64 protein-coding genes and 2 pseudogenes (1 of these 66 running past the window's edge) are annotated in these 54,552 nt (G+C 59.8%); 39 read left to right on the forward strand and 27 right to left on the reverse strand.

What is annotated here, in order from left to right:
- On the forward strand, positions 1-877 hold an 877-nt coding region (locus IEX04_RS18630), incomplete at its 5' end, for an HNH endonuclease signature motif containing protein (protein ID WP_194446465.1).
- Here IEX04_RS18630 and IEX04_RS15065 read toward each other — a convergent pair.
- Positions 865-1,338, reverse strand: a complete 474-nt coding sequence (locus IEX04_RS15065; protein WP_188686818.1) for a VanZ family protein — start codon at positions 1,336-1,338, stop codon at positions 865-867. The two genes, IEX04_RS18630 and IEX04_RS15065, sit on opposite strands and share 13 nt — an antisense overlap.
- Before the next feature lie 178 nt (positions 1,339-1,516).
- Here IEX04_RS15065 and IEX04_RS15070 point away from each other — a divergent pair, with 178 nt between their 5' ends.
- From IEX04_RS15070 to IEX04_RS15105, 8 genes are all read left to right on the forward strand, one after another.
- Positions 1,517-2,851, forward strand: a complete 1,335-nt coding sequence (locus tag IEX04_RS15070) for a DUF4872 domain-containing protein (protein ID WP_188686821.1) — start codon at positions 1,517-1,519, stop codon at positions 2,849-2,851.
- Positions 2,852-2,997: 146 nt separating this feature from the next.
- Positions 2,998-4,149 (forward strand): GuaB3 family IMP dehydrogenase-related protein, encoded by a 1,152-nt coding sequence (locus tag IEX04_RS15075; RefSeq protein WP_188686824.1) that lies wholly within the window; start codon positions 2,998-3,000, stop codon positions 4,147-4,149.
- Positions 4,150-4,362: 213 nt separating this feature from the next.
- On the forward strand, positions 4,363-5,154 hold the full coding sequence (locus IEX04_RS15080; RefSeq protein WP_229677179.1) for an SURF1 family protein: 792 nt from the start codon (positions 4,363-4,365) through the stop codon (positions 5,152-5,154).
- Positions 5,155-5,191: 37 nt separating this feature from the next.
- Entirely contained in the window at positions 5,192-5,656 is a 465-nt protein-coding gene (locus IEX04_RS15085; protein WP_188686827.1) for a DUF3817 domain-containing protein, read from the forward strand.
- Between the two features lie 125 nt (positions 5,657-5,781).
- The gene (locus IEX04_RS15090; RefSeq protein WP_188686831.1) at positions 5,782-6,456 is read left to right on the forward strand and encodes a DUF6308 family protein; all 675 of its coding nucleotides are present in this window, start codon (positions 5,782-5,784) and stop codon (positions 6,454-6,456) included.
- Positions 6,457-6,533: 77 nt separating this feature from the next.
- Positions 6,534-8,120: a glutamine-hydrolyzing GMP synthase gene (gene guaA, locus IEX04_RS15095; protein ID WP_188686836.1), complete on the forward strand. Its 1,587-nt coding sequence runs from the start codon at positions 6,534-6,536 to the stop codon at positions 8,118-8,120.
- A gap of 222 nt (positions 8,121-8,342) precedes the next feature.
- Positions 8,343-12,485 (forward strand): DNA helicase, encoded by a 4,143-nt coding sequence (locus IEX04_RS15100; RefSeq protein ID WP_229677180.1) that lies wholly within the window; start codon positions 8,343-8,345, stop codon positions 12,483-12,485.
- Positions 12,482-12,796, forward strand: a complete 315-nt coding sequence (locus IEX04_RS15105) for a hypothetical protein (RefSeq protein WP_096257365.1) — start codon at positions 12,482-12,484, stop codon at positions 12,794-12,796. The genes IEX04_RS15100 and IEX04_RS15105 overlap by 4 nt, the downstream gene beginning before the upstream one ends.
- Here IEX04_RS15105 and IEX04_RS15110 read toward each other — a convergent pair.
- Together IEX04_RS15110 and IEX04_RS15115 are read right to left on the reverse strand one after the other, a co-directional pair.
- Positions 12,793-13,488 carry an SAF domain-containing protein gene (locus IEX04_RS15110; protein ID WP_188686839.1) on the reverse strand — a complete coding sequence of 232 codons (696 nt, stop codon included), beginning with the start codon at positions 13,486-13,488 and terminating at the stop codon, positions 12,793-12,795. The two genes, IEX04_RS15105 and IEX04_RS15110, sit on opposite strands and share 4 nt — an antisense overlap.
- Positions 13,489-13,555: 67 nt before the next feature.
- Positions 13,556-14,176 (reverse strand): 5-formyltetrahydrofolate cyclo-ligase, encoded by a 621-nt coding sequence (locus IEX04_RS15115; protein ID WP_188686842.1) that lies wholly within the window; start codon positions 14,174-14,176, stop codon positions 13,556-13,558.
- A 116-nt stretch (positions 14,177-14,292) separates the two neighbouring features.
- Between IEX04_RS15115 and IEX04_RS15120 the strand changes: the two genes are divergently transcribed.
- Together IEX04_RS15120 and IEX04_RS15125 are read left to right on the forward strand one after the other, a co-directional pair.
- Positions 14,293-14,910 carry a GNAT family N-acetyltransferase gene (locus IEX04_RS15120; protein ID WP_188686845.1) on the forward strand — a complete coding sequence of 206 codons (618 nt, stop codon included), beginning with the start codon at positions 14,293-14,295 and terminating at the stop codon, positions 14,908-14,910.
- Positions 14,911-15,092: 182 nt separating this feature from the next.
- Entirely contained in the window at positions 15,093-15,923 is an 831-nt protein-coding gene (locus IEX04_RS15125; RefSeq protein WP_188686848.1) for a hypothetical protein, read from the forward strand.
- Positions 15,924-16,014: 91 nt separating this feature from the next.
- Here the strand turns inward: IEX04_RS15125 and IEX04_RS15130 are convergent, their stop codons facing one another.
- On the reverse strand, positions 16,015-16,512 hold the full coding sequence (locus IEX04_RS15130; protein WP_188686850.1) for an Lrp/AsnC family transcriptional regulator: 498 nt from the start codon (positions 16,510-16,512) through the stop codon (positions 16,015-16,017).
- A gap of 111 nt (positions 16,513-16,623) precedes the next feature.
- Here IEX04_RS15130 and IEX04_RS15135 point away from each other — a divergent pair, with 111 nt between their 5' ends.
- The 5 genes from IEX04_RS15135 (at position 16,624) to IEX04_RS15155 (ending at position 20,568) form a co-directional block, all read left to right on the forward strand.
- Positions 16,624-17,097, forward strand: a complete 474-nt coding sequence (locus IEX04_RS15135) for an NUDIX hydrolase (RefSeq protein ID WP_188686853.1) — start codon at positions 16,624-16,626, stop codon at positions 17,095-17,097.
- A gap of 38 nt (positions 17,098-17,135) precedes the next feature.
- Complete coding sequence (locus IEX04_RS15140) at positions 17,136-17,966, forward strand: glycine betaine ABC transporter substrate-binding protein (RefSeq protein WP_188686855.1); 831 nt, start codon at positions 17,136-17,138, stop codon at positions 17,964-17,966.
- A 69-nt stretch (positions 17,967-18,035) separates the two neighbouring features.
- Complete coding sequence (locus IEX04_RS15145; protein WP_096257349.1) at positions 18,036-19,256, forward strand: pyridoxal phosphate-dependent aminotransferase; 1,221 nt, start codon at positions 18,036-18,038, stop codon at positions 19,254-19,256.
- A gap of 167 nt (positions 19,257-19,423) precedes the next feature.
- Positions 19,424-19,627: an antitoxin VbhA family protein gene (locus IEX04_RS15150; protein WP_188686858.1), complete on the forward strand. Its 204-nt coding sequence runs from the start codon at positions 19,424-19,426 to the stop codon at positions 19,625-19,627.
- Between the two features lie 77 nt (positions 19,628-19,704).
- Complete coding sequence (locus IEX04_RS15155) at positions 19,705-20,568, forward strand: PPK2 family polyphosphate kinase (protein ID WP_188686861.1); 864 nt, start codon at positions 19,705-19,707, stop codon at positions 20,566-20,568.
- A gap of 5 nt (positions 20,569-20,573) precedes the next feature.
- Here IEX04_RS15155 and IEX04_RS15160 read toward each other — a convergent pair whose 3' ends face one another.
- The 3 genes from IEX04_RS15160 to xseA are packed head-to-tail and all read right to left on the reverse strand — an operon-like array spanning position 20,574 to position 22,850.
- On the reverse strand, positions 20,574-21,317 hold the full coding sequence (locus tag IEX04_RS15160; RefSeq protein ID WP_308422428.1) for a ZIP family metal transporter: 744 nt from the start codon (positions 21,315-21,317) through the stop codon (positions 20,574-20,576).
- Positions 21,318-21,341: 24 nt separating this feature from the next.
- Complete coding sequence (locus IEX04_RS15165) at positions 21,342-21,572, reverse strand: exodeoxyribonuclease VII small subunit (protein ID WP_188686864.1); 231 nt, start codon at positions 21,570-21,572, stop codon at positions 21,342-21,344.
- A 9-nt stretch (positions 21,573-21,581) separates the two neighbouring features.
- Positions 21,582-22,850 carry an exodeoxyribonuclease VII large subunit gene (gene xseA / locus IEX04_RS15170; protein ID WP_096257344.1) on the reverse strand — a complete coding sequence of 423 codons (1,269 nt, stop codon included), beginning with the start codon at positions 22,848-22,850 and terminating at the stop codon, positions 21,582-21,584.
- 245 nt (positions 22,851-23,095) lie between these two features.
- On the opposite strand from xseA, the gene IEX04_RS15175 reads away from it, so the two are divergent.
- Both IEX04_RS15175 and ychF read left to right on the forward strand, forming a co-directional pair.
- The gene (locus IEX04_RS15175) at positions 23,096-24,193 is read left to right on the forward strand and encodes a 4-hydroxy-3-methylbut-2-enyl diphosphate reductase (RefSeq protein WP_188686868.1); all 1,098 of its coding nucleotides are present in this window, start codon (positions 23,096-23,098) and stop codon (positions 24,191-24,193) included.
- 46 nt (positions 24,194-24,239) lie between these two features.
- A complete protein-coding gene (gene ychF / locus IEX04_RS15180; RefSeq protein ID WP_188686871.1) occupies positions 24,240-25,325 on the forward strand; it encodes a redox-regulated ATPase YchF in 1,086 nt (361 codons plus the stop codon).
- A 102-nt stretch (positions 25,326-25,427) separates the two neighbouring features.
- On the opposite strand, the gene IEX04_RS15185 is transcribed toward ychF, so the two are convergent.
- From IEX04_RS15185 to IEX04_RS15200, 4 genes are all read right to left on the reverse strand, one after another.
- Complete coding sequence (locus IEX04_RS15185; RefSeq protein ID WP_188686873.1) at positions 25,428-26,417, reverse strand: SRPBCC family protein; 990 nt, start codon at positions 26,415-26,417, stop codon at positions 25,428-25,430.
- Positions 26,414-26,659: a hypothetical protein gene (locus tag IEX04_RS15190; RefSeq protein ID WP_096146702.1), complete on the reverse strand. Its 246-nt coding sequence runs from the start codon at positions 26,657-26,659 to the stop codon at positions 26,414-26,416. Before IEX04_RS15190 ends, IEX04_RS15185 begins: the two co-directional genes overlap by 4 nt.
- Positions 26,660-26,886: 227 nt before the next feature.
- On the reverse strand, positions 26,887-27,489 hold the full coding sequence (locus IEX04_RS15195; protein WP_188686876.1) for a GNAT family N-acetyltransferase: 603 nt from the start codon (positions 27,487-27,489) through the stop codon (positions 26,887-26,889).
- A complete protein-coding gene (locus tag IEX04_RS15200) occupies positions 27,486-28,091 on the reverse strand; it encodes a TetR/AcrR family transcriptional regulator (RefSeq protein ID WP_105553071.1) in 606 nt (201 codons plus the stop codon). The genes IEX04_RS15195 and IEX04_RS15200 overlap by 4 nt, the downstream gene beginning before the upstream one ends.
- Before the next feature lie 824 nt (positions 28,092-28,915).
- Here IEX04_RS15200 and IEX04_RS15205 point away from each other — a divergent pair.
- From IEX04_RS15205 to relB (IEX04_RS15225), 5 genes are all read left to right on the forward strand, one after another.
- Positions 28,916-29,362 (forward strand): NUDIX domain-containing protein, encoded by a 447-nt coding sequence (locus IEX04_RS15205; protein ID WP_105553070.1) that lies wholly within the window; start codon positions 28,916-28,918, stop codon positions 29,360-29,362.
- Positions 29,363-29,689: 327 nt separating this feature from the next.
- Positions 29,690-30,481: an alpha/beta hydrolase gene (locus IEX04_RS15210; protein ID WP_188686879.1), complete on the forward strand. Its 792-nt coding sequence runs from the start codon at positions 29,690-29,692 to the stop codon at positions 30,479-30,481.
- Positions 30,482-30,744: 263 nt separating this feature from the next.
- The gene (locus tag IEX04_RS15215; protein WP_096255885.1) at positions 30,745-31,137 is read left to right on the forward strand and encodes a VOC family protein; all 393 of its coding nucleotides are present in this window, start codon (positions 30,745-30,747) and stop codon (positions 31,135-31,137) included.
- Between the two features lie 637 nt (positions 31,138-31,774).
- Positions 31,775-32,116: a type II toxin-antitoxin system RelE/ParE family toxin gene (locus tag IEX04_RS15220; protein WP_188686882.1), complete on the forward strand. Its 342-nt coding sequence runs from the start codon at positions 31,775-31,777 to the stop codon at positions 32,114-32,116.
- A gap of 14 nt (positions 32,117-32,130) precedes the next feature.
- Entirely contained in the window at positions 32,131-32,436 is a 306-nt protein-coding gene (gene relB / locus IEX04_RS15225; protein ID WP_188686886.1) for a type II toxin-antitoxin system RelB family anti-toxin, read from the forward strand.
- Between the two features lie 213 nt (positions 32,437-32,649).
- Here the strand turns inward: relB (IEX04_RS15225) and IEX04_RS15230 are convergent, their stop codons facing one another.
- Together IEX04_RS15230 and IEX04_RS15235 are read right to left on the reverse strand one after the other, a co-directional pair.
- On the reverse strand, positions 32,650-33,432 hold the full coding sequence (locus tag IEX04_RS15230; protein WP_188686889.1) for a MerR family transcriptional regulator: 783 nt from the start codon (positions 33,430-33,432) through the stop codon (positions 32,650-32,652).
- 29 nt (positions 33,433-33,461) lie between these two features.
- Positions 33,462-34,370 (reverse strand): DUF2268 domain-containing putative Zn-dependent protease, encoded by a 909-nt coding sequence (locus IEX04_RS15235; RefSeq protein ID WP_188686893.1) that lies wholly within the window; start codon positions 34,368-34,370, stop codon positions 33,462-33,464.
- Positions 34,371-34,610: 240 nt separating this feature from the next.
- Here IEX04_RS15235 and IEX04_RS15240 point away from each other — a divergent pair, with 240 nt between their 5' ends.
- The 6 genes from IEX04_RS15240 (at position 34,611) to IEX04_RS15265 (ending at position 37,707) form a co-directional block, all read left to right on the forward strand.
- Positions 34,611-35,099 carry an HXXEE domain-containing protein gene (locus IEX04_RS15240; protein WP_188686896.1) on the forward strand — a complete coding sequence of 163 codons (489 nt, stop codon included), beginning with the start codon at positions 34,611-34,613 and terminating at the stop codon, positions 35,097-35,099.
- Between the two features lie 190 nt (positions 35,100-35,289).
- Positions 35,290-35,733: a type II toxin-antitoxin system RelB family anti-toxin gene (gene relB / locus IEX04_RS15245; protein ID WP_188686899.1), complete on the forward strand. Its 444-nt coding sequence runs from the start codon at positions 35,290-35,292 to the stop codon at positions 35,731-35,733.
- Positions 35,730-36,068 (forward strand): HepT-like ribonuclease domain-containing protein, encoded by a 339-nt coding sequence (locus IEX04_RS15250; RefSeq protein ID WP_188686902.1) that lies wholly within the window; start codon positions 35,730-35,732, stop codon positions 36,066-36,068. Before relB (IEX04_RS15245) ends, IEX04_RS15250 begins: the two co-directional genes overlap by 4 nt.
- A 177-nt stretch (positions 36,069-36,245) precedes the next feature.
- Positions 36,246-36,485: a hypothetical protein gene (locus IEX04_RS15255; protein ID WP_188686907.1), complete on the forward strand. Its 240-nt coding sequence runs from the start codon at positions 36,246-36,248 to the stop codon at positions 36,483-36,485.
- Positions 36,486-36,632: 147 nt separating this feature from the next.
- Positions 36,633-37,061, forward strand: a complete 429-nt coding sequence (locus IEX04_RS15260; protein WP_188686910.1) for a hypothetical protein — start codon at positions 36,633-36,635, stop codon at positions 37,059-37,061.
- 118 nt (positions 37,062-37,179) lie between these two features.
- Positions 37,180-37,707, forward strand: a complete 528-nt coding sequence (locus IEX04_RS15265; protein WP_229677181.1) for a peptide-methionine (S)-S-oxide reductase — start codon at positions 37,180-37,182, stop codon at positions 37,705-37,707.
- 191 nt (positions 37,708-37,898) lie between these two features.
- Here the strand turns inward: IEX04_RS15265 and IEX04_RS15270 are convergent, their stop codons facing one another.
- The 4 genes from IEX04_RS15270 to IEX04_RS15285 all read right to left on the reverse strand — a co-directional run bounded on the left by IEX04_RS15270 (position 37,899) and on the right by IEX04_RS15285 (position 40,500).
- On the reverse strand, positions 37,899-38,285 hold the full coding sequence (locus IEX04_RS15270; protein ID WP_096255889.1) for a hypothetical protein: 387 nt from the start codon (positions 38,283-38,285) through the stop codon (positions 37,899-37,901).
- 197 nt (positions 38,286-38,482) lie between these two features.
- Positions 38,483-39,244, reverse strand: a complete 762-nt coding sequence (locus tag IEX04_RS15275; RefSeq protein ID WP_382344655.1) for an Rv2133c family protein — start codon at positions 39,242-39,244, stop codon at positions 38,483-38,485.
- 5 nt (positions 39,245-39,249) lie between these two features.
- On the reverse strand, positions 39,250-39,783 hold the full coding sequence (locus IEX04_RS15280) for an Rv2134c family protein (RefSeq protein WP_188686913.1): 534 nt from the start codon (positions 39,781-39,783) through the stop codon (positions 39,250-39,252).
- A gap of 9 nt (positions 39,784-39,792) precedes the next feature.
- Complete coding sequence (locus tag IEX04_RS15285; protein ID WP_188686915.1) at positions 39,793-40,500, reverse strand: histidine phosphatase family protein; 708 nt, start codon at positions 40,498-40,500, stop codon at positions 39,793-39,795.
- Positions 40,501-40,761: 261 nt separating this feature from the next.
- On the opposite strand from IEX04_RS15285, the pseudogene IEX04_RS15290 reads away from it, so the two are divergent.
- Positions 40,762-41,004 (forward strand): annotated as a pseudogene (locus IEX04_RS15290) (HigA family addiction module antitoxin).
- Between the two features lie 25 nt (positions 41,005-41,029).
- Here IEX04_RS15290 and IEX04_RS15295 read toward each other — a convergent pair.
- Together IEX04_RS15295 and IEX04_RS15300 are read right to left on the reverse strand one after the other, a co-directional pair.
- Positions 41,030-42,109 carry a hypothetical protein gene (locus IEX04_RS15295; RefSeq protein ID WP_188686918.1) on the reverse strand — a complete coding sequence of 360 codons (1,080 nt, stop codon included), beginning with the start codon at positions 42,107-42,109 and terminating at the stop codon, positions 41,030-41,032.
- Positions 42,106-42,483 carry a PadR family transcriptional regulator gene (locus IEX04_RS15300; RefSeq protein WP_096255899.1) on the reverse strand — a complete coding sequence of 126 codons (378 nt, stop codon included), beginning with the start codon at positions 42,481-42,483 and terminating at the stop codon, positions 42,106-42,108. The genes IEX04_RS15295 and IEX04_RS15300 overlap by 4 nt, the downstream gene beginning before the upstream one ends.
- Positions 42,484-42,832: 349 nt before the next feature.
- On the opposite strand from IEX04_RS15300, the pseudogene IEX04_RS19170 reads away from it, so the two are divergent.
- Positions 42,833-43,351 (forward strand): annotated as a pseudogene (locus IEX04_RS19170) (GNAT family N-acetyltransferase).
- 110 nt (positions 43,352-43,461) lie between these two features.
- Positions 43,462-43,833 carry a DUF6176 family protein gene (locus IEX04_RS15310; RefSeq protein WP_096255903.1) on the forward strand — a complete coding sequence of 124 codons (372 nt, stop codon included), beginning with the start codon at positions 43,462-43,464 and terminating at the stop codon, positions 43,831-43,833.
- Positions 43,834-43,921: 88 nt separating this feature from the next.
- Here the strand turns inward: IEX04_RS15310 and IEX04_RS15315 are convergent, their stop codons facing one another.
- Together IEX04_RS15315 and IEX04_RS15320 are read right to left on the reverse strand one after the other, a co-directional pair.
- Positions 43,922-44,203, reverse strand: a complete 282-nt coding sequence (locus IEX04_RS15315) for a cupin domain-containing protein (protein ID WP_096255905.1) — start codon at positions 44,201-44,203, stop codon at positions 43,922-43,924.
- Positions 44,204-44,231: 28 nt separating this feature from the next.
- Complete coding sequence (locus IEX04_RS15320) at positions 44,232-44,459, reverse strand: hypothetical protein (RefSeq protein ID WP_096255907.1); 228 nt, start codon at positions 44,457-44,459, stop codon at positions 44,232-44,234.
- A gap of 106 nt (positions 44,460-44,565) precedes the next feature.
- Here IEX04_RS15320 and IEX04_RS15325 point away from each other — a divergent pair, with 106 nt between their 5' ends.
- The 3 genes from IEX04_RS15325 to IEX04_RS15335 are packed head-to-tail and all read left to right on the forward strand — an operon-like array spanning position 44,566 to position 46,555.
- The gene (locus IEX04_RS15325) at positions 44,566-45,117 is read left to right on the forward strand and encodes a DUF6512 family protein (RefSeq protein ID WP_096256034.1); all 552 of its coding nucleotides are present in this window, start codon (positions 44,566-44,568) and stop codon (positions 45,115-45,117) included.
- Between the two features lie 29 nt (positions 45,118-45,146).
- Entirely contained in the window at positions 45,147-45,686 is a 540-nt protein-coding gene (locus IEX04_RS15330) for a 2'-5' RNA ligase family protein (RefSeq protein ID WP_096255909.1), read from the forward strand.
- Positions 45,687-45,709: 23 nt separating this feature from the next.
- Complete coding sequence (locus IEX04_RS15335) at positions 45,710-46,555, forward strand: MBL fold metallo-hydrolase (RefSeq protein WP_188686924.1); 846 nt, start codon at positions 45,710-45,712, stop codon at positions 46,553-46,555.
- A 124-nt stretch (positions 46,556-46,679) separates the two neighbouring features.
- Here IEX04_RS15335 and IEX04_RS15340 read toward each other — a convergent pair whose 3' ends face one another.
- Positions 46,680-47,696: a macrolide 2'-phosphotransferase gene (locus tag IEX04_RS15340; RefSeq protein WP_229677182.1), complete on the reverse strand. Its 1,017-nt coding sequence runs from the start codon at positions 47,694-47,696 to the stop codon at positions 46,680-46,682.
- 41 nt (positions 47,697-47,737) lie between these two features.
- On the opposite strand from IEX04_RS15340, the gene IEX04_RS15345 reads away from it, so the two are divergent.
- Positions 47,738-48,322, forward strand: coding sequence for a DapH/DapD/GlmU-related protein (locus IEX04_RS15345; protein ID WP_188686926.1), 585 nt, complete (start codon positions 47,738-47,740; stop codon positions 48,320-48,322).
- An 8-nt stretch (positions 48,323-48,330) separates the two neighbouring features.
- On the opposite strand, the gene IEX04_RS15350 is transcribed toward IEX04_RS15345, so the two are convergent.
- Entirely contained in the window at positions 48,331-48,909 is a 579-nt protein-coding gene (locus IEX04_RS15350) for a CDP-alcohol phosphatidyltransferase family protein (protein ID WP_188686929.1), read from the reverse strand.
- Between the two features lie 131 nt (positions 48,910-49,040).
- Between IEX04_RS15350 and IEX04_RS15355 the strand changes: the two genes are divergently transcribed.
- Complete coding sequence (locus IEX04_RS15355; RefSeq protein ID WP_188686933.1) at positions 49,041-49,808, forward strand: isocitrate lyase/PEP mutase family protein; 768 nt, start codon at positions 49,041-49,043, stop codon at positions 49,806-49,808.
- Positions 49,809-49,834: 26 nt separating this feature from the next.
- Here IEX04_RS15355 and IEX04_RS15360 read toward each other — a convergent pair whose 3' ends face one another.
- From IEX04_RS15360 to IEX04_RS15375, 4 genes are all read right to left on the reverse strand, one after another.
- A complete protein-coding gene (locus IEX04_RS15360; protein ID WP_096255918.1) occupies positions 49,835-50,332 on the reverse strand; it encodes a mycothiol transferase in 498 nt (165 codons plus the stop codon).
- A 45-nt stretch (positions 50,333-50,377) separates the two neighbouring features.
- The gene (locus tag IEX04_RS15365; protein WP_188686935.1) at positions 50,378-51,490 is read right to left on the reverse strand and encodes a DNA alkylation repair protein; all 1,113 of its coding nucleotides are present in this window, start codon (positions 51,488-51,490) and stop codon (positions 50,378-50,380) included.
- A 105-nt stretch (positions 51,491-51,595) separates the two neighbouring features.
- Positions 51,596-51,892, reverse strand: coding sequence for a Fe-S cluster assembly protein HesB (locus IEX04_RS15370; protein ID WP_188686937.1), 297 nt, complete (start codon positions 51,890-51,892; stop codon positions 51,596-51,598).
- A gap of 225 nt (positions 51,893-52,117) precedes the next feature.
- Complete coding sequence (locus IEX04_RS15375; RefSeq protein ID WP_188686940.1) at positions 52,118-52,870, reverse strand: hypothetical protein; 753 nt, start codon at positions 52,868-52,870, stop codon at positions 52,118-52,120.
- A gap of 359 nt (positions 52,871-53,229) precedes the next feature.
- Between IEX04_RS15375 and IEX04_RS15380 the strand changes: the two genes are divergently transcribed.
- Positions 53,230-53,844 carry an NAD(P)-dependent oxidoreductase gene (locus IEX04_RS15380; RefSeq protein WP_188686943.1) on the forward strand — a complete coding sequence of 205 codons (615 nt, stop codon included), beginning with the start codon at positions 53,230-53,232 and terminating at the stop codon, positions 53,842-53,844.
- 82 nt (positions 53,845-53,926) lie between these two features.
- Positions 53,927-54,552, forward strand: partial view of a VOC family protein gene (locus IEX04_RS15385; protein WP_096255927.1) — the 5' portion only. It continues 106 nt past the right edge of the window; 626 of the gene's 732 nt are visible here — the first part of the coding sequence; its start codon is at positions 53,927-53,929; its stop codon lies off the right edge, out of view.

A 54,552-nucleotide genomic window follows, 5' to 3' on the forward strand; every position in this document is an offset into this window, starting at 1 on the left:
CGTGGAGGGTGAGTATTTTGATTCGTTGGCGGCGCATGCAGCTAATGGACGCACCCGTGCGGGGGCGCAGGCACGGGTCAACCGGCCGACCCAGTCCGGCCCGGTTGATGAGTCGGCTAGTGCTACGGATTCTTCCTCCACTGAGCAAGCTATTGCCGAACCCGCCCCCGCACCCGCTGAGCCAACCGCCACACCAGAACCAGCAACAGCAAACGACGTAATTGAGCCAACGGTCCCAACCGAACCCAGCATCCTGGATTTCTTACCCGAAGGGGCACAGGAGGAAGCAATCTGGGAACCAGAAACCATGGAACGCCCAGCGACGGTCCCCGAACGAGCGCTCAACGCGTTGATGGACATCCTCACCACAATCCCCACCAACAGCGGTGGTGGTAGCCAACGGATCAGACCTGAAGTTCTCGTGCATTTGAAGCTCGAAAATTTGCAGGACCTCGCCTCCGGGGATGCCCGCACCGCCCACGGAGTGAAACTTCCGCCCGGGGATTTGAGACGGTTGTTATGCGAAGCAGATATCATCCCGGCAGTGTTCAATTCGAAGAGTGAACTGCTCGATTATGGTCGAGCTCAACGGTTGGTGCCGGAGAAACTCAAACGCGCGGTGCTCGCGCGTGATCATGGGTGTATTGTGCCTGGTTGTACCGAGCCACCGGAGAAGATTGAGTTCCATCATATTGATCCGTGGTGGATGGGCGGCGAAACGAAGTTGATCAATTTGGCTGGCCTGTGCCGGGGTGCGCATATGGATGCTGATTCGGGTCGGATCAAGATAGTGGTGGTTGACGGGCTACCGCACGTGATTTTGCCGAAGCATATTGACCCTGCGCAGTTACCGCGGCGTAATACTTACTGGGACTGACCTCCGATCGGGGCTGAGCCCTGCCCATCGGCCCGAACCTTCCGACGACTACGCGACCAAAACAACCAACACAGCGCGCCAAGCAGCGCCCCCAAAGAATTGGCGAGAATATCAAAGCCCGACGCAAAACGCTGCGGGAGAAATAACCACTGGCTCGCTTCGATCAGTGAAGTTGCGAGCACTCCAAGCCCCACCGCCAGCCAGAAGCGCCGCAGCCCAAAGCCCATCAACAACCCCAACGGGATGAAAAGTGCGATATTTGCGCCGAACTCCACCAGATCATAGCCAACAAAGTTCGGCACGCCCACCGAATGCAGCCAAGCTAAAACACTATCCAAAGCACCCCGGGCCGAGGCATCCACCGGCGTTGGCCAGAGCGCAACACAGATCAGCCCGAGCAGATATAGCGCAGGCAATACCCACAGGGCACGAAGGGGGAATCGGGAAGAAGAAATCGGCACGGTCCTTGGAAGCTAGTTTCGAAAAATTGACGAGCTGCCAGCGGCGGCATGTGTCGGGACCCTCATAGTTTAGCCAGTCGCGGGTACCGGTGCGGAAGAAACACCGAGCCCACCCCACGTAGAATGTAGGCACGACGCCACGCAACGGTGCGCGTCACCGGCAACGAAGGACATGATCTTGGCACAACCCGCGAATCTGAAGAAGCTCGCCCGTGAACGCATGGCTCGAACAGGCGAGAGCTACACGACCGCGCGCAAGAACATCCTGACCGATAAGCCCGAAGGCCCTCGCGCGGCCCGCGCAGCCGCCGCACGCAACTACGCCCAAGAGGCTAAAGACGCGCGATACGCTGAAAAACACGGCAAACCCAAACCAAAGCCCAAGCCTGCACCGGCACCAAGCCCGGCAGAAGAGTTGCCCGAGTACCCGGCCCCGACCGAAGTCGTGCAGTACGACGCGGGCCTTTGGCACCGAGTCCTCACCCAAGCCGGCGTGAGCAACCCAGCCACCGGTGAACCGCTAAGCGAGGCACTGCTGGCAGGACTTGCCGGCGGCATCGGCTTCATGGCCTTCACCTTCGAGTACGAGCAGGCCACCACGGTCACCCTCGTCACCCGCGCGCACCCAGAGCCATACACGCAGAACCTGTTGCGTCGCTGCGGCGCCAAGGTCACCGAACGCACCACCGGTTCATCGGACAGCGCTACCGAGTACCTCGATGCGGGGCTGGACGCTGGCCGCGCGGTTGTCGTACGCGTTGCGGTCAGCGCACTGCCATGGATCGAAGCCGGCGAGGTGGATGAGGCAGACATCATCGATGTCGCTATCGTCGGTGAACACGAAGATGACCTGCTCATCGATGATGGCTCCGGCGCACTGATGCCGATCAGCCCAAACGATCTGGCGGTCGCCCGCGCCAAGCGCAAAAAAGAAAAGAACTGGCAAGCCTGGATCCCGTCGAGCCGCTCGCCAAACCTGGACACGCTGAGCGCCAACGTCCTGGAAGCGGTCACCGAAACTAACGGCCGACTGCTTGGCACGTTGGAGCTCAAGGGCATTCCGGAGCACTTCGCAAACCGCGTCGGTATCGCCGGAATGCACACCTGGGTTGAAAGCCTGCGCGACACCAATGGCAAGAAGGGCTGGACGCAGATCTTCGCCGATCCGCAACGTCTGGAAACCGGACTGGCACAGCTGCACGGCTTCATGACCGACACCCGCTTTGGCGGACTCGGTGGCTTGCGCGGACTCTACGCAGACTTCCTCGATGAGTGCGAGCAGTTCCCGGGCCTTGAACCGCTGGCCGAGCACGCCGCAGATTATGCGCAGCTCGCAGCTGACTGGATTGACTTGAGCGAAATGGTCGATCCCGAGATAGACCCAGAAACACGCAGCGAGCTCTTTGCCCGCATGGCCGATCAAATGGAAAAGATCGCAGCCGCAGAAGAACGCGCCGCCACCGCACTGGCCAGCACGCTCAGCCGCCTGAAGGCCAGCAAAACCGAGCGCTAAACGCGGTATTGATACGCCACATTGGGTAACTTGCGGTGAACTTGCTCACCGTAAATCAGCCAAATAACGCCCCGTACCCGTAGTGGTGCGGGGCGTTGCGCGTTGACCGAAGCGGGAATCTCCGCGGAACTTGGTAACCTTGTTAGGTGAGTAACGAGATTGAGATCGGCCGTGGCAAGCGCGCCACGAAGGCATATTCCCTGGACGACGTAGCGATCGTACCGAATCGCCGAACCCGTGATCCCAAGGACGTATCGGTCTCTTGGCAGATCGACGCGTTCGCGTTTGAAACCCCCATCTTGGGCGCACCCATGGATTCGGTGACCTCCCCGGCCACCGCAATCGCCCTGGGCAAGCTCGGCGGCTTAGGCGTGCTGAACCTTGAAGGACTGTGGACCCGCTACGAAAACCCGGAACCGGTACTGGCTGAAATTGCCGGGCTGCGTTCCGAGGCGAGCACCCGCAACGATTCGAAGATCACCGCGAAGCTGCAAGAACTTTATGCGGCTCCGATCCAGCCTGAGCTGATCGGCACCCGTTTAGCAGAAATCCGCGAGTCCGGCGTGGTCGTGGCGGGCTCCTTGACGCCACAGCGCACCAAGGAATACTCCCAAGCGGTCATCGATGCCGGCGTTGACATTTTTGTCATCCGCGGCACCACCGTCTCGGCCGAGCACGTCTCGCAGAACACCGAACCGCTAAACCTCAAGCAGTTCATTTATGAGCTCGACGTTCCCGTCATCGTGGGCGGAGCGGCCGGTTACACCCCGGCCATGCACCTGATGCGTACCGGCGCGGCCGGCGTACTGGTCGGCTTTGGTGGCGGCGCATCCTCCACCACCCGGCGCACCCTGGGCATTCACGCACCGATGGCTACCGCCATTGCCGACGTGGCAGCGGCCCGCCGCGACTACATCGAAGAAACCGGTGGCCGTTACGTGCACGTCATCGCCGATGGCGGCCTGGGCAACTCCGGAGATATCGTCAAGGCCATCGCCATGGGCGCCGACGCAGTGATGCTCGGTACCGCCCTGGCCCGCGCCGAAGAAGCACCGGGCGCCGGATACCACTGGGGGATGGAAGCCGTGCATGAGGTCAGCCCACGAGGTGACCGCGCGCAGATCGGTACCGTCGGCTCGCTGGAGCATGTGCTCTACGGACCGTCCCACGAGACCAATGGCACCTCCAACTTGATTGGCGCCTTGCGCCATTCGATGGCTACCACCGGCTACTCCACGCTGAAGGAATTCCAGCGCGTGGACGTGGTGCTCTCACCATACGAGTCCGACCGCTTCTAAGCATTTTCATTCAAGCCCGCCGTAACCCAGCAAAGGTTCGGCGGGCTTGAGTACTTTAACGCCCCAGTTCCAAAGCCAGCTCCACACGCCGGCGAAAAAGTCTCAACGATCAAGCCCAGCCAAAAGTTCCCCGGGCATCGCCCAACGTGAAGTAGGTCAATCTCACCCCCTGCGCATTGGAACTTCTACAAGCAATCGAAGTACCGTTAGAGTGTGCTGAAAACCGCTTTCAAACCCAAATGGATCGCCGCCTTACTCGGTGCGTTGCTGATTGCCACCGGATTTGTGGCCCTCTCGGGCTGGCAATTTGGTTCGTCCACCACCGAACCGGTGGTCAAGATCGATGAAACCGAGGTGCCGGTCCCGCTGACCGAGCACTACACTCCGGGCGTCGAAATGCTGGGCAGCAAGGCAGACCAAATCGTCGAGTTCTCCGGGCACTTCATCCCGGGCACCGACGTGCTGATCAAGGACCGGGTCGACGATGACAACCTGGGCAACTGGGTGGTGTCCGCCTTCGCCGTCGATGGCGCCAAGGATGACGCGGCGATGGCAGTGGTCCGCGGCTGGCAGCCGGAAACCACCACACCGTCCTCAGCACCGAAGGGCACCATTGAGATCACCGGGCGTCTGCTGCCTCCCGAGGGTCCGGAACTAAACTACGACCTGCGCAACCCGGCACTGGCCACCTTGTCTTCCGCGCAGCTGTCCAACAACTGGGACTTGAAGCTTTACACCGGGTTTGTCACCGCACATTCGCTCACCGCCAATGGCCAACCGGTCACTCAGCCTGGCCTGGAGTCCATCTACGTCGGCCCGCAGCCACAAGAGGCACAGATCAACTGGCTGAACGTGTTCTACGGGATCGAATGGGTAGTCTTCGCAGGCTTCGCGTTCTTCCTCTGGTACCGGATGGTGCGCGATGACTACCAGCGCGGCATGGACGACATCGCCGAAGATGCCGCCGCCCAAGCCGCCGCCCGCGAGCAGCTCCCAGAGAACTAATTCACCACCCTCACAACTTCGAAAGGACTTCGAGCAGATGTCCAGCACCACCCCCACACCGCGCCCCCGCAAATTTGGTGGAACCCCGGCGCAGATCCGTTCGGCCGCAAAATTTTATAAGGTGTTCGCCTACGCGACCGGCGTGATGCTGTTGCTGCTCGTGGCCGAAATGGTCCTGAAGTACTTCTGGCAGCTCGAGCTCTTCGTCGGCGGTGAACTGCTGGACGGCGCCGCCAACACCATCGGGATGCTGAACCGCGCCGAAATCAGTGGGGGAGTGAACATCTCGCTGATGATCCTGATCGTGCACGGCTGGATGTACGTGGTGTACCTCTTCGCAGACTTCCGCCTCTGGTCGCTGATGCGCTGGCCATTTAGCCGCTTCATCACCATCGCCTTAGGCGGGGTCATCCCGTTCCTCTCGTTCTTCACCGAACGCACGGTGCACGCCGAGGTGGACGCGGAGCTAGCCGCGCACCCCAAGGCCGCCAAACGTTACTAAGTGCAACGCAAGACACTGAAAACGGCGGGTGCCAACCGGTTGCCCGCCGTTGCTGTACCCAAGGAGATCCCATGCTGAGCCTCGCGCGGGAGGTAACCGTCGGTGGATCGTGGCACGATATACCCATGAGTGAAATGATCAGCGTTGGGGGAATGACCCAACCGCGCGATAAGTTGCTGGCGTACGCGCGCGACTACCTGAATCCGGAAAATAATTATGCCTACCCGGCGTACGATGCCTACCACGGATCGGGCAGCGCGCAGGTAGAAGATGTCGACCTGCTAGCAATAGTGTTGCTCAATGCCGGTCAACGACCACTGCCTACCTACTACACCTTGCATCGATTGCTGCCGCAAATCAACGAGCGCCTAGCTGATCCTCGGCTGACCGGCACCTTTGCCGAGGCTTCACAGACGACGGTAGAAGCAATCGCTGACCTGTTCGGCATCTTGGATGATCACCGGCCTACTGACTATGTCGGCAAAACCAAACTGCTCAAAGTACTGCACCGCAAGCGCCCAGAGCTGATCCCGTTGTACGACGAGAATATCCGCCGGCTCTACAGCGAAACCCCCAATCCGCCGGTACCGCGTGACACCAAACGAACCCACCGTGAATTTGCCCTCGCCTGGCTACCAGCCCTGCAACGCGATCTGGTCGCATACCATGATTTGTGGCAGGAAATCGTAGCAATGGCGGACCCCAAAGCACCCATCACCGAACTGCGGGCACTGGATATTGTCGCTTGGAAAATGGGCAGCAACGTAGCCAGCACCTCTGGCAAACCCCGCACGTCGTAACCACCCGGCACCCCGGGTGATACTGATGACATGTCCGATGCACGTTCGCGGTGCGCTGAACCAGTAGACTAGAGATCGTGACTACTGCTGACCTCACCCCAGAACATAAGCCGGTTCTGGTCGTCGACTACGGGGCCCAATACGCGCAGCTGATTGCTCGACGCGTACGTGAGGCCCGCGTGTACTCGGAGATCGTCCCGCACACCCTGTCCACCGAAGCCATCTTGGCCAAAAACCCTGCAGCGATCATCCTCTCCGGTGGTCCCTCCAGCGTTTACGCTGACGGTGCGCCTTCCGTAGGCGCCGACCTGTTCGAAGCCGGTATCCCGGTCCTCGGAATTTGCTACGGCTTCCAAGCCATGGCAAACGCCCTGGGCGGTACCGTCGCGGAGACTGGCCTGCGTGAATACGGTTCCACCCAGACCAGCTTTAACGGCGAAGCCCGATCCCTGCTCGCCGGTGCCGACAAAGCACCGAACGTATGGATGAGCCACGGCGACTCGGTTTCCAAGGCACCCGAAGGCTTCGAGGTGCTCGCGACTACCGCCGGCGCCCCGGTTGCGGCTTTCGCCAACGAGGCCAAGCGCCTCTACGGCGTGCAGTGGCACCCAGAGGTTAAGCACTGCGAGTTCGGTCAGGACATCCTGGAGAACTTCCTCTACAACGGTGCAGGTTTGGCCGGAGACTGGACCGCCGGCAACATTGCCGAGGAACAGATCGAACGCATCCGCACCCAGGTCGGCGACGGCAAGGCCATCTGTGGCCTGTCCGGCGGCGTGGACTCGGCAGTAGCCGCTGCCCTGGTGCAGCGCGCCATTGGCGACAACCTCACCTGCGTGTTCGTCAACCACGGTCTGCTGCGCGAAGGCGAAGCAGAACAGGTGGAGAAGGACTTCGTCGCCGCCACCGGCGCGAAGCTCTACATCGCCGACGAACGCGAACGCTTCCTCACCGCACTGGACGGCGTCACCGATCCAGAAACCAAGCGCAAGATCATCGGCCGCGAATTCATTCGCGCCTTTGAGGCCGCCGAGGTAGCAATCCTCAAGGCCGAAGCCGGCACCGGGGAACCGGTCAAGTTCCTGGTGCAGGGCACCTTGTACCCGGACGTTGTCGAATCCGGCGGCGGCGAAGGCGCAAGCAACATCAAGAGCCACCACAACGTGGGCGGACTACCAGAAGATCTGGACTTTGAACTGGTGGAGCCACTGCGCACGCTGTTCAAGGACGAGGTCCGCGCGGTAGGCCGCGAGCTGGGTCTACCCGAGGAAATCGTGGGACGCCAGCCATTCCCCGGCCCAGGCCTGGGCATCCGCATCATCGGTGCGGTCAACGAGGAACGCCTGACCCTGCTGCGCAAGGCCGACGCGATCGCTCGCGCCGAGCTGACCGCCGCAGGTTTGGATGACGAAGTGTGGCAGATGCCGGTAGTATTGCTGGCCGATGTCCGCTCGGTAGGCGTGCAGGGCGATCACCGCACCTACGGTCACCCGATCGTGCTGCGTCCGGTCTCCAGTGAAGACGCGATGACCGCAGACTGGTCACGCCTGCCTTACGATCTGCTCTCCAAGATCTCCAACCGCATCACCAACGAGGTTGACGGCGTGAACCGCGTGGTGCTCGACGTGACCTCCAAGCCACCTGGAACCATCGAGTGGGAGTAACCCCACAGTTCTAGCCGGCACGGTGTAAACCGTGTGGCCCAAGCGGAACCGCCTGTGCTCAGCCGCCCTTCACCGGGTGCGCGAGAACGGACCGGTTCCGCTTGTCCGGTTTAAACGTGTTTCGTGGGCGCATTCTGCCCCACCGGTGCACTACCTTTGAAATGAGGCGTGTAAGCTTTTCCGCGCGCCGTGATGGTCGGTTCAGTGAAGGGAATAACTGTCGTGACTAGTGGCCAAAATGCTGCTGCCGAGCGCGTATCCGCCTGGGTGAAATCCCTGGGCCAAAGCGCCGGCGCCGATACCACCTTGCGGTTTGCTCCGTCGACGTCGAACAGTATCGACATCACGCATGCAAATCCATCGGGGTTGGCCCAGTTTCTAGCGGGCCGTCGTACCCGTCTGTCCACCTTGTTGCACGATGCCGATCAGTTTGCGACCGCCAAGCGGACAGCACGGGCATTAAGCGCTAAGACCACCGAGTTGTGGGACGAGCGCGGCATCGACGTGGGCTACCTCGCCGCAGGTGTCGCCAATTGGCGCGCGGTACATGAGGGCAAGAGCGAGCCGGTCTCCGCACCGATCATGCTTGGCCGGATCACGCTGTCCAAACATCTGGACCACGACGACTACGACATGCAACTGGTAGGCCGCGCCGAAATTTCCCCGGCCTTCGTCCGCCAATTTGAGACCGATCACAACACCAAGGTCGACGTGGACGCGGTAGACGCCGCCGCCTACTCCATTGCCCGCTTTGACCCGGTGCGTGGCATGGATGCGCTGCGCCAGCAGCTCTCCGAGGTCCCCGGGGTAGTGGTTGGACACCGCCTGCTGGTCTCCACCTTCTCCGATCTCATTGACCCGGCCGATCCGGCAATCCTCACCGGAGCACACCCGGTGATCGAGGCGCTGATCCGTGCCGAGGAACGCGCAAGCGATCCCACCGAAGCCGCCGCGCAAGCCGTGCAGCCCGAGGCACCAGCCGAGGCGAAAACTCAAACTCAGGCAGAGTCCTCCCCGCAACCAGAGGCGGACGCAAAGTCCGAGGAATCGAGCGGATCGCGTCTGCGCCGGGTAGCCAGCCTGATCAAGGACTCCTCCAAACCACGGCGCACCACCCCGGCCACGGCGCCTGCCGCCAACTCCACCCGTAAGGTGCACACCGGCACCAGCGTGCTGGCCAAAAACAGCGACGAACGCGACCCCGCAGATGAGCTCTACCTGCTGGACGCCGACGAGTCCCAGGCGAGGATGCTCGACTACATCGCCGCCGGCGAATCGGTGAGCATCAACGCCGCTGCCGGCACCGGCGCCACCCAGACCGCACTGAACGCCGCCGGCCTACTCGCCGCCAAGGGCAAGCGGGTGCTGGTGGTCGCCGAGCAACGTTCGGCCGCCGAAGAATTTGTGCGCCGCTTTAACGAACAGCTCGACGCCGGCAGCCTGCTGCTGGAACCCAACGAGGATCCCGACGCGCTGCGCAACCTGCTGATCCGTGCGATCCTGCGCAATGAGCGAGCCACCGAGCCACAACTGGGCGGGTTGCTCAAGAAGCTGCGCGAATCGCGCGGAGCCCTGCACGAACACGTCAAATCCCTGCATTCGGTGCGTAGCCGTTGGGGCTGCTCACCGTACCAGGCGATGCAAGAGCTTGCTCGACTGACCTCGCTTGACCCGGCACCATCAACCACCGTGCGGCTTAAGCGTTCGGTGCTTGACTCGATGGGCCAGCGTGGCCATGTGGCCGCGCAGCTCAAGCGCGCCGCGCAACTGGGCGCGTTCTCCAAGTCGCACACCACCAGCCCATGGTTTGGCGCGCCGCTACGCAACCAAGAAGCCACCGAGCAGGCACTGACCCTCGCCGGAGGCCTTGGCCGCGACCTGCCGATCCTGCACGAACATATGCTCAAAATCGCCGCCCAGTCGCAGATCCGCCTAGAGGACAGCTACGACAAGTGGGGAGACCAGCTGCAGCTGCTGGTCGCCGTGCGCGGTTCGCTGGACAAGTTTGAGGCGGACATCTTTGAAGGTGACATCGACGATCTGATCGCCGCCACCGCCTCCAGCGCTTGGCGCCGCGAACACGGGGTAGAGATGGGCTCCATCGTGCGCTCCCGGCTGCGCAAAATCGCGAAGGAATACGTGCGCCCCGGCATGCACGTGGCCGACCTGCAGGCAGCCCTGCAAGCGGTCTCCATCCAACGTGACGCCTGGCGCGCCATCGCCACCAGCCAGCGCAACCCCGCCGTTCCCGGCGGGCTGCTGGACGTGGAGGCCGGTTATCACGACGCCGGCGCACGCATCGACAAGCTCTCCGAGATGCTCCCGCCACAACTGGGTACGGGACTGCGCGAAATGCCGATCGCGGAGCTGCTGGACATTATTGCCGCGCTGGTGGACCGCAAGGAAGACCTGGCCGAACTGCCCGAGCGCACGCTCATCGCCGAACAGCTGGCCGAAGGCGGACTGGCAGATCTGCTCGCCGACTTTGCCGACCGTGAAATTGACGCGGACGCCGTCGACGCGGAACTTGAGCTGGCCTGGTGGCAGTCCGCACTGGAAGCGATGATCTCCGGCGATGACTTCCTAGCGATGAACGACGGCGCGAAGCTTGAAAAGATCGAGGCCGACTACCGGTTGGCCGACGGCGCGCACATCTCCTCGGGTCCCTCACGGATCCGCTGGGAGTTGGCCCGCAATTGGAAGGCCGCCTTGGCCGATCACCGCGCCGCCTCCCGTCAGCTGCGCGCAATCCTCAAGGATGGCACTCCGACCGTGGCCGGGCTGCTCGAATTTGGTCCGGCGCTGGTCAGCTCGTTGACCCCGGTCTTCGTCTCGGCACCCCTGCTGCTTGGCAGCGCGTTGCCGGCAGACACCGAGTTCGACGCGGTGATCTTGCTAGAGGCTAACTACCTGACCCTGCGCGAGGTGCTTGACGCGATCCGCCGCTCCAAGCAGGTCATCGCCATCGGGGATCAAATGCTCGGCGGGCCGAAGCCTTTCGAGGTGTCGGTTGATCCCACCGCACGGCTGAAGGAACGCAACCCGGGACGCTCCGCGCTCAGCGCGCTGAACGAAGTTCTGGTCACCGGCACCCTGTCCACCGTGTACCGCGGGATCGACGAGGGCCTGGTCGAACAGCTCTCGCGCACCTACTACGATTCGGCGATCTCCCGGCTACCGGTTGCGGTCACCATCACCGGCAGCAGCCCGCTGCTGACCGGAGTGTACGTGCCCGATGCCACCGGCACGCTGTCCAACAGCGAGGACGGGGTACAGACCACCGCTGCCGAGGTCGCGAAGGTCGTGGACCTGGTCTTTGCGCACTTCGCAACCCGTGGGACCGAGTCACTGGCGGTCATTGCCTCCAACCGTGCTCACGCCGCAGCCATTGCCGAAGCAATCCGGGTGCAGCTGCCCAACCATAAGTACGCGATGGATTTCCTGCGTTCCAAGGTGGAACCATTTGTGGTCACCACCATGGACCGGCTCATCGGGGTGCGCCGCGACGCGGTCATCTTCGCCTGGGGTTATGGACGCACACCGCACGGCAAAACCCTGCACGAATTTGGTGCGCTCTCCCGCGAAGGCGGCGAGCAGCTCTTCGTTTCGGCGATGACTCGTTCACGTAAACGCATGACGCTGGTGTCCTCATTGCTACCGGCCGATGTGGACCTGGACCGGGTGTACCGCGGGGCCTGGCAGTTCTTCGAGCTCTTCGGCCGGGTGGAAGCCGGGGATTCTGGCGTCAGCACCGTGGGCAGCCCACGCTTTGATGCACTGGTCTCCGATCTGGCCCGGCGCCTGCGTGAACGAGGCGCAATCGTGGCCGAGGACTACCGCGGCGTGCTTGATCTTTCAGCGCACGCGCTGGACATGGACGGCGATTCGCCGGTGCGACCGCTGGCAGTGGTTTACGACGGGACCGAGCACTATGCCGGGTTGACCGTGCGTGAACGCAGCCGGTTGCGTCCGGAGTTCTTCGAGAACCACGGCTGGCGCTACGTGCCACTGTGGACCATCGACGTGTTCACCGATCCGGCCTCGGTCACCGACCGGTTGGCGCGCAGTTTGGAGTTGGCCCCGGCCGCCTCCGCGCATCCGCGCACCGGTCCGCGTACCAGGGTTCCGATGGCGCCTCCGGTCTCCGCGAGCAGCGTGACCGCGCAGCCCGCCTCGGCAAAACCAGCGGCCAAGTCGACCGACAAAGCAGAAGCAAAAGCAGAAGCAAAGGCAGAAGCAAAGCCGGGTCAGGAAGCAGAGTCCGCACAGCAGCCAGCGACCCCGGCGCCGATCCCAGCCAGCGCCGACGCTGCCAAAAATGCACCAGCCGAAGATCAGCAGACGCAGAAACCACAGGGTAAATGAGCGAGCGTGCGGGGCATCAACCGGCGGGTAAAAAACCCGCCGGCCGGGTCAAGCGACCCCGGGTCATTGCCCCGCCGCAACAGCTGAGCGCGAAAGTTGAACTCACCGGTAGTTACACCCCGGTACCGGTAGTGGCGTCGGTGGACCGCGCGTTAGCTACCGGGCTGCCGCCATCGACCAAGCCCAGCGCAAAAACCGGCAACCCGATAGCCGAGTTGCGCGCCAAGGACGATGACCCACGCCAGTGGGGAGACAATGTAGAAGATTTGGCCGAAAGCATGAAACGCGACAAACCCCCACACTGGGGTTAGTTCACCAGCACCGCCGAAACCTTGCCACGGGACACCGCACCGGAGAGCTCATCGGAATACTGGTTGGCCGCGGCCACCACGATAATTCCTTCACCGCGCGGACTTGCGGCATTAAACATGCCCAGCTGTCCCTCGCCAGAAGCCGGAACCCATAACACCGGCACCGCCCGAGCAATGGTTTCAGAACTAATCTTGGCTTCAAAACCATCCCCGGTGGTCAGCACAATGTCCACCAGCTGCCCCGGATGCATTAGGCTCACCGTGGCAGGATCGCTGAGCCTGATGGGCACCGCAACGGTCCCGGCAATGGTCCCGGTCAGCAGATTTGGACCCACCATCAGGTGCTCGCGCAACACCGTCCCGGCGGGAACCGCCACCGCCAGACGTTGGCCGATCACCGCCTGTGGTTCAGTCAAAACCTGGTTGTCCGCCGGATCCAGCGGAATACTCAGCAGCTGCACCTGATCGGCTCGAACAATCTGCCCCGATGCCAGATCGCTACTGGCCACCACCACCTCGCGTTGGGCCAGCTGCCCCTCGGCGAGCACATTGATGCCCGCGGCCACCGCCAGCAACAACAGCACCAGGGCCAACGGTTTACGATAACGCCGCAAAAGCTGATGGCGCGTGCGTGCTGCCCGGATCTTTGGCCGCGGAATCACCGGGGTGCGGCGTCGAGATAAATTACTCATACCCCTAAGCAAACCCGCCAACACTAGGAACAGCCACGCACCGGCCGCGAACTGTGGGCAAAGCGCACTAGCGCGGGTCGATGGTATGGAACTGTTGCTCGGTGATCACCACATCCACCGGTCGATCATGGGCTTCAACCCTGAAATCGCCGGTGGGCACAAATTCGGATGCATACACCAGCGCGGCCACCCGGGTTGCTTGCTGCTCGATGAGCGGGAGGAACCGGTCATAGTACCCGCCGCCCTGGCCTAATCTCAGCCCACGCTGATCAACTAACAGTGCGGGGATAAACAGGGTGTGCACCTGCTCAAAAAGCCGCGCATCGTGACGAACGCCCACCGGTTCATCCACCGGGGCCAGCGCACTGCGCCGTAGTTCAACTCCCGGGCTCCAGCGCGCCCACCCCAACTGGTATTGCGGCTGACACACCGGCAGGTAGACTTCGATGCCGGCGTTGACCAGCGCGGTTAACAACACCGAGGTATCTGGCTCTTCGGCCGTTGAGAGGTAGGCGCCGACCCGCATGGCGGTATCGGTCGATTCGGTCAGGTACTTCATCGCCTGCGCGGCCAACTTTTGCGCCAACAGGTCCCGCGCGCTGGGGGACAGGGCGCGGCGTGCGGCCCGCGCGTGTGCGCGTCGGGATTTTTTCTCCGCGCCGAAGCCCGCGGTGTTTGCTGCGTTCATGGGCTCCACTCTACTGCCGACCAAGCAACCACCCACCGCATACCCTCCAAACACCCGCCGCTGTCATATAACCACAGGTGAACGCCTCAAGAGGCGAGCAGAGATACGATGAGTGCATGCTGAGTTTTCTGCGCGGGCGCGACGCCGTGGCACCACTGTCCTCGGACCGACTGCTGCTTCGTGAGATGACCCTGCGCGATCAGCTCGACTGGATTGACCTGCGAAACGCCAACGCCATGTGGCTTAAACCCTGGGATCCAACTAACCCGCTGGGCGCGCCTGAACCCATGAGCTTCAGGGCGATGCTGGCGGCCAAACGCGCCGCCGCACACGCGGGCACCGGCTACTCCTGGGTGATGACCTTGCCGCAACTGCATTCAAAAAATCCGCCGATCATCGGACAAGTCTCGGTCAGCGGCATTCAGTATGGGGCCGCACGCACCGCCTCCATTGGCTATTGGATCGATAGTTCCCACGCCGGGTTCGGCCTGATGCCCGAGGCCTGCGCCCTGGTGATCGATCACTGCTTCCAAACTCTGGCGCTACACCGGTTAGAGATCAACATTCGCCCGGAAAACGCTGCCAGCCTGCGCGTGGTGCAAAAGCTTGGTTTCCGCGACGAAGGGCTGCGCAAGGGATTTTTGCACATCGACGGCGCCTGGCGTGATCATCGAACATTCGCGCTAAACCGCGAGGAACTCAAAACAACGATGTTAGAACGTATCTACGAATAATCGCGCCGTTTGACTGGCGCACGGGCCTTCAGCGCGCAATAACCCACCACGACTTGCGAATTCTTGTAGACACACCGCGAAATCTGCCCGTCGATGCCCCGCGCGTTGCATAGTGTTGACTGATGAAGCCCACCGTTGGGCTTCACTGAATTTGACCGTTCACTCGGTGTGGGAGGATCCCTATGGCTAACACGTCACAGAGCGTATCGCAGCAGCAACAGCCTGCCGCGACAGGCCTCAAGATTCGTGTGCGCTATGGGCGCTTAGCCATCGCGGTGCTCGGCCTGCTGGCGGTAGTCGCCACGCTGATCGGTTTGCTGTTGGCGCCATTTACCGCGCTGACTTTTACCACGGTCGGCATCTTTTTCCTCGTGGCTCTTGGCTCCGTGGCCTCTTTGCGGGCGCTGGCGGTGCTCGATCGCAACCGTAAGCTGCTCGAACACCTCGAAGCTACCCGCGAACGGGCCCTGGATACTCCGGCTTTCGCCGATCAAGCCAACCAGGTGATCATCCGCAAGCAAAGCGATGATCAGGTGTTCGACGCCCGCCCCGGTTCGGCTCGCCGCGCTCCGGCAATCACCGCCGAAGAGCTGCGCTCCGAGGCAGTGCGTGTGGCCCGCGGGGACGGCGGCGTGAAGCAGCCTGCCACCTGGGAGCCAACAAATATTCCTAAGCCCACCTATGTGGCGGTGCGTGAAGCCACCCAACGCGAAATTTCCGCTCGGGTCCGTCCGGAACCAATTCCGGTGTCCGTTCCGCTACGCCCCACCAAGCACATCAGCTTAAAGGCCGATCAGGACGCCAAGCGTTTGGCCGCCGAGGTTTCGGCCGAGGAACGCGCGGCCATCATCTCCGTTGGCGCCAAGGCCGATCCCCAGTCCACCGAGCTGGCAACCCCGGCGGCTGTAACAGCCCCGGCAGCTCCGGCAACCGAGGCAGCACCGGGCACCACGGCCGCCTCCAGCAAGGCGAAACTGAACCTCGACGCCGTCATGCAGCGCCGCCGCGCCTAATAAATTACCGCAGAGCCACTGAACACAAAGACCCGCATCCTGGACAAGGATGCGGGTCTTTGTGATTGCCGGCTCTAGTCGACGAGAATTATTAATCGTTCACCGGAAGTGGGCCCCGGTTACCTAACTGGTGGTCAAAGACCAAGGTGGTTTCGGTGTGTCCCACAGATTCGTCGGTGGCCAGGTTATCGAGCACCCAGTCGCGCAACGCCTCGGTGGAGCCCACCGCAATGTGCAGCATGTAGTCGGTGGCACCGGAGACATGGAACATCGAGAGCACCTCGGGCAAGGCCGGAATGCGTTCGCGGAAGGTGTCGATCTTTTCCCGATCGTGGGCGCGCAACTTCACGGAGATCAGTGCCTGCACGGTGCGTCCCACCGCGGGCAGCGAGACCTCGGCGTGGTAACCGGTGAGTATTCCGCGCTCCACCAGCGAACGGGTACGCAGCAACGCGGTAGACGGGGCGATCGATGCACGTTGCGCCAGCGTCGCATTGGAAATGCGGGCATTGCTGACCAGCTCGTCGATGATGATTCGATCAATCTCGTCGAGATCGTTGCCGAAAGGTGACTCTGGGTGCGATGACATAAGAATATTTCACCATACCCGGCGCCGTTCGTTGAAATGTTTGGGTGTTTTCCTTGCTCCCCGTGGCGCTCGCCTGCCACGAAGAAGCGCAATCGTCGATATATTTAGGGTATGACTCGACGTTCAGAATCCACCGGTGAACCCTTCGACACCCGACTGGCGGCCTACGTCCTGGTCGAACACGAGGACAAGGTGCTGCTGACCTTGTGGGATATGCGCCACCGCGATCCCAAGTTCACCCCGCGCTGGTCCCTGCCCGGAGGCGGCATCGACCTGGGGGAGCAAACCATCGACGGGGCGATCCGCGAGGTATATGAGGAGACCGGCTATAGCGTCGGAAACCTCAGCCTGCTCGATGTCACCACCGGGATCATCCCGGCCGCCAGACGATATTCCGGCGATGATTGCCCGATGCAGACCGTGGCCGTCTCCTACCGGGCCAAGCTCTTAGGCGGCCAACTACGTCACGAAGTTGCCGGCTCCACCAGCCAGGCCGCCTGGTTTACCCGGGAAGAAATTAAGGCACTGAACCGCATCGAGCGGGTCGATCTGATCCTGTCTTTAACCGGCCCCGGCGTGCGCTGAGCCGCAAAACCACCGAGCTAGCCTAGAATCTAGGGGAGATGAACTTACCTAAAACCGCCACCTTAGGCGCGCTGACCCTGGCCGTGACGCTGTCTTTGACCGCCTGTACCGGTGGCGATCCCGACCCGGTGGCACAGTCCAAAAACATCAGTATTTCGGTGGCCAGCGGCACCTCGGCCACCGAGCTGACGCTGGGCACAATTTACGCCGAGGCACTGCGCTCAGCTGGCTACCAGGTCACCGAGTCTGAATCTAGCGCCAACCCGTACCAGCAGGTGCTCGACGGACACGCGGATCTGGCCATCTCCACCGCGGATCACACCACCGTCGAGGGCTTTAAAACCGCCGATCCGGCCGTGCGCGCGCTGCAGCAAAGCGACGCACAAAGTACCCCGGTGCTGGTGATGAGCGCCGCCGAGGCCACCAGCCACGGCGTGGATTCAGTTCCGAGCTTGGCCGCTAACTGCCAGAAGCTGGAAATTATCGGGGTCGCCCCACAAACCGAGTCGCTGAGCAGTGCGCTGGCCGCCGAGGGCTGCACCAAGCCCCGGTATAAAACCGTTCCCGCCGCACAATTAGCCAACCAGCTGCGTGCCTCGCTGAACCGGGTAGTGATACTCGACTCGGCCGATGCCATCATCGGCGATGAAGGTTTTGAGATCATTGCGGGTAGCGAAAAGATTTTTGAGGCCAAAACCGTGGTGCCACTGGCCGAGGACCAACTGGACCAAGAGGCGCAAAACCTGATCAACTCGGTCACCAAAAAAATTGATCAAACCTCGCTGATCGGAATCAACCGGATGGTCAGCGGCGTGGACGCGCTGGATCCGCAGACCGCGGCCGGCAGGTTTAAGATCCTCACGCAGTAGCGCAACACCGGCAGGTCATCAGCCGACCCGAAGGCGCGCGGCGCGTGCCAAACATGAGAAAGTGAACCCATGGCAGAATTCAAGCAATCCACGAAGCTTCACAACGTCCTCTACGACATTCGCGGGCCCCTGCTTGAACATGCGCAGCGCATGGAATCCGAGGGGCACCGCATCCTAAAGCTGAATATTGGCAATCCCGCCACCTTCGGCTTTGAGGCACCGGACGCGGTGTTGGTGGACATGATCCGCAACCTGCCCAACGCGCAGGGCTACTCGGACTCGCGCGGCATCCTTTCGGCGCGCACCGCGGTCTCGCAGTACTACCAGACCCGCGGCATCCAGACCATTGGGGTCGATGATGTGTACCTGGGCAACGGCGTCTCCGAGCTGATCACGCTGAGCCTGAACGCGCTGTTGAACAACGGCGACGAAGTGCTCATCCCGGCCCCCGACTACCCGCTGTGGACCGCCTCGGTTTCGCTGGCCGGCGGCACCCCGGTGCACTACCTCAACGTGGAAGAGGAGGGCTGGCTGCCGGATCTGGAGGATATGGAAGCGAAGATCACCGATCGCACCAAGGGCATCGTGATCATCAACCCCAACAACCCCACCGGGGCGGTGTACCCGAAGGACACCCTGGAGGGGATCCTGGAGCTGGCGCGCAAGCACAATTTGATCGTGTTCTCCGATGAGATCTACGAGAAGATCCTCTACGACGATGCCGTCCACATCAACACCGCCGCCCTGGCCGACGACGTTTTGGTGCTCACCTTCTCGGGCCTGTCCAAGGCTTACCGGGTCTGTGGTTTCCGCGCCGGCTGGATGACGATTTCCGGTCCGCGGCATCAGGCGACCAACTACATCGAAGGCATCAACCTGCTGACCAACATGCGCCTGTGCGCAAACGTTCCGGCGCAGCACGCGATCCAGACCGCGTTGGGTGGCTATCAGTCGATCAACGATCTGATCCTGCCCGGCGGGCGCCTGAAGGAACAGCGCGACGCCGCCTACGACCTATTGCAGGCAATACCCGGGGTGAGCGTGCAGAAGGCCCAGGGTGCCCTGTACATGTTCCCGAAGCTGGACCCCGAGGTCTACCCGATGCACGACGATGAGAAGTTCGCGCTCGAGCTGCTCAAGGCACAGAAGATCCTGATCACCCAGGGCACCGCGTTTAACTGGCCTAAACCCGATCACTTCCGTCTGGTCACCTTGCCCAACGTGCGCGATCTGACCGACGCGGTGGGACGCATCTCGATGTTCCTCGAAGAATGGCGTGCCCGCGCCTAAGCGAAATCGTTCAAAACCCGTGTGCCACAAGCAATTGGCACACGGGTTTTTTTTGCGTTAAAGGTCAAAGAAAACACCCCTTCGCCGAGCTGTTCTAACAACGGTAAAACCTCGAACTGCCTGAGCAAACACGGTAAAATTGAACCATGTTCGAAGGGGGCGCAGAGGTGTCTAAAATTCTTGATCTTGAGTCACGTTGGCCCGAGTTGTTTGCGGGTCTTGGCAGTCAAAGTCGCAACGCCATTGTCCAAGCTTTTGCAGCTTCCTGGCATGAAGGTTGGGAACCGAATCGCGAAGACGTCGAAAATCTCACGAATTTTGTCCGTGGCACCTATGACCGCGCAGAGTACCTGCGGCGTGCGGTGCGCTAGAAACTCAGATGCTTCTCAAATAGCGCAGCCGACCAGTAGGCTAACAAACAACGTCCGTGCCATGAGTTGGGAACCAAATGAGCGATTACCCGCAGAACCTCGTCCAAGCCCTGCGCGTGGTAGGTGAGGTGGATTTATCCACTCGCGCCACCAAGAACCCCAATTGGTGGCCGAAAGATGCCCCCAAAAATAAAAAGGCTGCCGAGCAACGGATGGAAGCGATCGCCGAGGAGCTCGCCGATCTGCAGGAACGATTGTTCGCCGCCGCACTCCACGAAGAACTATCCGATTCACTACTGCTGGTGCTCCAGGGTATGGACACCTCCGGCAAGGGCGGGATCGTACGCCACGTGATGGGAATGTTTGATCCACAAGGCGTGGAACATCATGCGTTTAAGGCACCGACCAAGGAAGAACTGGCTCACGACTTCCTTTGGCGGGTAGAAAAGCAGCTACCGAATCCTGGGATCATCGGCGTTTTTGACCGCTCGCACTATGAAGACGTGCTGATCCACAAGGTGCAAAAGCTCAGCAGCGAGCAGGAAATTGAGCAGCGTTACCCGCAGATTCTCGAATTTGAACGCCGGCTGCAGGCGCGCTCAATTCACCTGCACAAGGTGATGCTACATATCAGCAGCGAGGAACAGTATGAGCGGCTCAGCGAGCGCTTGGACCGGGCGGACAAGCATTGGAAGTACGCTCCGGGGGATGTGGATGACCGACTGTTATTCGACGAGTATCAGCGTGCCTATGAAGTCGCGATCGGACGCTCCGCAACCGAGAGCGCCCCGTGGTACGTGATTCCGGCGGATCAAAAATGGCGCGCCCGTTTGTGCGTGGCCGAACTACTGCTCCAGACGCTGCGCGGTATCGACCCCCAATGGCCGAAGGCAGACTTTGATCTGGAGGCCGAACGCAAACGTTTGGACGCTACCAAATAGGACGGTTAAGCGACGGTGTGCACGGCGAAGGCGGTGAGGAATCCGGCGGTCGCGATGAGCCCGGTGTAGTCGTGCTCCACCTTCCAGGCCTCGGGAATCATCGTGTCCGAGACCATGGTGAGGATGCCGCCGGCGGCCAGCGCAATCGCGAACGCGGTAATTGCCGGATCGGTGAGCGAGAGTAACGCGTACCCGGCCCAGGCGGAAATTCCGGCGGCCAGGGTGACCGCACCCCAGAGCGCAAAGATGCCACCAGCTTTTTTACCAGCCTCTTTTTGCGCTGCGGTGCTGGCCAGTGCCTCGGGAATGTTGGAGATGAAAATCGCCACGAGCATTGCCGGGTTGACCGCGCCGCCGGCGACCAGTCCCACGCCGAGTGCCACGGATTCGGGGATTCCATCGATCAGCGCGCCAATGGCCAGCGCATTACCCGAATTTGCCTCGCTGCCAGCACCGCGCCGCCGCGAACGCTTGGCAACGATCCGGTTGGCGAAAAAGTAGATTAGCGCGCCGCTGACCAATCCCAACGCGGTGACTAGCAGCCCGCCGCCCTGGTAGGCTTCGGCGACAAGCTCGAAGGCCAACGCGCTGATCAGTACACCGGCGCCGAAGGCTAACACGCCGTTGACCAGAACCTTGGGCAGTTTCAGCCACCACCCGGCGGCTGCGCCAAGCAACAGCGAAGCCCCGGAGACCAAACCCCATATGAACGCCCACCAAGCCATATCCATAGGGCTCAGCGTAGCCACAAATCTGCCCGGTGGGCAGGGGTGTTACTGCTCCGTCGCGTTTTCTACGCGGGCGCGGGCCTGATCGAGGCGTTCGGAGACGCCGTTGAGCCAATTTTCGCAGTGCGCCGCCAGTGCTTCGCCACGCTCCCACAAAGCCAGTGAGGCTTCCAAGGGGACGCCGCCGGTTTCTAACTGATTAACTACGTTCATCAGTTCTTCGCGGGCCTGCTCATAGGAGAGGTTTTTGATGTCTGCCGGGATTTGCTCGCTCATGTTCTGTCCTTAAACGTTTTCGTTGGCCTGCTCGGTCGGGAAAATTTGATCAACGGTGGCGGTCAGTTTGCCCGAGGCCACTCGAATGCGTAGTTGTTCGCCACCGGTCAGTGCCTCGGCAGCACGAACCACCGAACCGTCGGCCAGCTGGGTGACCGAATACCCACGGTCCAGGGTCTGTTGCGGAGATAAAGCGCGCACCTGGGCGCTGAGATGTGCGATCTCATCGCCGGCCCGTTGCACCCGGTGGCGGATCAGAGCGGTGGCTCGTTCTCGCCAACGCTGCAGATCTTCGGCCCGCGAAGCGATCATGGTGTGCGGGTTAGCCAGTACCGGACGTTGCCGCAGCGCGGAGATCACCTGTGCCTCGCGGGTCAGCAGGTTGCTAATCGCCCGGTCCAGACGTTGACGCGACATTTGCAGCCCGGCAAATTCTTCGGTCAGATCCGGCACGATGCGCTTGGCCGCATCGGTCGGGGTGGAAGCACGTAAATCTGCCACGTCGTCCAGAATCGGGCGGTCCGCCTCGTGTCCGATGGCGGAGACCACCGGGGTGGATGCCGCGAACACCGCACGCACTAGGTCCTCGTTGGAAAAGGGCAGCAGGTCCTCGAGCGCTCCACCACCGCGGGCGATGACGATGACCTCAACAGCTGGGTCTTGATCCAGTTCACGCAGCGCGGCGGTGACCTGAGCGACCGCATCTACCCCCTGCACGGCGGTATTGATGATGCGGAATTTGACCGCTGGCCAGCGCAGCGTGGCATTGCGAACGACGTCTTTTTCGGCATCCGAGTTTCGACCGGTAATTAGTCCGATGGTGCCCGGCAGTACCGGGAGCCGGCGCTTGTGCTCAACATTAAACAGGCCCTCGGCGCCAAGTGCCTGGCGTAGCCGTTCCAGGCGCAGCAGCAATTCGCCCAAGCCCACCGGGCGCAGGTCCGTAGCGTTCAGCGAAAGCCTGCCGGTCTTAGCGTAAAAACTTGGTTTCACCCGGGCGACCACGCGCGAGCCGACCTCGGGGGTGGCATCGAGCTTACGCATCACCGAGGACCACACGGTGACCGAGAAGGAGTTATCCACGTCTACATCGCGCAGGGTCAGGTAGGCGTGCCCGTTGCGCACATTCGCCTCCAACAGCTGACCTTCCACCCAGGTCATGGGGGAGTTCTCGATGTGGATTTTCAGCTTTTCGGTGAGCACACGTAGCGGCCACGGATTATCTGCCGTGGTTAACGCCGCGGTGGCCGGTAAGCCGGCGGGGGACTCGGACTCCATGCGGGCCGCTCCTTGGAAGTTTTGAAACGATGTGTGGTTCCGCGCGCTTGACCTGCCGCCAGTTGAGGCTGGCCGGAGAAGGACGCGCAGTAGTGACGCTACACCACGGCTGAGACAAAATAAGGGGTTTTCATGCCCGGCGCCGGTCCCGGATTCTGCGGTGGAGGCTAAACTCACAGCCCTTTGCAGGTGGCACGCATCATATGAGCATGCGCTAACTTGCATGGGGTTCGTAGACTAGGGGTATGGCTACTTCCACTTCTGTCCCGGTCTCGTTGCCGATCCCTCGGGTTCCGCGTATTCGTCGCACCCCCGAGCAGATCGCCGCAGCTTCCCCGCAGGTCACCGAGCGCAAGGTTCTGCTGGCCGCCCCGCGCGGCTACTGCGCCGGCGTGGACCGTGCGGTCATCGCCGTTGAGAAGGCGTTGGAGCACTACGGCGCCCCGGTGTACGTGCGCAAGCAGATCGTGCACAACGTGCATGTGGTCTCCGAACTTGAATCACGCGGCGCGATCTTCGTGGAGGAAAACGAGGAAGTGCCCACCGGCGCACTGGTCGTCTTCTCCGCCCACGGTGTCTCCCCAGCCGTGGTGCAGTCCGCCGAGGACCGCGGATTGCGCACCATCGATGCGACCTGCCCGCTGGTGACCAAGGTGCACCGCGAAGCCGTGCGCTTCGCCAAGGCCGATTATGAGATCTTGCTGATCGGTCACGAAGGACACGAAGAGGTTGAGGGTACCTACGGTGAAGCACCGGAGGTCACCACCATCGTGAACAACCCCGAAGAGGCCGACACCGTGGTGGTGAAGGACCCGGACAAGCTGATCTGGCTCTCGCAGACCACGCTCAGCGTGGATGAGACCATGGAAACCGTTCGCCGGCTACGCGAGCGTTTCCCGAATCTGCAGGATCCACCGAGCGATGACATCTGCTACGCGACCACCAACCGGCAGGCGGGGATCAAGGAGATCGCTCCGGACTCGGAACTGGTGATCGTGGTGGGTTCGGCGAACTCGTCGAACTCGGTACGCCTGGTGGAGGTGGCACTGGATCACGGTGCCAAGGCAGCCTACCGCGTGGACTTCGCCAACGAGGTTGATGAGACCTGGTTTGAGAACGTCTCCAGCGTGGGCGTGACCTCCGGTGCTTCGGTGCCAGATGTCCTGGTTCAAGAGGTGCTGGCGCTGCTCGCTGATTACGGTTTCACCGACGTTTCCGAAGTCACCACCGCGCAGGAAGACATCATCTTCTCGCTGCCTAAGGAGATCCGCGGCAAGCTCAAGGAGTCCGGCGATGACGCCCGGGCCCTAGGTGGCCGACGCTCCGCCAACGAAACGAACTAAGCACTTCATTTTTCGCATCTCCTAAGCAAAGGTAGAATCTTCTCCCGTGGCTCTTACTATCGGAATCGTCGGACTGCCCAATGTCGGCAAGTCCACCATGTTCAACGCGCTGACCAACGCCCAGGTGCTGGCAGCCAACTACCCGTTCGCGACTATCGAACCTAACGTGGGCGTCGTCCCACTGCCTGACGCGCGTCTGAAGGTGCTCGCCGGAATCTTCGGTTCCGAGCGCATCCTTCCAGCGACCGTGTCCTTCGTGGACATCGCCGGCATCGTTAAGGGTGCTTCGGAGGGTGAAGGGCTGGGCAATAAGTTCCTGGCTACCATCCGTGAAGCCGACGCGATCTGCCAGGTGACTCGCGCGTTCGTCAACGACGACGTCATTCACGTCAACGGCAAGGTGGACCCTGCCTCGGATATCGAGACGATCGCCACCGAGCTGATCCTCGCCGACATGCAGACCATTGAAAATCAGCTTCCGCGTCTGGAAAAGGAGCTGCGCACCAAGAAGATCGAGAAGTCCTTCCTGGACGCGGTGCTCAATGCGCAGAAGATCCTCGAAGAGGGCATCACGCTCTTCGCCGCCGCGAAGACCAAGGGTGTTGACTTAGAAGAGCTCGCGCCAATGCAGCTGATGACCACCAAGCCATTCATCTACGTGTTCAACACCGATGAGGCTGGTCTGGCCGACACCGAGATGCAGGCGAAGCTCTCCGAGCTCGTTGCACCGGCCGAAGCAATCTTCCTTGACGCACAGTTCGAATCCGAGCTCGCCGAGCTGGAAGAAGACGAAGCGGCAGAGATGATGGAAGATGCAGGCATCGTCGAGTCCGGACTGGGCAAGCTGGCCCGCGTCGGTTTTGACACCTTGGGTCTGCAGACCTACCTGACCGCTGGCCCGAAGGAAACCCGTGCTTGGACCATCTCCAAGGGTGCCACCGCACCGGAAGCAGCCGGTGTGATCCACACCGACTTCCAGCGCGGCTTCATCAAGGCCGAGGTTGTCGGCTTTGAAGACCTTGTTGAGGTTGGTTCCATTGCTAATGCGAAGGCTGCCGGTAAGGCGCGCATCGAAGGCAAGGAATACATCATGAAGGACGGCGACGTGGTTGAGTTCCGCTTCAACGTGTAGTTGCGTTCCGCTTCAATGTCCCGCTCGAGTGCCCGGATCTCCCTGTGGAGATCCGGGCACTTGATCTATGTGCGACCAGCAGGCGAGTCGCCGTGCCTGGGACTAGCGAAATGTTCGGCTGATCGCGCTGCCGGTCTGGAACAGGGTGATCCACACCAGGAACTTCTGGACTGGACGCAGCGGCCATGCGACAAGTCCTCGCCACCCTTGGCGTCGCGACCAGGACCTGCTGATCCGCAGCTGTGTGCCACCGGTCGCGTTCGCCAAGGTGAATTCAGTCAGAATCGAATTACCCTGCGCGACGTCGGGATAGCCAAAGCTCCATGCGATCCTGTCCGGTTGGTGAATTGCGATGAGCTCAACACTGCGTCGACGAAACTGAGGCTTGATCTTCACAGGTTTGCCGTCTGGATAGATTGCGGGTGCCGTGCCCTCCCAGACCGTACCCGGCATCGCTTCTTGACCGGTCTGGTCGAGGGTGCCGATGCTCGGTTCCCACTCGGGGATACGTGCGGGATCTGTGAGGTACGCCCACACTTCGTCCAGTGGTGCGGATACGAAAGTCTCAATCGTTCCCGTGGTCCGTCCCTTCACTTTCGCTGCGAGGGGCATGGACTTCATAGAGGGCGAGACGGCCCGATCGAGGCGTTCGATGAGCGCATCGGATGTCGTGCCAAGGCGGCCGAGGATATCCGTGATCAGGCCGCTGGGCTCTGCGACGAGTTCCCGGAGAACGGCGGCAGCGTCGCCCGACTTGCCTTTGCTGCTGGATTTCGCGATGAGGTCCCGAGCGCGACGAGTCCACTCGTACCCATCCGTCTCATGGAACACGATGCGCCCGGCCTCGGGGAACGACGCCTCGATGCCGAGTGAAGTCAGCTGTGCATCACGTTGGTCCTCGACGGCGAGACGGGCGCTGTCAATGTCGATACCCAGCTCGCGCAGTGCGCAGCCGGCAGACTGGTCGTTGATGACCAATGCGAGGAACAGGTGGTCGATGTCGGCTTCGCGGAGCCCGAGCCGGGATGCTTCCTCCATGGCGGCCAGGGAAAGCGATTGGCTGGTCTGAGCGGCGCGGACGAGTTTGTTCATCTGTTCCTCCTGGGTGTCGAGATCGCGGGGTCAATTCTTTTGGAGTGCTTCTTGTGGGCAGCTTGTCGCGTCACTCCGAGCGCGTCGGCGATCTCCTGCCAACTCATGCCCGAACGCAACGCGGCCTCGACCTGCCGGAGTTCCAAGGTGTCAGCGAGCACGCGCAAGGACGCTACGGCCCGCAATCCTGCTTTCGGGTCGCTGGTATCGGCTGCTACTGCTGCGATCCGCGGAGACTCCATGTCGTCAACCTATGTTGCTAAGTGGCCGGATGTCAACCTGGGTTGCCTAATTGCTCGGCGAGTTTGGTGTTCGCTGGGCCAGGAGAGGGTCGACGCTTCGGGGATTCGCCGGGTTCTGAGAGGTTGTTATCTGCGGCGACGCGGTGGAGTTTAGATTTTCGAACTAGAGTCCGAACTTGCGGACAGCCCAGAAGCGCGCTTCCGGGCCTGTCGAGCCCGGACGCTCTTCAAGCATCAGCCTGAGCGCGATTGAGCCCCATGGAGACATACGCGGAGAACCCCGCTCGCTTCGCGAACTTGATGCGTCGCCGCTGTGTTTCGGTGAATCCGAGCTTGGCGTACAGCCTGAGGGCGGGGGTGTTGGTGTCCTTGATGTCGCGCAGCACGAAATCGTCGGAGGGCAGTTCCAGGAGCCGGCGCATCAGCGCAGTGGCTACGCCTTTGCCCTGATGCTGCGGCGCTGTCGTGACGAACGCAATCTCCGTCAGACCGGTGCGGGCACCGTCATAGGCCCCCATGAATTGACTTCGGATGATCCGATAGCTGATCATGCCGTGTATTGGACCGAGCACGCGCTGGAGCTCGCGCCGATCCGGCTCGAAGCACTCCTGCTTGCCTACGGTGACGACCGCGACCGCGGCGGGCTCGCCGTCGACGAGCGCGACGTGGAAGCGCTCCAGCATGAGCATCGGGGCGAACGCGTCGGCAAGCACACCGGGGTCATTGGAGAAGAACGCGAAATCCTCGGCGAACCCTTGCGTGAGAACTTCAGCGATCCTGTGCCGGTACCCCTCATCCAGTTCGTCTGCGCGCGCGACTTCGATCTTCATCGGGGTCCTCCTGTGAACATTCGTAGGATCAGCTCGACATCGGGCTCCGCAAATCCCTCCCGAAGAGCAACGTGCATCGTCGTTATACCGGCAAGCATGGCGAAGTAGTGAGAGGTCATTCGGGTTGGGTCTCCCGCGATGATTTGGCCTGCGGCCTGGCCTCGACCGATGAGCAAGGCGAAGGCCCGCCAGAGCGTCCCCTGCGTTGCGGCCAGCCGCGCCGCAGTCCCCTCAGGAGTGTCCGTCGAGAAGCCCTGGTTGATCACCATGTAGAACTCGGCCGCGCCGTTGTTCGCTGCGAGGTCTGCCACGTATACCTCGGTGAAGGATCGGATCATGGAGAGCGGATCCCCTTCGGTCGAGAGCTGAACGGCGACAGCCTCGAGCCCGCGTGAGGCCTGATCGATTAGTTCATCGAACAGTTCTTCCTTGCTCGCATAGTGCCGGTAGATCGACCCAGTGCTGATCCCCGCCTCGACGGCGATCTGACGCATGTTCGTGGCCGCGAAACCACGGTGCGCGAAGACCCGGACGGCGGCCGTCTCCACAGCAGAGCGCGTGGCTGAGCGCAACGCTTCATTCTGTTCCGTCGTCCGCGGCACGAAGATCCTTTCAATGAACTTTTGTTCATTTTATGCTTCGATCGCAGACGGCACAACTCTGTGCTCTTCCTGGGCTGCTGCCCGCGAGGTGCCAGGTGGTCGGTGGATTGATTCGTGGCACCGGTTCGGCACCCAGGGGTTGGTGCGTGCCGGAACTCGGTTGAGTTCCGCTTCAACGTGTAGTTGCGCGCAATCCCGCGCTTTTTGAGGGCAGTTTGACACAAAATAAATGTGTCAAACTGCCCTTTGCGCCATGTCTGTGCCAAAGATCGGCGTTGATCGCTGGCTGAAGGCGTCAGAGGAAGTAGTCGTTAGCGTCCGGCCAGTTTTCTTCTCAGTCCTTATTCTTGGGATGACTCGATAGCTACTGTCGTATGTTGACCAGAACTTCATTTACGAATCGGAGCAGATCCGCCTACTTCCGAACTAGAGTGCGGTCAGTGACGTTCTTGCGTAGCGCGTGCGCCGGTTTCTGGCGAGCCGACCTCACCAACTTGCGAGGCGTGACAGCCCGCTCTGTTTGTTCCGGAGTCACATGATTCATGGTCATGAGTTCTTGAAGACGTCCAATAGTCCCGAATGGATGCTGGCTCGTGTCGTTTTTCCCTGGAACGCCCGCTGCATCGAAAGCCGAATGTCTGAGATTCTCCGACAGTGCTTTGCCTAGCAGGCGAATGAAGTGATCCCACTCTCGCTGGTCTGATCTCAGAGTCCAACGCGTATCGTCGGGTAAATCGGAAGTCGAGAACAAAGGCTGCCCCCAAATCTAGGGGATTCAAACGCACGGTGTGGTCTGCCGTACAACAAGCTGTACCATCGTGAGCATGAGTAGACGTTCGGTCAAAAAGGCAGTCGGGTACGTCGTCCACGACGGAAACCTGCTCGTGTTCACACACGACGATTACCCGATGGAAGTCACTGGTGTGCAGGTGCCCGCTGGGTCAATCGCCGAGGGCGAGTCGCCTGCGCATGCCGTCGTGCGCGAGGTGGGGGAAGAGACCGGCCTCGCAGCCAGGATCGTTCGCTCGTTGGGCGTCGAGTCGTACGACATGTGGCCTGCGAAGCCTGAGGTGCACGAACGGCACTTCTTTCAACTTGAGCTGGTGGACTCGGACGTTCAAGTTAGGTGGAAGTGCGGTGAGAACGATGCATCTGACGGCGGGCAACCGGTCAGCTGGACGTGCTGGTGGATGAAGCTGAGCGATGCCCACGTTCTCTGTGCTGGCTTTGGCGCGCGACTTGGCAGCATCGGTATCGATGGCGATCTCTAAGGTTACTTCGTGCCAGAACTCGGTTGAGTTCAGGTTCAATGTCTAATGCAGGCTTCTGACCCACCTACCTGCGCATCAGTCCCTGACACCGGGCACTCCCGTAACATTGCGGGTATGAATGCGTCGCTTTCGAAGGGTCGAGCGAAGGTGCCACCGGCACGGACTGGCCGACTTGACTCCACGGACCGCCGGTACGAGCCTTTCGTGCGCCTCGTCCCTGCACCAGTGCGGCGGGTGGCCTCGTCGTGGAGGTGGGATGCGCCGGACGGGGGTGGTTCGTGGGACCTGCACATCGAGCACGTGGGTGCCCCGACGGCTTCGGTCCGAATGCTGCTGGTCCATGGAGCGGGAGGGAACGCGGCGGCGATGTGGCCCTACGCTGCACACCTGAGTCGCCTGGGCGCTCGGGTTACGGTGGTCGATCTGCCCGGTTACGGGCGAACGATCCGGGTGCGGCGTGGACGCCGCAGCGTCAGTTATGGCGACTGGCAGCAGCTGCTCGTCGATCTCGTGGGTCGTGAGCATGACGAGCGGCCACTTGTCCTCGTCGGGGCGAGCATGGGTGGTGCCCTCGCGGTCGACACCGCTGCAGTGACCGGACTGGCCAAGCGGGTCATCGCGACCTGCCTGCTCGACCCGACTCGGCCGGGCATCGCTGCCGCCATCGTGCGAGCCCCGTGGATAGCGCGGCTGGGATTGCCACTGCTGCAGTTCGCCCGGGGGCCAGCGGCGAATCCACGGATCCCGGTCCGCGTGCTGACCCCTATGTCTGCGATTTCGAACGACCCTGGCCTCAGTCATGCAGTGCTCACCGACCCGTGCGGCGGTGGTGGCGCGATGCCGGTGGGCTGGTACCGCTCGTTCCTCGAGGCAGGTCCGGCTATTCCACCCGAGCAATACCAAGGACCACCGGTCGTGCTGTTGCATCCGGCCGAGGATCGTTGGACTATGCCGGAGCTCAGCCTCGACTACCTTGGTCGGCTTCACGGCAAGACCCGGGTCGTGATGCTTCCTGGCTGCGGCCACTTCCCCCTCGAGGAGCCCGGCTTCCAGGTCCTCCTGGACGAGGTTTCGGATGAGATGGAACAGGTGCTGGATGACCAGCGGAGAGGCAGCTGAGTCGGCCATGCGCGGTGAGGGACCGTAGCCCTGAGACCGGTCTGGCCCGGTGAGGCGTGCATGCGTTCCCAGCCGTGGCGACGCCGTGGAATTTCGTTTTGCCGTATAACCTCTGGTTGCGCGTGGTGTCATGCGCTTCCTCTGCGTTTGGTCACCGCGTTGCTGCCCTTGTCCATGACCTCCCGAGTCCGCTCGTGTCGGTGGACAGCTGGATGACGACCCTGCGAGTCGATCCGCGAGACGCGTTGTCGTACGATTGAGCGGTGACGACTCCTATACGCCGCGAGATCGGCCAAGTCTTCATCCCGGTGCGGGACATCCACCGCTCTGCCGACTGGTACGGCAGGCTGCTCGGTGCGGAGGTGTCCCTGCCTTCGCATGACGACACGATCGTCGACGTCCCGATGGAACCGGGCCCCGGCCTTGCTCTGGACGCGAACGCGCCGTTCACGCCGGACGGTCCGCCACGCTTCTTCTGGTGGGCCGATGACCTCGGCGCAGTCGTGGCGCATTTGCGCGATCTCGGGGCCGAACTCGCCTCGGACGTCGTCGACATCGGGAGCGTGGCCTTCGTCCAGTTCCGGGATCCTGACGGGAACCTGCTCATGGTGTGCGCTCGAACGGAGGGCGACGAGTCCGCTCACACCGTTGTCTGACCGCCGGTGCGCGAAGGCGCGGCTCATCAGTGCTGGCTCGCACAACGACAGTGGCGGAAGAGATTGCTCGGTGTCGGAATGGGGTGGAGTTCCGTTTCTCGAACTAAACCTTTGGTGCGCTCGCATTCACGGATCGAAGCCGACGCGCACAGCTCCGCTCGCTGTCAATAATCAGTACCGTGTCTAAGTCGGCGTAAGCCCTCTGTGTCAGCCTTGAGTGAGATCCCCGGTGACCCTCTGTGGATCTGTACCCCGGAGTTGCACCCTTACTGCACAGTGACAGGTTGGTATGTACCGGAACTCGGTGGAGTTCCGCTTCAACGTCTAGATCCTGTCATCACGAACGAAGCGCTCCCTGGATTCGGAATCCGGGGAGCGCTTCGTTGTAACAGCATATGCACTCGGGCTGTGCGTACTGTCTTGACACCTCCTTCGCCTTCGCTGTAGTTCGGCGAACCGATCTGCCTCGGACAAAGATTGATCAAGTGATCGTCATCTGGGCGCTACGGCTCATCGAGACGTTCCGGCACTGAGACCTGGAGAAACCGGACGTCCAGGTATCACCGATTCGGCGGTACCTTCTATGAGCCAACGCGTGAATATTGCAAGTAGATCCTGCAGGGTCTAAGCTAATGGCATGTGGAGCGTGGATATCGAGCTGATCGCCCAGTGGCTCGTTTCGCTTGACGACGACTCGCGCGCGCAGGTGGTCGCCGCGATCGAGTTGCTTCAGGACCAGGGCCCTCAGCTCGGTCGCCCCATCGTCGACACTGTGTCGTCGTCTAGGCACCGCAACATGAAAGAGCTCAGGCCGGGCTCATCCGGCCGGTCCAAGTTGCGGGTCCTGTTCGTATTCGATCCCGAACGCTCGGCGATCATGCTGATCGCAGGCGACAAGGCCGACGATTGGACACGCTGGTACAAGACGAACATTCCACTGGCCGATGACCTGTTCGATGAGCACCTGCGCAGACTGTAAGGAGAAAGATCGAGATGGCTAAGACCCTGAAAGATTTTGTCGCTAAGCACCCCGTGGACCGGGAGCTCGTTGAGGCGCACAAGGAACGGATGCTCGCCGAGGTGCGTGCATACCGCCTCCGCGAGTTGCGCGAGGAGGCGGGCCTGACTCAGGCTCAGCTCGCCGAGCGCATCGGCGTGGGTCAGCGTCAGGTCTCCAAGATCGAGCACGGCGACCTCGATAGCTCGAAAGTCAGCACGATCCGCAGCTACCTCGAGGCAGTCGGTGGCGGGCTGGCAATCGAGTACGTGGTCGGCGACCAGCGCGTCCGGGTGGTCTGAGCCCAAAGGTTTGCCAACCGTGGCGACGTGGTGGAGTTCCGCTTCAACGTGTAATCTTCATTTCCCAAACGCCCTCGGTTTCTTGAAGCCGGGTGCGTTTTTGCGCTCAGCGTCAACGGCTGCGAGGAATGTAGCGTGGCGGTAAGGCGAGCATCGTAAAGAAGAGTGTCACCGTTGAACTTAGATTTTCAATCTAACCTCAGGGGAGCAAGTTCACTCCCTAGGGAGGGACTCTAATGTTCGCACGTGAAGCCGCAACGCGTTTGCGGCGAACGCCGCGGCTTCCTTTGTGCCAAAGGCGATATGGAAGTCGGGGTTCGATTCATACTGAGCCGCTAGACCTCGGATCATGTCGACGGACTTCGCCGTATCGCCTGTGTGGGTAGGAGTACCAGGAATCTCCTTGAACCACTCCAGATGAACGGCCGCGTGTTCTTGCGCGACGGGGGAGTCGATGTCATGTCCTTCTTCATGGATCTCACGCCAACGAGCGAGAAGGGCGTCGGCTCTGGCCTTCCAATCCTTCTGTTGCCGGAATGATTTCTCGTGCCACCACTGATTCGACGCGTCGAATGCTTCGCGCCCCCAACGTTCGACAACCTCAGTCTCGTATCGGTCGTTGAATCCTTCGAGCATGACATCCATGCGAGGTTCGCGTCCCTGTCGACGCATTGACAAGGTGTGCTCCACCGCGTTAATGCGTCGATCCAGAGCGAAGCGTTCCCGAGCCAAGAACTCCAAATGTCCAGCGAGTGCTTCGATTTCCAGCTCAGGCGTCACAGGCGTATCGAGCACGGTCGCGATGTCTTGCAGTGGCATGCCTGTTTCCCGCAACAGCAGGATTCGCTGCAGCCGGGCGACCGCGTCGCGCCCGTAGTAGCGATACCCGTTGGACCCAATGCGGTCCGGTTCGAGCAGCCCAATCTGGTGGTAGTGGCGCAGCGTGCGTCCGCTAATGCCCGCACGCTGCGCGAGTTGGTGCACGGTCCATTCCAAGGACTTCCTCCTGTTGCTTGACTTCGTTCTCAGTATTCCCGATTGAGACGCAAGCCCAGTTGAGGCGCGGCCACACGTAGAACCTCGTCCACTGACGTGCCGATGCTCTGAGCCGCGGTGGAACCAGTGGCATCGAGATACGCCTGAACAAGTCGTGCACCGGCGGCATAGCCCGCACCGGTGGGCAGCCCCACTGGGTTTGCGCCCATAAGACGAGCACTCGCGTCACCATGCACCCAAGCAGTGAAGTTTTGCATTCCGGTGATGTGCAGCCCGGCCGCGACTTTCGCGAGGACTTCGTCATCATGATGGGTGCTCTCGCTGACGAAGTGCGTATATCCAGTGTCACCGTACAGCTCCGCAGCGAACACGTCTGCAAGCCCTTCCGAGATCACCTGTTCGCCTACGGTGACCGTCATCGGATCCCATACGACTCCGCCGGGCGAATACCGCACATTGTGGTGTAGTTCATGAACGGCAATCGCTTCGAGCCGTTCGAGAACCTGGGGCGTGGGCCAGATAGTGATGGTGATGTAGCCGCTGATTCCGCCGAATGCGGACAGTCCCTGGACTTCGTTAACGAAGTGTTTGTTAGCGGGATCGCCTAATACGAGAAGAACCTGCAGAGCGGGAATCTCGATGTTCGGCTTGGCTAACTGCAGGGCTTCGGTTCCGGACTTGAGCGCCTCGGTGATGCGGTTCCAGGCGTCTGCCTCGACGAGACGTTCGAGGCCCTCCTGAATTGGTTCGGTTGTGCTCTCCCAATCGAAGCCGAAGTTCTGGCGGTGTACGGTGGCCATGTCCACCCCTCCGGGAACGAAGTGGTACATCCCTGCCAGCGGAGACCACATCTCACGGACCAGATCGGCGCGCTCATCGGGTGTCGCTGTTATGATTCGGCGCATGCTCGAACCGCTGTCAATCACTGAAATAGTCATAGTTAGAAACCGTAAACGTTGCCGTAACGGCAAGGTCAAGTCTGGAAAGTAGCGAACTGCGTATAGAGATTGGTATATGCGGCGACGCGGTTGAATATAGATTTCACGTTTAGTCGAGTTCCGGTTCAATCTCTCGATCGCATAGTTTCAAGCACTCAGTCGGCCGTGAAATAATGCTGGTGGGCGCGTAGGTCCGCGAGCAGATTCATCCGGGTTGGATGCGCGAGGGAAGGCTGAATTGTGAGTTGGAAGGGGCCGGCTGCACTTTTTGCGGCGTGGATAGTCCACGACATCGAGGAAGCGTTTGCGTTTCCTACTTCCTGCGATCGTCTCGTGGATCGCACTGGTATAGAACAGCTCAGGATCACGCCGCAGCAATCGTGGATCGCTGTGGGTCTGATGGGAATTCTGGTGGCGGTGGCGTGTGGCCGCGGCGTACGTTCTACCGGGAAGTCGGCGATCTATCGGGCAGTCGTTGCCGGGCTGGAAGCCCACGTCGTGACTCACCTCGGCGCTTCAGTCGCGCAGCGTGGTTACACCGCCGGTGTTGCGACGGCTTTGCCAATCATGCTTCCCGGGGCGCTCATAGCGCGTCGAGAGCTCCAGCGGGACGGGTGCGAGCTGCGGTTTCGTGACACGGTCAACGGCGTCGCATTGCTCCTGCCCGCCGCATTGGTATGCCAGGTGGGCGCACGACTGATCCGTCGGGTGTCCGCGGCCAAGAACTGACCGGAAAAGCAAGAAACGGCATGTCGTGTGAGGTTCGTATGTGCGGCGACCTGGTCGAGTTCCGCTTCAACGTCTAACTCATCACGCGGTATTGTGTTTCACCACGACCATCACTGATGGTCAGGGTGAAACGCATTTAAAAGGCGTACTTTTCTATTGTTAGGGTCATATCACGCGATATAATCAGGCTATGGTGAATTCGGTTCGAGCCCTTCGGGAGGCCGCAGGCCTGAGCCAGACAGAGCTTGCTCGTCGGTCGGGTGTTGCTCAGCCCAATATTGCTGCCTACGAAGGTGGGCGTCGCAACGTCTCGGTTCAGATGCTCGAACGTCTGCGAACAGCTACGCGACCGCTGCCACATGAAGCGCTCGTTGCCTTTCGTGCCGACCTGGTCAGGCTTGCAGCCCGGTATGGCTTTGATAACGTTCGAGTTTTTGGCTCTGTGGCTCGCGGCACAGATGCTCCCGGCAGTGATCTTGACCTTCTTGTCACCCGGTCACCGGGTACAGGTCTACTTACGATCGCAGCGTTCGCTGCGGAAGCGAGCAACTTGCTCGGCGTCGAGGTCGATGTGGTGACCGACGGCGGCCTGCCTGCTGGCCATGAGATTTTGGCGACGGCGGTCGCGATATGAATGACCGGGATGCTGCGTCGTTGAATGAGATTGTCCGTCTGTGCGGCGTCGGGGCGAATCTCGTGGCACGTGGTGACCAATGGTATCTTGCGGATCCTGATAACGTGCCCGGTCTTGCGGCAGAATCGCTGATCATCAAGCTCGGAGAGAATGTTGCTCGACTAAGTAGAGCCACGACCGACCGGTACGCGGAAGTACCTTGGTCATTGATCAAGCAGATGCGTGACCGGTTGGCACACCACTACGAGAGCACCGATTACGGGGCAGTCTGGGACACACTGGTCGTCGACTTCCCGGAGATTAGCAGATATATACAGTCTCTTCCAGATAAATGATGCAACGCTTGGGGGAGCCCTGCTGGAGATTCTGATGGAAGGTTTCATCGAGGGCTTAGGGGATCACCCAGAACAGGCTCGCCGCGTGCACGTGGCTTCCCGATGATGTCTCACGAGGTGCCTTCGTCGGTGACGCGATCGTTGTTGCCTGGGTGGCTGGCCTCCAGCCGACGGAAGATGAGACTCGTTCCGTACTTCGACGCCGCGGTGATGCAAGCGCATGATCAAGGCCGTACACGAGTTGCGCTGGGCCGGGTGGGAGGCTCTGCAGATTCCGACGCTCGCTTTTTTCGCGAAGCGCGGATGTGCAGCGATGTCGACAAGTATGAACTGCTATGCCGCTGGTTGTTCCGCAATCAGACCCGCGTGCCGCGCACCAATGTCCGCGGAGGTTGGTATGTACCGGAACTCCGTTGAGTTTAGGTTTAATGTATAGTCGCGTTCCGTTCTAACCACTAGTTGGTTTCACGGGCGAGAGGGCAGGATCCACATATTGGTGCGTGTCCGGCCCATTTTTCGTTATTCTGAAAGCTCATCGACTCACAAAACTTCCAAGGAGTGACCGTGTCTTCTGGGTATGGGAAGTTCGTATCACGCGCGGAGCAGTCCGCGTGGATGCACTCACTTCGGCCGAATACCGTTTACGTAGATTTTGTCTTTAATAATGGCGACGGCGACCACCCGCTGCTGGAGCAGTTGGCGCATCTGGAATCTACCAGAACAGTCGGCGTCGAGTCTGGGAACGGTTATTATTTTCGGCCACGTCCTACGGTGATTAAGCGGAGGTTTGCCTACGATCGCGACATTATCCGAGCCATTGACAGTCTTGGATGTTTCTTTCCTGAGTCCACGAGCTCGCAGCAGTGGACTGGGCTGGGTGATGTTGATGTGGTGTTTCTTGATAAAAGGGGCAAAATGATTGGCGCGACGGTAACTCATGAAGGCATGATCATCACGCCGGACGATGAAGATGCGGACGGGCTACCTCGCTGAAGGAGAAGCTCGCCTGTACCGGAACGTGATGGAGTTTCGTTTCAACAGATATCGCTGCTCTCACTCGACTCAACAAGTCATGCAACAGATCCCTGGCTGAGTACCGCTTCATCCACCGATGGATCCACACGTAGCTGGCAGTAAGATCGGCATTATGGATGTGGAGTGTGAGGTTGAGGAGCTTTATTTGGCCGGTGGCTGCCTCTGGGGTGTACAGGCTTTCATCGCGACGCTGAACGGCATGACATTCACGGAGGCTGGAAGAGCCAACGGCACCAGCGGGCACATCGATAGCGACTACGACGGTTATGCAGAATGTGTCCGAACCCGTTTTGATCCGACGGTTGTCAGTGTCGAGCAACTGATGGCGTACCTGTTTGAAATTATCGATCCTTACAGCGTGAACCAACAGGGACCGGATACCGGTCTGAAGTACCGCACTGGAGTGTATTCCACTACGCCGGCCCACCTCGAAGCGGCTCGGGCCTTCATCGCTGCAAGGGATGATGCGGACCGCATCGCGGTCGAGGTACTGCCACTTGCCACCTATGTGCGAAGCGCCGAAGAACATCAGGATCGGCTCGCGCGTTTCCCCGAGGATTCCTGCCACCTTCCCACAGCACTGTTGACTAAGTACCAAGGGTGAAGTCAATTTACGTGCAAGAGCGCTGCGATCATCACCTAGCTGGTCTGTGTCAGAACTCGGTGGGGATCCGCCTCGTGGTCTAGCCAGGGTGATGAATTCAAGGGCATTACCGGATCGTGAGTGAATTTTCGTAGTCGAGCAACCTGAGCACAGAGCGCGGACCAATGAAATCAAGCAGCGGGAATTAGTAGTTACTGCCTGCCGATGAAATCGAAGGTGTACTCAGTAGTCAACGGCATGTAGCCGGGGTCATCTTCGAATGGCATGTAGTCCAGGGAGTGAAGGTAACCGTCGATAACCCAAAGATCTAGGTGTCCCAAAGCTTTTTCATTTTGCAGCACGGTTGCAGAGGAAAACGGTCCGCCGCCATGTCTGATGCGCTTGCACTCGGGCCCCTTGGTGACTGCGATAAGGAAGCATTCGCACTCGTCGAATTGGAACCCGTCCCAGCGGGAGAACTGCAACTGCTGACGTGCCTTTGCTGATTCGGCATCGGTGGCACTGCATAGCAAGGCAAGGATGTCGCGTTCGGCTTGGCTGAGTTCTTCGCCTTTGCTGCGGCTAGTTTCGGGGCGCATACAAGCAGGCTATGGCGTGGTGCGACTACACGGCAAATCCACGGGCGCCTAGATGTGCCACATTGCCGCGACGGACTCGCCCGTCGGCAGTTCATCGGTCTTGGCGCAAAATCTCTAACACCCGGTGTTTGGATTCGAACGATACGAAGCGCGGACTTGCGAATCTGGTAACCCGTTGTTCGCCTAGCCCCGTTCGCTTAGAACAGCGGCCAGGGGACCGCTGGCATCTCCCCGCTCGGGCTGGGGAATTGACCTGCGGAAAGCAACCGCTCACAGCGCTGCGCGAGAGAAGCGAGTTCGTCGGCGGTCAGCAGCTCCGCCAGTTCTTGCCCCAGCTCAGCATGCAGTCCTTCGCTGATGCGCGCGACACCCGCATGCTCCTCAGCGGTGAGTGCTTCGCCGATCCAGCCCCACAACACCGTGCGCAGCTTGTGCTCGCGGTGAAAGGTAAGTCCGTGGTCCACGCCGTATCGGTGTCCACCGGTCATCGCCAGGATGTGGTTGCCTTTGCGGTCGGCGTTATTAACGATGACATCAAATACCGCCATACGCCGCAACGCGGGGGAGTCCTCGTGAACGAGGGCGAGCAATTCACCATTCTCGCCGCGTCCCTGAAAAACCTGTTTCCAACCGGTTTGTGGAACGCTCTCGGCAGGGACCAGATCGATGGCGTTTTCGTCGTGATCTTGCTCTTGCCACAGCTGCACCATGCCTTCACCGAACTGACCATCGCGCAGCCAGGTGCGTGGCACGATATTCCAGCCCAAGGCTTCCGAAACCAGATAGGCGGCGACCTCCCGATGAGCCAGCTGGCCCTCGGGAAAATCCCACAGCGGATTCTCTCCGGCGATCGGCTTGTAAACGACGACCTTCTCACCGATGTTGCCAAGGAAGGTTGCGTTTGACGCCGTGGTGAGTCTGCCGGTGAGCGTGAGCTCGGTGGTCATCAGATCGGCCATGTGTATCAGTTTTCGTGGATGGTGCAGGTGTGTCCGTCTGCGTCCATCGGGTAACCGCAGAGGGTGCACATCGGACGGCCGGCATCCACGATCTCGCGGGTGCGCTTAGCGAAGGCGCGGGCGGTGCCTACCGGCATCCGCACGCGAAGCATTTCAGTCTCTTGCGCGGGCGCCGCGTCGGGATCTTCATCCGGGATGGGGTGAGCCTCGATGACGATCTGCGAGGTGGATGGGTCCCAACCCAAGCTCATCGCGCCAGTACGAAACTGCTCCTGATCATCTTCGAGCGGGTCATTGTCCACTAGCTCGATGGGAGTTCCGGTGGGAATGCTGAAGGGGTTTCCATCCACGGTGAGCAGCTGATCAAGAATGTCATCGATATTTTCCGCGAGCTGCGCGGCCTGCTGTTTCTCAAGCACAACACTGACAATCTCTTTGCCCGTGCGGACCTGGAGGTAGAACGTGCGGTCACCGGGAAGGCCGATGACGCCAACGACGACCCTATCGGGCCAAGAAAATTCGTGAATACGTGTAGGCATATAAATATCTTATGCTCCGGTAGTGGGTGTAGTTTGTGTTCCGGCGCCGCCGCCGACGGGCGCATCGGCTGCGTGGCTAGCGTTTGATAGCCAGGATAGGTCTCCGGCATCGGTGTTGATCGCGTGGACGGTAGGGCGGTTGGCGCCATAGTGCACGATCGAAATTGATGCAGGGCCCACATTCAGACGCTGGAACATGTCCAGGTGCATGCCCAGTGCGTCGGCGAGGATCGACTTGATGATATCTCCATGAGCGACCGCCGCCCAGACTGCTCCTGGACCGTGCTCCGCCTCAAAGGCTGCATCGTGACTTCGAATGGCGGCCACCGAGCGGGACTGCATGGTGGCCATAGATTCACCACCGGGAAAGGTGACCGCCGATGGTTGGGACTGAACAACCGGCCACAATTTTTCGGTAGCCAGCTCGCTGAGCATGCGTCCTTGCCATTGGCCGTAGTCGCACTCGGTGAGGTCGTCCTCGGTGGGAGCATAAAGGGTGCCGGGTTGCCGATCGAGGATGTACTGCGCGGTTTGCTGACAGCGTTGAAGTGGGCTGGAAACCACCCCGACCAGTGGCACACGCGCGAGGCGCTCGCCGGCTGAAGTTGCCTGTTGCTGTCCCAGCTCATCGAGGCTCACGCCTGGAGTTCGTCCGGCTAAAAGCCCGGTTGCATTGGCTGTGGTGCGGCCGTGCCGCACGAGGATAACTGTCGCCATCTACTCAGCCTAGTCATCGGTCGTCGCTGAACCTAGTTCAGAAACTGATTGGCGCTAACAGGCTGCTCAAAAACAGCGAGCTGTTGCCGGATTATAGGCTTAGTTCGTCGTGCATTCGTGTGAATGATCGATGGCGTATTTGTTTCACCTGGAAAGTTGGAGGTGCACAAGATGTCGAACTCGTCGACTACCACTGAGAAGTCGACTACCACTGAGAAAAGGGCCCCGATTCACCCCGGCGAAGTGCTGATGTAGGACTTCATCAACGGCTTCGGGATCACCCAGAACAAGCTTGCGGTCTCGATTGGAGTTCCACCACGCCGTATTAACTAAATAGTGCACGGTAAGCGCGCGATTACCGCTGACACCGCACTTCGACTCGGGCGTTATTTCGGGATCGACCCACAATCTTGGCTGAATTTGCAGGCACACTATGAATTGGTACTTGCGGAGGATCGTATTGCTGAAAAACTCGCGGCGATTACTCCGTTGAAGGTCGACTGAGGGTTCAACGCTGTGGGCCGCACTGCTAATTCTTGAAAGATTTCCGCCAGCCTTGGACTGCGTAGCAGATCGTTCCGACGAGCAATGCCGCGAAGACCACGGACTGCCAGGAGTAGAGCGACTGCGCGTTGTCTATTGAGACCACAAGCAGCAACGCTACAAGTGCGCTACCGACAGTCCAGCCCAATGCTTCGCGGCGTGAGCGGAACGAGGTATTGGGCGCGAAGCTGGCTGCGTAGCTCTCCGGCGTGCCGAATTCCGTAGGTAGTGATGCGTCGGCTTCAACGGCGAATGCGCGGGTTTCGTCGACGATGACACGAATCCGTCGGTCGCTAAGGTCATCACGAAGTCGGAGGTTTTCCTGAAGTTGGCGGATCCATTCCTCGTGTGTTGCTACTCCAAGCTTCGGTGTGGTCGACCGAGAACCCGGAGAATTGCGCTTTGAAAACTTCTCGATGAGGTAGTAAAAGAGCGCATACATCGGTACCGGAGCCAGATACCAAAGAACGGATGCTGTGCCCGGGGACCCCTGAAGGGCAATGGCGAGCCCGCCGAGGGCAATCCCGGCGACGGCGAAGATCGTCGCAGTCCAGGCCATTGCCTTAAGGCGAGTAAATTTCCGCACTGCAAGATTCCAGAACTGCACTATGCCTACGGAAATAGTCGTGAAGAAGAACGGAAGTCCAAGCATTGCCCAGCTCAGTTTTGTTGTCCATCCATCATCGATAAGGACCACGATGGTCACGACCACGCTGAGCAGGGCTGCGCTAAAGCAGATTGTTTGGGTGAGCTGCTTGAAGGAATACAGCGGGTACCGGTCCTGAGTAGGAGTTCCGGATTGTTGCCAATGTTCCTGCTGTTCTTTGGCCCAAAGCTTTGGGTCCCCAAACAGATCTTCTGCCGGTTCCTGCGCTTCGTTGAGTACTGGAAGCAGGTCGACGAAGGCTTGTTTCGCAGCTGAAATTTTGACGCCATCGAGCATCAGTCGACCTGCAGCGGTTCGAACCCAGTTAACGTCGTCTTCCTGGCCGCGGGCGGCATGAAACTCTTTGATGAGTTTGGTGAGATCAATGTCGGTGTCCGATTCTGCGGAGTTCTGAGTCATGGCTTCATTCCTTGTGGGTCCGAGTCGTTATCAGTATCTGGTTTCTGCGCGCCGAGAGAGTTGGCTAGAGCATGCCAGGCGCGACGTTCTTCGTGGAGCCTTGAATGTCCGTGCGGTGTCAACGCATAGTTGCGTTTTCCGGGACCATTTTGTCCTTGCTCCCATTGCGCGATGACGGCGCCGTCGTTTTCCAGACCGGTCAGTAGCGGATAGAGGGATCCTCCCTTGGGTCGCCCAAATCCAAGCTCATTGACGGCTTGCGCAATCCCGTAACCGTGCAGTGCCCCGTTTTCAAGACTGGCGAGAACTGCCGTTCCCAATGCGGCACGGGTCCAGGTTGCGGGCCATACCGATTTCACCTCATCGTCGCTCATGTATCTAAGTATAAGTTGTATCTAGATATTTAATCAAGACCTTTTGTCCGGCTGGGCGCAAGAACGATCTTGAACCCAAGTTGCCTCATCGTTGACTGTGCAGAACTGCATTTATCGGAAGTGAAGGAGAAACTGAGATGAACTGTCATTTTCAGTTGGGGGCCGTATGAATGTCAGCATTTACTACTGAGGCAGGGCTCCGCGCAGGTAGCGGGAACCACCATCGGGACAACGACTAATTCGAAATTCCCCCGTACCCCGGAAGGACTGTAGATGGATCACCCGTGACTGCCCTCGCTGCATGCACGTTTCTCTCGTGCCTCCGGCGTCGATTGATAGGATTCTGAGCATGCGCAGCTCACGAACCATCACACTTCGTTCCCGTTCCGAAGATGACTTCGACGTCTTGTTCCAAATCGCCGACGATTTGACCACGTGGGAGGAACGCAGCGAGGCAACTCCTGCTCCGCTAAATCGAGACACCTACAAGGCCCGGCTGGCGCAGCTTGATGCCGATAATTCAGACAAAAGTGTGCGTTTCATGATTGATGTGGACGGTGCCGCAGTCGGAAGTGTTTCACTCTTCGAATTCGACGATCTAGCCCGCCACGCCGAGGTTGGTATCGCCCTGGTGCCCGAAGCCCGTGGAAAGGGCATCGGGACCGCAGCCATCTAGCAGATCGTCGAGTTCGCCTTCATACGCTGCAACTTGCGCCGCGTCCATCTGCAGGTGATCGAATCCAACACGGGCGCCATTCGTGTGTATGAGAAGGCAGGTTTCGTGATCGAGGGTCGTCAGCGCCAACATGCCTGGGTGCGCGGAAAATACGAGGATATCGTCATCATGGGAATCCTCCGCTCGAAGTAAGACTTCGCGGAGTTGCAGAAGAACGTACTCTTTTGAACCGAACGTCCGCGAGGGGAACCTGCACGGGAGTTGTTTTGAGTTCCTTGACGCGAACCCGGCACTATAGACGAATGAAGATTGAATTAACTCGTTTCCGAGTCCGCGAGAACGCGCAAAGCATCGTCGATGAGTGGATGCAATTCCTGAACTCAAATGCTGCCGCAGTTCGCGAAACGCTTGAGCCTGAGCAGATGTACGTTGAGACGATCTTTTCGGAGACGATCGATGGAGTCGACTACTTGTATTGGTACAGCGTCCAAGGCGAAGACGGTGCTGGTGTTGCGCAATCGGATCATTGGCTTGATGAAAAGCACATACAGTTCTGGCGCGCTTGTATTGACGACACTTTTCCAGCGGAAGATCTCACGCCTCGTATCACGATGATTCCAGAACGCGTTGAAGCAGCCATGAAGCCGCTCACGACCAGTGCGGAGAAGAATTAAGGAGTTCTAGCGTCAGCGCTCAAAGCCTGCTCCCTGTCTCGTGCCCACACCCGTTGAGGGGCAGTGCTAAGGAACGAGAAGCTAGAGCCTAGACATCGAAGTTGAACCGAATGTCTTTGGGCATAATGTGAACCGCACTAAAGTTCGGGGTCCCCACAATTTGATGCACCACATCGGCGGGAACAATGAACGTATCACCGGTGTTGAGGATGTGAACTGCGTCTGGGAAGCTCAGCTCGCAGCTGCCCTCGGTCATTACAAGCGCTGATTCGTGTGAAGCGCTGTGCGTCGGGAACGCGGTGCCGTCGGTACCGATCATCTGCTTGGTGATCAGTACCGAGCCTTCTTTGAGCGGAATACTTTTCTTCATGGATTCATCCTTTGGGGTATGCGCAGTTCTAATTTTGGTGGTGTGCGGTATCGGCGGACTTGAGTGATGCATAAGCAGCGCTATAGGCCTCACAACCATCGGCTGGCACCGCATAGTTCTTAGTGATCGAGCGTAGCTGGTCGAAGCGCTGTGTGCTCGATTCGGTATTGGGTGATTGTGCTAGTTGCGCGGTCAGATTATGGACTCGGGCCAGAATTGGGGTGAGTTGCACGGCGGTGGCGAGTTGATTTTTCATGGTGTTTTCTCCTTTACCGGTTGATCTTGAGATCAGCATACGGAGCAGGCCCGGACAAGTCCTTGACGGGGGTCAACCAGCGTCTGAGTGGCATATGGTTGAGCTCATGGGGATAGATACTCTGATTTGGTTGAACGCAGTCGCGATCCTGCCGTTATCGATCATTGGATCGTTGCTGCATTTCGCTTACGACTGGTCCGGGCATCACCGGGTGGTTGCCGTGTTCGCTGCGGTCAACGAAAGTTATTGGGAACATATCAAGATTGCGTTCTGGCCGGTGTTGTTATGGTTTGTCGCGCTTTTTGCCATGGGTGGATGGCAGATGCCAGGTTTTGTTCCGGCCGCGACCATCGCACTCTATTCGGTGCCGGTCAGCATGATCTCGATCGTTTTTGGGTACAAGGCGATCGCACGGAAAAACATTCTATGGATCGATATCCTCTCGTTTTTCGTAACCGTCGCAGTCGCGCTGCTGATTTTCGCGCTGACCGCCACCGAACTCGCCGCTGGTAGGTGGAGTATCGCCTTGAGCATGGTCTTCCTGATGATCCTTGGTATTGCCTTTGCACGGTTTACGCACCGCCCGCCAGCGGAGCCGGACTTTTTTATCGACCCACTTAATAAGCGATATGGTTTGGAAGCCCACCCGGATAACTAGCGCAGTGCGTGCAGAAAAAGTAGTCGTGAATGAGGACCTCGCCCGATAACATCTTGTTGCGCTTGCCAGAGGCCCAAGAACAACAAATTCGCGAGGTGTTTGTAGCATTGGAAGCGCGTGGGTTTCCTGCACAACAACAGACTCCGCATATCACCATCACCTCTTCCCCGGCCATGGCTGAAGAGGCGGTGCACTGTGCTGCACGGTTACTTCCCAGCCTGATTCCGGCACGCCTAGAGCGTGTAGGCACGGTAATTTTTGGGACGAAGCGCAAACAAACCGTCGCTTGGTTACTCGAAACCTCCGCTGAATTGGAAGCTGCGGCGCGCGAGATTAGTGCGCTGAACCCGGATGGTCGAGGGCACAGATGGACTCCACACCTGACCATGGGCCTGCGCTTGCCACGCGAGATCCTGCCCGAGTATATTCGCGCATTAGATGAGCTGACCCCAGCGTCGCTCAAGGAGCTCACCGCTATTCGCGCCGCATTGTGGAAGCCGCGAAGTCAAGAACTCACAGTGCTCGCCGACGCGAGTAGCTACCAAGAGGCGAAATTACCCAAGGATTAATAGTTGTTGACCTAAGGAAGCAGATGACCGATAGAACGTGGACACAGGTTGGCGACGGGGTATACCAGCGTAGGTATGATCCACTGGATGTTTCGGTGGGTCTGGTCATTGGGCCGTGCGGGGCGACGGTGATTGATACGCGCAATAACCCTGCCGAGGCACAAGAGATCATGAACGACGTGGCACAGCAGTTTGCGGTGCCGATTGTCGCGGTAATCAATACTCACGCGCACTATGATCACAGCTTCGGCAACCAGCTGTTCGCTCACGCGGGTATCCCCATTTACGGTCACCATCTGATTGCACAGCATTTTGAAAACTTTGAGCGGCCCCGCTTGCTAAGGCTCCAGCTGGATCCTGAATCAGAACCGGATAAAAGCTGGGCCGAGGTGGTACTGACACCGCCAAGTGTGCCAATTGCTAAACCAGCCACGGTTGACCTCGGAGGCCGGGAGCTGAAGCTGATTCCATTGGACCCCGGGCATACGCAGAGCGACTTAGCGATATTCATTCCTGACGCGGGAATCTGGTTCCTTGGCGACATTATCGAGGAGTCAGGCCCGCCGATGTTCGGGTCTGGATCTTTTCCGTTGGGCTGGCCTAAGGTCTTACGCTCCCTACTGAAATTGATCGACCCACAGCACGTGCTGATTCCCGGGCACGGGCAAGCGGTGGACCGCGCGTTTGTGAGCGGGCAGTTGGCTAGGTTCGAAGAGTTGGCGCAAACTTTGCGAACTGCGCATGCCGCTTCGGTAGCCGTGGATAAGATCCAATATTCTGCGCAGTTGCTTGCGTTGTGGCCAGTTGAATTCCTCCGCGAAGCCGCGGTGGATGGATATGCGCAGCTTCCGGAGCACGGCGCATCGTAAAGTACCGCGCGGTGCTTCTGGGGCGTAAATGGTGGCTTATCGTGCGGAAGCCTGGTGAAGGCGACCGGAACTTTGAGCCCTGCTGCCCCGGTGTGACAACGCGACGTTCTAGGCCCGAAGCGGCCTAGGGATTGAGTTGAGCAGCTGCAGCTTTGAGATGCTCCGCATTTCCGGTCTGCAATGCGAAAAGGCCATAATCAACGGCGGCGGTACTGAAAAGCTCGACACAGTGCTCGGCTATGAGCGGGCCGACCACACCGCCTTGAGCGACGTATCGGTCCACGGTGGCATTAAACGCTGTTGCAGAAACACTGGCGTGGTGGAAGACAAAATCTCGGGCCGGGTCGCCGATGGCCGCGGTGGTCCAATCAAGGATGCTGTCGATGCGCTCGCCGGTCATCAGCTGGTGCGCGGGATAAATTTCTCCATGCGTCAGTGTGGTGTGCTCGGGCCAATACCGGTCATCGGCTAACCATCGGCTCCAACGCTCCTGTAGCTCTGCGGACACCTCAAATTCCTTCACGACCCGGGTGATGTCCTCGCGTTTTTGTTGGCGCACGGAACTGGGAGTGAAAACTTCAATGCCGCTGTCGATGACCTCCGTTGGATCCACCGCATGTAATTGGGCAAGAAAATCTGCCAGTGAATGCGCATACTCGCGGGATTCGAGCGCAAAATGCCACTGCGGTTGGCCCTCCTCGGTAAGCGTGAGACCTGGTTCTCCCGGCAAAAGCGGGTAGGCGATCAACGTGTCGCTATGGATTTTCCAGTCGGGAATTGCCACGTCCAGGTGCGGGGCAAGCCGCCGAAGCAATCTGCCTTCTATGGCGGCACGTTCGGTCACGTCGGGCCGACGTGGAATTCGCAGCACCCAAGAATCGCCGGTATTTGTGGTGCCGATGGCGACTTGGAAATCCAAGCCAAGCTCGTTGATGGTGAGACTGTGCGGATCCAGTTCTAGCCCATGCTTTTCAGCCAGTGCGCAGATCTCATCAATCGCAGAATCTTCCATGATTCTAGCTTTGCCGGTTGCACCCGAAAAGTACAGAGCCAAGCCAGATGAGCCGAGCATACCGCCGGTGCCTGATCGGGGGTGGCCTACCGCAGCGCCGTCCGGGACTCCTCCGATGGAAGTCGACACGTTCCAAGAGTTTCATTCGGCAGTGGGTTTAAGGTGAAGATATGACACATATTGCTGGACTGACAGAACTACTAGCCACGCTCAATGCAGGTGAAGTGATTCCCGGCGGATCCGCGCACCACGAGGCAATGCACGCGACGAGCCAGGAAGCCTTGCGGATCACCGCACAGCTCAACGGTAGCTACCAGAGCCCCGAACAAGTCCGCGCGTTACTGAGCGAACTGACCGGAACAAAGGTGCCCGATTCGATGCAACTCTTCCCGCCCTTTAGCGCGGACTTCGGCAAAAACATCAGCTTTGGTCCAGAGGTCTTCATCAACAGTGGGTGCCGTTTCCAAGACCAGGGCGGCATTAGCATCGGTGCGGGCTCACTGATCGGACACAACGCGGTGATCACCACCTTGAACCATGACATGGTGCCTAGCCGCCGCGCCGACATGCACCCGGCCAATGTAGTGATTGGCAAAGGTGTCTGGTTCGGTGCGAACGTGACAGTGCTTCCGGGGATCAGCATCGGTGATGGGGCCGTGGTGGGTGCCGGCGCAGTAGTCACCAAGGACGTTGCCCCAAATACGGTGGTGGTCGGCGTGCCCGCAAAGCAGGTCGCGACGGTTCCACTGGACTAATCCGGTAGTTAGCCGGCAGGCTGGCGAAGTATTTTTGCCGTATGAGCCATGAGGCGCAGGTATCTGGCGCCCACAAAAAGGTGCAGTATCGCGCCGATGCCAAGGATGTAGAGACCCGGGGTGAATAGCCAGAACAGTTCCTCGATGCGCCCAAAAGCCACAGCGGCTAAACCCAACATCATAATTGCAGTGCGAATCTTCCCCAGCTTGCTTGACTCGGGTGGGGCGGAGAGCCGCAAGGCGAAGTAGGTGCACAACAAGAACAGATCGGTGACGAAGATGGCCAAGCCGATCCACAAAGGAACTAAGCCGCCAAAGACTAAACACACGGCAATCGCGACGATCCCGAGCCTGTCGGCAATCGGGTCAAGCAGGACACCGACGTGGGAAACCTGGTTAAACTTTCGTGCGATGAACCCATCGATCCAGTCGCTGAGCCCAAACGCGAGCAATAAGAAAGCGGTGGCTACCGGCGCGGAATCGGTCAGGAGGTAGTAGCAGATCGGCACGACCAGCAGGAATCTGAGCACCGTGATGGCGTTGGGTATGGTGGCCCAATCGTGCTTGTCTGCGGCCGGGCTAGTCATCACGCTCTCCTTATCTCCTATGTTGAACGATGTCGCACCTTTGCTTCGATATCAAGAGGCAAAGGCAGATCCGACAAAAATAACCCGCTGGTAGGCTGAGCGTGTTCCCTAAAAAGTCCGAGGAGGACTCCGTGGTTGATGTTAAAGCCGTAGCTCAGAAGCTCGCCGATTTGCACGAATCAAACAGCACCTTGGTGCTCCCGACCGTCTGGGATACCTGGAGTGCGAAGATTGCCGCCGAGGCAGGATTTGAAGCGCTCACCATCGGCAGCCACCCCGTGGCCGACGCTACCGGTAGCAGCGACGGCGAGCAGATGGATTTTAAAGAGTATTTGCGCACCTGCCAACGAGTTGTAGATTCCGTCACGCTGCCGGTCAGCGTCGACGTGGAGTCGGGTTATGGGTTGGCTCCCGGAGAATTGATCGGGCGTTTGCTGGATGCCGGAGCCGCCGGCGCAAATATCGAAGACGTGGTGCACTCCGAGGGTAAACGCGTTCGTGATCGCCAAGAACACGCCGACTACATCGCCGCGGCCAGAGCCGAAGCCGATGCGGCAGGCGTGGCATTTGTGATCAACGGCCGTACCGACGCGGTGAAGCTTGGCACCGAGGTATTTGCCGACCCGCTGGCTGAGGCCGTAGCCCGCGTCAAACTCATGGAGCAGGCCGGCGCACGGTCGGTCTACCCGGTGGGGCTCAGCTCCGCCGAACAGATCCGCGAGCTGGTGGCCGCCGTGCAGATCCCGGTTAATGTCACCGCGCACCCGGTGAAGGGTCATGCCGCCGGAGACCTGGCGCAACTGCGTTCACTGGGCGTGCGTCGGGTGAGCTTTGGCCCGCTATGGCAAATGTGGTTGGCCGAAACTTCAGCCACACAACTGGCGCAGTGGAGCAAATAACTCTTTGAACGCACGCGCCAGGTCGTTTACGCCGTGAGTATGCCGGCGGCGTAGGCGGCCTGAGCGACGTGCGCGATGGCGTCGTCGATAATCGAGATCAGACGGACCCCACGAGTGACCGCAGGATCCCAGCTGCGGTCGATCACCTCGTCTAGTTGCGTGGGCGTTAAGGTGCTCGCATAGTCGCCGAGCGCGGTGAGCGTGGCTTCCAAGTATTCCAGCAGTAGCGCCTGATCGTTGACCTTGATGCGCGCTGCTTCTGCGGAGCTATGACCATAACCAACGCTGGCACCTAGCTCGCCGAGATCAAACCTTTCGGCATATTCGTCCCAGAGCTGCGCCTGGCCGGTGAGCGGAGCCAACTGCGCGTCAACTTCCCGCGAGCTGTGCCAGAGTAACCACGCAATTGAATTGGGGTGCCCGGCCGGGTGGGCATTGAGCTGTTCGGCGGTGAGCTGTGGCAGATTTTGGGCCGAGCTGATTGGCAGGCGGGCGAGTGTGCTGAAAATTTCTGGTGTATCCATACTTCTTATTGTGCTCTGAGATTCTCGCGCTGTCAGTTTTCGGTATTACAGCTCGGTGGCTGGCAACAGATCAAAACCGGCAGCTTCGGTAGGAACTCCGTTGATCTGCAGGGCTATTGAATGAGCTCCGGGGTAATAACGGCGTGTGGTAATCGGCCGGAAAGAATGTGTTCGCGCAATGTCGAGTTGTTCGCCCGGTGCCAGCGTGCGGGTGGTGAGTTTAAAAACCTTGGGTTTTGTCGCCCCGTTGGCCTTTTGATGGTTGACGATGTAGTCGATGGCCAGCTGCGCCGACTCTCTCCCGGTATTTTTTATGCTGGCTGCAAATTCGATAGATGAACTCCACGCAATTTGTTCCCTGGCTACGGACGGACCGGTGATATCTAGCGTGGCGGGCACAAAACCTAGTACTGCCAACGCGTCGGGGTTTCCGCGCTTAAGCAACGTGCGAAGCCCGTGCTTGACTACCCCGAGCGTGGTATCGGACGGATTTTCTAACCAGCGCTGCGCCGTGTGGATGACCAACGAGGCTGATTCACGGCTCAGATCATTCAGGTGGTTAGCTACCGAACGACGCACATATTCACTTTCGTCCCGGTACAGCGCATCAAGAATGGGAATTGTCATTGCTGGGGCCGCGGTCAGCTGCGGTACGCGGACAGCCCACGGTAAATATGGACGGGTGCCTTCGCTAGCTAATCGGCGTACGTGCTCGTCAGGGGACTGCGTCCACCGGTGGGCGAAGGACAGCGCGCGTTCCAGATCGTGGTTTAGCAACAGTCGAATCGCGAATTCTGCGGTGAGTTTTCGGGTGAGCATGGCGAGCATTGTCATCGCGTCATCAAATGCTTCCGCGGTATTTTCTTGTACCGCTCTGCTTGCCAGCGCGCTAGTCACCGGCCAAATCATCCAGCCGGTGAACGTTTCGCTGTGCTCACTGGCCCGACGAATGGCCGCCGCCAGTTGTGCGTAGTCATCAGGAAAATCTGCCAAGAGCGCGTCACGCAACGCATCGGAGCGTTCGCGCAGGCTCAGCGGTACAAATGTCGTGGAGACTGCTGGGAGGTGCTCCAGGGAGCGGTCCGAAACGACTGCTTGCATCTGGATGGAGAGTTGTTCGGCAACATCGGGGCCGATGAGTTGATCAGCGAAAGGCATAAGGCCATTCTGGTCCTTAGTCGCTGAAAATCCGAATGCTTAAAATCGTCGAGGGCCACCAAAAATGGTGGCCCTCGACGGAAGCCTAAAGGTGTCTACCCGCTACTAAGCGCGAGGCAGAATTTGGAAGCTGACAGCTCCCTCTTCGTTGACAGCTGCGTCTAGCACCTTGTCGTCGAGCTCATCGGTGACCAGCTCATCGAGGTATACCGGGCTGCCTTCGCCACGGACTACCAGGTCGGCTGCTTCTGGTTCTGCAACAATCTGCACCGCAAATGCGGCCTCATCCGGTGCGCCTGCACCCTCGGCCTGGTGGATGCGTAGTCCAGCATTTTCTGCCTCGGACTGGTTGGTGACAATCGCGGTAACGATCGTATCTGCCTGATCGGTCAGTGTGAGCACGGTGGCTCTCCTTCCGGTTGCGAACATGCCAAGGTCAGGGCATGTGGTTGCCACGATTCCAAAAAAAATAAATGATCGCAACCTCGCGTAACATGCACGAAATACGCTTCCGGTTAGTTTTCCCTCTCAGGTACGCTCCGCCCTCAATGCCCGACGCAAGGTCTTTCGAGCTGGGAAAATCATGGAGAAGTCGCAGAATTTCGGGCAGAAGCGAGGCAGTTGTCCTCAGGCTGTTCGCTTGACGATGCCCCGAGCGACGAAGAAGAGAATGCATAGTTGGACGACGAAGATCAGGGCACCGGAAAGCACATCGTCCCAGCCCATGGCCAAACCAGACTGCAGGGTGCCGATGCCACTGGCGACCGGGTAGAACAGTGGCCAAAGAATGGCCAGATTTCTCACGAAGGCAAAAACGATCGAAAAAACCAGCGCAAACATGCCGAAGCTCAAAGCGACCGGAAGCGGGACAGATCCCACATGCTGTAGCGCAAAACCGACACTGGTGAGGAAAATTGCAGGAAGCCACCCAAAAGCTCGTTCCCACCGAAGGTAGAGCCAGCCAAAAACGAAGAGCGGCTCCCAGAAAACCAAGAAATTTGCTAACAGGTGGGGGAGTAACTGGACCTGAAGCTCAGAGGCGGTCACGATGAGCTGGTACGCGGAACCAGCACCTAGCACCGCCGCGATGATCAGTGAAGTCACTAAGAACCTGCGAGTGAACCCAAGTCCTTCCCAGCCTTCCCCACGAAGACGCAACACGGTCAGGGCAGGAATCAGCGTGCCAACCAAGAGGATCCCCAGCACCAAAAACCAACTGCCCAACGCGCTGCCGGCAAAATAGCATCCCCAAAACGCGAGGAGAGTGCCCAAAGCGATAAGAGTGTCTCGGCCTGGATCCCATGCGATGATTCGTCGTCGTGTGCGGTGGGTTGCGCGAGGTGCTTTTGCGCCGGGTGCTGGGGATATAGAACTCGACATGCTCGTTTCCTCAGGAAAGGGTGAGCTGGCGTTTCGGATACCAAGCCCAGCTCGGTGGTTCCACCCTAAATCTCTTCCTGCCCCTTGGCTAGGTCAACGCGTGATGCTTCTAGCGCCCGCCCTGGATGACACAGCGCGATCCGCGGATCGTGCCGGCCAGCGGAGTCGCTTCCAATCCCGCGGTAAAGACTTCCCTGAAATCGACGAGGCAGGACATGAGGGACTGCCAGAAGGTATTGCTGTTCTGGACGACGTTGCTGACCTGAACTTATCGGACTGCCTGCGAGCACCGAGCTCGAGGCACCGACGATAAACTGTGTACGTAGCAAGTTCACGTTCAGCTGGGGAAAGAGATTTTTGTGAAGATTACCGTGGTGGGTGGTTCCAAGGGGACCGGGGCGCAGTTCGCGAAGCTGGCACATCAGGCTGGGCATGCGGTGACTGTGCTTTCACGCAGTGGTCAAGCCCCGTCCGGAGTGCGTGCGCTCGCCGGTGATGCAACAGATGCGCAGGTGGTGCGCGATGCCGTGGCCGGCGCCGACGCGGTGGTTCTCACCGTCGGTGCCGCGAAAAAGGTACCCCATCAGCGGGCATTGATCACGCAAACGGTCATTGCTGCGATGCACGATGCGGGGGTGCGGCGACTGGTGGTGCAGTCCTCGCTGGGAGCTGGGAATTCCGGTTCACAGATGCCAGGTTTTTTGCGCTTTGCCATGCTGTTGATGCTCGCTAAGCCGCTGGCCGATCATAATACGCAGGAAAACTACGTCAGCTCATCGGGTCTGGACTGGACAATTGTTCGCCCGACCGGACTGACGAATAAGGAAGCTACTGGCAGCTGGAAGGCGCTGACGGTGTCGGACGCAGGGATGCTTGGCGGTACCATCACGCGCTCGGATCTGGCTGCGTTTCTGCTGCACACGCTGGATGATAAGTCGAGTATTGGGCAGACCATCGGAATCAGCAACGGCTAGGCCGCGGGGAAGACGAGACTACACCTCTGGCTGAGCCTGGTTCTGCCCGAGCCGTATTTCAGCTTGCCGGTAGGCTGGGCACATGTATCTGGAAAACATTGTTTTCGATTCTGTAGACCCGCACACTCAGGGGCGATTCTGGCAAGAGCTATTAGGCTGCAAATTCTTGGGCGAAGAGGCTCAAGGGTTTGAAACTCGTCTGGAAATCCCCGGCGGACCCACACTGGATCTGTGCTTTCAACGTGTTGCCGAAGCACCCGGCGAACCGGTCCGGTTGCATTTGGATCTACTTGGTGGGCCCGAGCAATCGCAAAGAGCCGCTCAGGCAGTAAAGCTCGGGGCGCGGCGCGGGGGCATTAGGCAGCACGACGTTTCAGGGACCGTATGGGCAGATCCCGGGGGAAATGCGTTTTGCGTGCTGGAAAACCGCCCGTATTCTTCGACGGGTCCCATCGCCGCGCTGCCGCTGGATTCGGCCGATGTCTCGCGCGATGCGCAGTTCTGGGCTTGGCTCACCGGGTGGAACCAAAGCTTTGCCGGGCAGCCCGGTTCCTTACGGCACCGGAGCGGGCATGGACCGCTGCTGGAATTGCACCCGGAATCAGAACCAAAAGGACCGGCCAAAAACCGGATGCACTTGGATATGCGTTTGGAATCAGGTGATGACGCGCAGGTCATTGCCGAAGAAATCGTGGCTCGCGGCGGTCG

It is taken from the genome of Glutamicibacter ardleyensis (assembly GCF_014644555.1).
GTDB classification, from domain to species: Bacteria; Actinomycetota; Actinomycetes; order Actinomycetales; family Micrococcaceae; genus Glutamicibacter; species Glutamicibacter bergerei.

Bases quoted from the DNA above. Each gene is read 5' to 3' on its own strand.
- IEX04_RS15110 (WP_188686839.1), bottom strand. From the start codon at position 13,488: ATGAGTAATTTATCTCGACGCCGCACCCCGGTGATTCCGCGGCCAAAG.
- IEX04_RS15205 (WP_105553070.1), top strand. From the start codon at position 28,916: ATGAGTAGACGTTCGGTCAAAAAGGCAGTCGGGTACGTCGTCCACGAC.
- IEX04_RS15315 (WP_096255905.1), bottom strand. From the start codon at position 44,203: ATGAAGAAAAGTATTCCGCTCAAAGAAGGCTCGGTACTGATCACCAAG.
- IEX04_RS15175 (WP_188686868.1), top strand. From the start codon at position 23,096: ATGGCTACTTCCACTTCTGTCCCGGTCTCGTTGCCGATCCCTCGGGTT.
- xseA (WP_096257344.1), bottom strand. From the start codon at position 22,850: ATGGAGTCCGAGTCCCCCGCCGGCTTACCGGCCACCGCGGCGTTAACC.
- IEX04_RS15375 (WP_188686940.1), bottom strand. From the start codon at position 52,870: ATGTCGAGTTCTATATCCCCAGCACCCGGCGCAAAAGCACCTCGCGCA.
- IEX04_RS15085 (WP_188686827.1), top strand. From the start codon at position 5,192: ATGTCCAGCACCACCCCCACACCGCGCCCCCGCAAATTTGGTGGAACC.
- IEX04_RS15190 (WP_096146702.1), bottom strand. From the start codon at position 26,659: ATGGAGTCTCCGCGGATCGCAGCAGTAGCAGCCGATACCAGCGACCCG.
- relB (WP_188686899.1), top strand. From the start codon at position 35,290: ATGGTGAATTCGGTTCGAGCCCTTCGGGAGGCCGCAGGCCTGAGCCAG.
- IEX04_RS15120 (WP_188686845.1), top strand. From the start codon at position 14,293: ATGCTGAGTTTTCTGCGCGGGCGCGACGCCGTGGCACCACTGTCCTCG.
- IEX04_RS15195 (WP_188686876.1), bottom strand. From the start codon at position 27,489: ATGAAGATCGAAGTCGCGCGCGCAGACGAACTGGATGAGGGGTACCGG.
- IEX04_RS15350 (WP_188686929.1), bottom strand. From the start codon at position 48,909: ATGACTAGCCCGGCCGCAGACAAGCACGATTGGGCCACCATACCCAAC.
- IEX04_RS15140 (WP_188686855.1), top strand. From the start codon at position 17,136: ATGAACTTACCTAAAACCGCCACCTTAGGCGCGCTGACCCTGGCCGTG.
- IEX04_RS15255 (WP_188686907.1), top strand. From the start codon at position 36,246: ATGAGACTCGTTCCGTACTTCGACGCCGCGGTGATGCAAGCGCATGAT.
- IEX04_RS15285 (WP_188686915.1), bottom strand. From the start codon at position 40,500: ATGGCGACAGTTATCCTCGTGCGGCACGGCCGCACCACAGCCAATGCA.
- IEX04_RS15250 (WP_188686902.1), top strand. From the start codon at position 35,730: ATGAATGACCGGGATGCTGCGTCGTTGAATGAGATTGTCCGTCTGTGC.
- IEX04_RS15235 (WP_188686893.1), bottom strand. From the start codon at position 34,370: ATGACTATTTCAGTGATTGACAGCGGTTCGAGCATGCGCCGAATCATA.
- IEX04_RS15335 (WP_188686924.1), top strand. From the start codon at position 45,710: ATGACCGATAGAACGTGGACACAGGTTGGCGACGGGGTATACCAGCGT.
- IEX04_RS15275 (WP_382344655.1), bottom strand. From the start codon at position 39,244: ATGGCCGATCTGATGACCACCGAGCTCACGCTCACCGGCAGACTCACC.
- IEX04_RS15130 (WP_188686850.1), bottom strand. From the start codon at position 16,512: ATGTCATCGCACCCAGAGTCACCTTTCGGCAACGATCTCGACGAGATT.
- IEX04_RS15325 (WP_096256034.1), top strand. From the start codon at position 44,566: ATGGGGATAGATACTCTGATTTGGTTGAACGCAGTCGCGATCCTGCCG.
- IEX04_RS15345 (WP_188686926.1), top strand. From the start codon at position 47,738: ATGACACATATTGCTGGACTGACAGAACTACTAGCCACGCTCAATGCA.
- IEX04_RS15270 (WP_096255889.1), bottom strand. From the start codon at position 38,285: ATGCGCCCCGAAACTAGCCGCAGCAAAGGCGAAGAACTCAGCCAAGCC.
- IEX04_RS15165 (WP_188686864.1), bottom strand. From the start codon at position 21,572: ATGAGCGAGCAAATCCCGGCAGACATCAAAAACCTCTCCTATGAGCAG.
- IEX04_RS15135 (WP_188686853.1), top strand. From the start codon at position 16,624: ATGACTCGACGTTCAGAATCCACCGGTGAACCCTTCGACACCCGACTG.
- IEX04_RS15090 (WP_188686831.1), top strand. From the start codon at position 5,782: ATGAGTGAAATGATCAGCGTTGGGGGAATGACCCAACCGCGCGATAAG.
- IEX04_RS15295 (WP_188686918.1), bottom strand. From the start codon at position 42,109: ATGACTCAGAACTCCGCAGAATCGGACACCGACATTGATCTCACCAAA.
- IEX04_RS15210 (WP_188686879.1), top strand. From the start codon at position 29,690: ATGCTGCTGGTCCATGGAGCGGGAGGGAACGCGGCGGCGATGTGGCCC.
- IEX04_RS15105 (WP_096257365.1), top strand. From the start codon at position 12,482: ATGAGCGAGCGTGCGGGGCATCAACCGGCGGGTAAAAAACCCGCCGGC.
- IEX04_RS15125 (WP_188686848.1), top strand. From the start codon at position 15,093: ATGGCTAACACGTCACAGAGCGTATCGCAGCAGCAACAGCCTGCCGCG.
- IEX04_RS15365 (WP_188686935.1), bottom strand. From the start codon at position 51,490: ATGCCTTTCGCTGATCAACTCATCGGCCCCGATGTTGCCGAACAACTC.
- IEX04_RS15220 (WP_188686882.1), top strand. From the start codon at position 31,775: ATGTGGAGCGTGGATATCGAGCTGATCGCCCAGTGGCTCGTTTCGCTT.
- IEX04_RS15300 (WP_096255899.1), bottom strand. From the start codon at position 42,483: ATGAGCGACGATGAGGTGAAATCGGTATGGCCCGCAACCTGGACCCGT.
- IEX04_RS15265 (WP_229677181.1), top strand. From the start codon at position 37,180: ATGGATCCACACGTAGCTGGCAGTAAGATCGGCATTATGGATGTGGAG.
- IEX04_RS15115 (WP_188686842.1), bottom strand. From the start codon at position 14,176: ATGAACGCAGCAAACACCGCGGGCTTCGGCGCGGAGAAAAAATCCCGA.
- relB (WP_188686886.1), top strand. From the start codon at position 32,131: ATGGCTAAGACCCTGAAAGATTTTGTCGCTAAGCACCCCGTGGACCGG.
- IEX04_RS15320 (WP_096255907.1), bottom strand. From the start codon at position 44,459: ATGAAAAATCAACTCGCCACCGCCGTGCAACTCACCCCAATTCTGGCC.
- IEX04_RS15330 (WP_096255909.1), top strand. From the start codon at position 45,147: ATGAGGACCTCGCCCGATAACATCTTGTTGCGCTTGCCAGAGGCCCAA.
- IEX04_RS15280 (WP_188686913.1), bottom strand. From the start codon at position 39,783: ATGCCTACACGTATTCACGAATTTTCTTGGCCCGATAGGGTCGTCGTT.
- IEX04_RS15360 (WP_096255918.1), bottom strand. From the start codon at position 50,332: ATGGATACACCAGAAATTTTCAGCACACTCGCCCGCCTGCCAATCAGC.
- IEX04_RS15145 (WP_096257349.1), top strand. From the start codon at position 18,036: ATGGCAGAATTCAAGCAATCCACGAAGCTTCACAACGTCCTCTACGAC.
- IEX04_RS15310 (WP_096255903.1), top strand. From the start codon at position 43,462: ATGAAGATTGAATTAACTCGTTTCCGAGTCCGCGAGAACGCGCAAAGC.
- IEX04_RS15185 (WP_188686873.1), bottom strand. From the start codon at position 26,417: ATGAACAAACTCGTCCGCGCCGCTCAGACCAGCCAATCGCTTTCCCTG.
- IEX04_RS15155 (WP_188686861.1), top strand. From the start codon at position 19,705: ATGAGCGATTACCCGCAGAACCTCGTCCAAGCCCTGCGCGTGGTAGGT.